The sequence below is a fragment of the Tenacibaculum discolor genome (assembly GCF_003664185.1).
In the GTDB taxonomy this organism is placed as follows: domain Bacteria; phylum Bacteroidota; class Bacteroidia; order Flavobacteriales; family Flavobacteriaceae; genus Polaribacter; species Polaribacter discolor.
The window spans coordinates 57672-115342 of sequence record NZ_RCCS01000011.1 but is presented as its reverse complement, the minus strand read 5'-3'; the positions used below and the strand labels follow the sequence as shown (position 1 = coordinate 115342).

The 57671-nt window shown below is 32.2% G+C and carries 62 protein-coding genes (2 of these 62 cut by a window edge); 32 read left to right on the top strand and 30 right to left on the bottom strand.

The genetic code is table 11. The annotated features are described in order from the left end of the window. The 3 genes in view from C8N27_RS15400 to C8N27_RS15390 are tightly spaced (at most 28 nt apart) and all read left to right on the top strand, a layout consistent with a single transcriptional unit that may run on beyond the window. Positions 1-847 carry the 3' portion of a hypothetical protein gene (locus tag C8N27_RS15400; RefSeq protein WP_121148646.1) on the top strand. It extends 311 nt beyond the left edge of the window, so only the last 847 of its 1158 coding nucleotides appear in the window; its start codon lies beyond the left edge, outside the window; it ends in the stop codon at positions 845-847. A gap of 28 nt (positions 848-875) precedes the next feature. Continuing rightward, the gene (locus C8N27_RS15395; protein WP_099214622.1) at positions 876-2492 is read left to right on the top strand and encodes a BCCT family transporter; all 1617 of its coding nucleotides are present in this window, start codon (positions 876-878) and stop codon (positions 2490-2492) included. Between the two features lie 3 nt (positions 2493-2495). Continuing rightward, positions 2496-3362: a universal stress protein gene (locus tag C8N27_RS15390; RefSeq protein ID WP_121148644.1), complete on the top strand. Its 867-nt coding sequence runs from the start codon at positions 2496-2498 to the stop codon at positions 3360-3362. A 45-nt stretch (positions 3363-3407) separates the two neighbouring features. Here C8N27_RS15390 and C8N27_RS15385 read toward each other — a convergent pair whose 3' ends face one another. The 6 genes from C8N27_RS15385 to C8N27_RS15360 are packed head-to-tail and all read right to left on the bottom strand — an operon-like array spanning position 3408 to position 7780. Continuing rightward, positions 3408-3848, bottom strand: coding sequence for a hypothetical protein (locus C8N27_RS15385; protein WP_121148642.1), 441 nt, complete (start codon positions 3846-3848; stop codon positions 3408-3410). A gap of 24 nt (positions 3849-3872) precedes the next feature. After that, positions 3873-5246: an MBL fold metallo-hydrolase RNA specificity domain-containing protein gene (locus C8N27_RS15380; RefSeq protein WP_121148640.1), complete on the bottom strand. Its 1374-nt coding sequence runs from the start codon at positions 5244-5246 to the stop codon at positions 3873-3875. Between the two features lie 12 nt (positions 5247-5258). Then, positions 5259-6107, bottom strand: coding sequence for a restriction endonuclease (locus C8N27_RS15375; RefSeq protein ID WP_099214626.1), 849 nt, complete (start codon positions 6105-6107; stop codon positions 5259-5261). Then, positions 6097-6507 carry a hypothetical protein gene (locus tag C8N27_RS15370; RefSeq protein ID WP_099214627.1) on the bottom strand — a complete coding sequence of 137 codons (411 nt, stop codon included), beginning with the start codon at positions 6505-6507 and terminating at the stop codon, positions 6097-6099. Before C8N27_RS15370 ends, C8N27_RS15375 begins: the two co-directional genes overlap by 11 nt. Before the next feature lie 12 nt (positions 6508-6519). Then, a complete protein-coding gene (locus C8N27_RS15365) occupies positions 6520-7377 on the bottom strand; it encodes a universal stress protein (protein ID WP_099214628.1) in 858 nt (285 codons plus the stop codon). Positions 7378-7393: 16 nt separating this feature from the next. Then, positions 7394-7780, bottom strand: coding sequence for a hypothetical protein (locus C8N27_RS15360; protein ID WP_121148638.1), 387 nt, complete (start codon positions 7778-7780; stop codon positions 7394-7396). A gap of 202 nt (positions 7781-7982) precedes the next feature. Here C8N27_RS15360 and C8N27_RS15355 point away from each other — a divergent pair, with 202 nt between their 5' ends. Both C8N27_RS15355 and C8N27_RS15350 read left to right on the top strand, forming a co-directional pair. Beyond that, positions 7983-8444 (top strand): hypothetical protein, encoded by a 462-nt coding sequence (locus C8N27_RS15355; protein WP_121148636.1) that lies wholly within the window; start codon positions 7983-7985, stop codon positions 8442-8444. 6 nt (positions 8445-8450) lie between these two features. Then, on the top strand, positions 8451-8774 hold the full coding sequence (locus tag C8N27_RS15350) for a hypothetical protein (RefSeq protein WP_121148634.1): 324 nt from the start codon (positions 8451-8453) through the stop codon (positions 8772-8774). Between the two features lie 21 nt (positions 8775-8795). On the opposite strand, the gene C8N27_RS15345 is transcribed toward C8N27_RS15350, so the two are convergent. After that, positions 8796-10340: a patatin-like phospholipase family protein gene (locus tag C8N27_RS15345; RefSeq protein ID WP_121148632.1), complete on the bottom strand. Its 1545-nt coding sequence runs from the start codon at positions 10338-10340 to the stop codon at positions 8796-8798. Positions 10341-10377: 37 nt separating this feature from the next. Beyond that, positions 10378-10968 carry a riboflavin synthase gene (locus tag C8N27_RS15340; protein WP_099214633.1) on the bottom strand — a complete coding sequence of 197 codons (591 nt, stop codon included), beginning with the start codon at positions 10966-10968 and terminating at the stop codon, positions 10378-10380. Between the two features lie 63 nt (positions 10969-11031). Here C8N27_RS15340 and pdxA point away from each other — a divergent pair, with 63 nt between their 5' ends. From pdxA to C8N27_RS15295, 9 genes are all read left to right on the top strand, one after another. Then, positions 11032-12066, top strand: coding sequence for a 4-hydroxythreonine-4-phosphate dehydrogenase PdxA (gene pdxA / locus C8N27_RS15335; protein WP_121148630.1), 1035 nt, complete (start codon positions 11032-11034; stop codon positions 12064-12066). Between the two features lie 74 nt (positions 12067-12140). Continuing rightward, positions 12141-12677, top strand: a complete 537-nt coding sequence (locus C8N27_RS15330; RefSeq protein WP_121148628.1) for a YceD family protein — start codon at positions 12141-12143, stop codon at positions 12675-12677. An 8-nt stretch (positions 12678-12685) separates the two neighbouring features. Next, positions 12686-12880 (top strand): 50S ribosomal protein L32, encoded by a 195-nt coding sequence (rpmF, locus tag C8N27_RS15325; protein WP_047789948.1) that lies wholly within the window; start codon positions 12686-12688, stop codon positions 12878-12880. Positions 12881-13030: 150 nt separating this feature from the next. After that, positions 13031-14026: a beta-ketoacyl-ACP synthase III gene (locus C8N27_RS15320; protein ID WP_121148682.1), complete on the top strand. Its 996-nt coding sequence runs from the start codon at positions 13031-13033 to the stop codon at positions 14024-14026. A 23-nt stretch (positions 14027-14049) separates the two neighbouring features. Beyond that, the gene (gene accB, locus C8N27_RS15315) at positions 14050-14532 is read left to right on the top strand and encodes an acetyl-CoA carboxylase biotin carboxyl carrier protein (RefSeq protein ID WP_099214637.1); all 483 of its coding nucleotides are present in this window, start codon (positions 14050-14052) and stop codon (positions 14530-14532) included. An 89-nt stretch (positions 14533-14621) separates the two neighbouring features. Beyond that, positions 14622-15962: an acetyl-CoA carboxylase biotin carboxylase subunit gene (gene accC, locus C8N27_RS15310; protein WP_099214638.1), complete on the top strand. Its 1341-nt coding sequence runs from the start codon at positions 14622-14624 to the stop codon at positions 15960-15962. Between the two features lie 70 nt (positions 15963-16032). Beyond that, positions 16033-17271: a 3-deoxy-D-manno-octulosonic acid transferase gene (locus tag C8N27_RS15305; protein WP_121148626.1), complete on the top strand. Its 1239-nt coding sequence runs from the start codon at positions 16033-16035 to the stop codon at positions 17269-17271. Then, entirely contained in the window at positions 17271-17831 is a 561-nt protein-coding gene (locus C8N27_RS15300) for a YeeE/YedE family protein (RefSeq protein ID WP_099214640.1), read from the top strand. Before C8N27_RS15305 ends, C8N27_RS15300 begins: the two co-directional genes overlap by 1 nt. 1 nt (position 17832) lies before the next feature. Next, the gene (locus C8N27_RS15295; protein WP_121148624.1) at positions 17833-18246 is read left to right on the top strand and encodes a DUF6691 family protein; all 414 of its coding nucleotides are present in this window, start codon (positions 17833-17835) and stop codon (positions 18244-18246) included. A 3-nt stretch (positions 18247-18249) separates the two neighbouring features. Here the strand turns inward: C8N27_RS15295 and C8N27_RS15290 are convergent, their stop codons facing one another. The 7 genes from C8N27_RS15290 to C8N27_RS15260 all read right to left on the bottom strand — a co-directional run bounded on the left by C8N27_RS15290 (position 18250) and on the right by C8N27_RS15260 (position 26956). Further along, entirely contained in the window at positions 18250-18852 is a 603-nt protein-coding gene (locus C8N27_RS15290; protein ID WP_121148622.1) for a DUF4230 domain-containing protein, read from the bottom strand. Positions 18853-18896: 44 nt separating this feature from the next. Continuing rightward, positions 18897-19490, bottom strand: coding sequence for a lipoprotein signal peptidase (locus C8N27_RS15285; protein WP_121148620.1), 594 nt, complete (start codon positions 19488-19490; stop codon positions 18897-18899). Positions 19491-19616: 126 nt separating this feature from the next. Continuing rightward, positions 19617-21509 carry a M61 family metallopeptidase gene (locus tag C8N27_RS15280; RefSeq protein WP_121148618.1) on the bottom strand — a complete coding sequence of 631 codons (1893 nt, stop codon included), beginning with the start codon at positions 21507-21509 and terminating at the stop codon, positions 19617-19619. A gap of 75 nt (positions 21510-21584) precedes the next feature. Beyond that, entirely contained in the window at positions 21585-22232 is a 648-nt protein-coding gene (locus C8N27_RS15275; protein WP_147431752.1) for a hypothetical protein, read from the bottom strand. 47 nt (positions 22233-22279) lie between these two features. After that, positions 22280-22657, bottom strand: coding sequence for a TraR/DksA family transcriptional regulator (locus C8N27_RS15270; protein WP_121148680.1), 378 nt, complete (start codon positions 22655-22657; stop codon positions 22280-22282). A 4-nt stretch (positions 22658-22661) separates the two neighbouring features. Continuing rightward, on the bottom strand, positions 22662-26069 hold the full coding sequence (ileS, locus tag C8N27_RS15265) for an isoleucine--tRNA ligase (RefSeq protein ID WP_121148613.1): 3408 nt from the start codon (positions 26067-26069) through the stop codon (positions 22662-22664). Between the two features lie 125 nt (positions 26070-26194). Further along, the gene (locus C8N27_RS15260; protein WP_099214648.1) at positions 26195-26956 is read right to left on the bottom strand and encodes a TerB family tellurite resistance protein; all 762 of its coding nucleotides are present in this window, start codon (positions 26954-26956) and stop codon (positions 26195-26197) included. A 117-nt stretch (positions 26957-27073) separates the two neighbouring features. Between C8N27_RS15260 and C8N27_RS15255 the strand changes: the two genes are divergently transcribed. After that, positions 27074-27484: a BrxA/BrxB family bacilliredoxin gene (locus C8N27_RS15255; protein ID WP_099214649.1), complete on the top strand. Its 411-nt coding sequence runs from the start codon at positions 27074-27076 to the stop codon at positions 27482-27484. A gap of 165 nt (positions 27485-27649) precedes the next feature. On the opposite strand, the gene C8N27_RS15250 is transcribed toward C8N27_RS15255, so the two are convergent. Next, the gene (locus C8N27_RS15250; RefSeq protein ID WP_121148611.1) at positions 27650-28108 is read right to left on the bottom strand and encodes a LexA family protein; all 459 of its coding nucleotides are present in this window, start codon (positions 28106-28108) and stop codon (positions 27650-27652) included. A 25-nt stretch (positions 28109-28133) separates the two neighbouring features. Beyond that, positions 28134-29390 (bottom strand): Y-family DNA polymerase, encoded by a 1257-nt coding sequence (locus C8N27_RS15245; RefSeq protein ID WP_121148609.1) that lies wholly within the window; start codon positions 29388-29390, stop codon positions 28134-28136. A 62-nt stretch (positions 29391-29452) separates the two neighbouring features. Between C8N27_RS15245 and C8N27_RS15240 the strand changes: the two genes are divergently transcribed. The 6 genes from C8N27_RS15240 to C8N27_RS15215 all read left to right on the top strand — a co-directional run bounded on the left by C8N27_RS15240 (position 29453) and on the right by C8N27_RS15215 (position 34184). Continuing rightward, a complete protein-coding gene (locus tag C8N27_RS15240; protein ID WP_047789927.1) occupies positions 29453-29914 on the top strand; it encodes an Lrp/AsnC ligand binding domain-containing protein in 462 nt (153 codons plus the stop codon). A 9-nt stretch (positions 29915-29923) separates the two neighbouring features. Continuing rightward, positions 29924-30505 (top strand): HupE/UreJ family protein, encoded by a 582-nt coding sequence (locus tag C8N27_RS15235; protein ID WP_099214652.1) that lies wholly within the window; start codon positions 29924-29926, stop codon positions 30503-30505. Between the two features lie 65 nt (positions 30506-30570). Continuing rightward, a complete protein-coding gene (locus tag C8N27_RS15230) occupies positions 30571-31002 on the top strand; it encodes a deoxycytidylate deaminase (protein ID WP_099214653.1) in 432 nt (143 codons plus the stop codon). Further along, the gene (locus C8N27_RS15225; protein ID WP_121148607.1) at positions 30989-32560 is read left to right on the top strand and encodes a S41 family peptidase; all 1572 of its coding nucleotides are present in this window, start codon (positions 30989-30991) and stop codon (positions 32558-32560) included. Before C8N27_RS15230 ends, C8N27_RS15225 begins: the two co-directional genes overlap by 14 nt. Positions 32561-32767: 207 nt before the next feature. Further along, complete coding sequence (locus tag C8N27_RS15220) at positions 32768-33358, top strand: TetR/AcrR family transcriptional regulator (protein WP_121148605.1); 591 nt, start codon at positions 32768-32770, stop codon at positions 33356-33358. Positions 33359-33428: 70 nt separating this feature from the next. Next, on the top strand, positions 33429-34184 hold the full coding sequence (locus tag C8N27_RS15215) for an HD domain-containing protein (protein ID WP_121148603.1): 756 nt from the start codon (positions 33429-33431) through the stop codon (positions 34182-34184). Here C8N27_RS15215 and C8N27_RS15210 read toward each other — a convergent pair. The 9 genes from C8N27_RS15210 to thiL form a co-directional block, all read right to left on the bottom strand. Continuing rightward, positions 34174-34740, bottom strand: coding sequence for an MOSC domain-containing protein (locus C8N27_RS15210; RefSeq protein WP_121148601.1), 567 nt, complete (start codon positions 34738-34740; stop codon positions 34174-34176). The genes C8N27_RS15215 and C8N27_RS15210 overlap by 11 nt on opposite strands. Positions 34741-34748: 8 nt before the next feature. Then, complete coding sequence (locus C8N27_RS15205) at positions 34749-36245, bottom strand: GH3 auxin-responsive promoter family protein (protein ID WP_099214658.1); 1497 nt, start codon at positions 36243-36245, stop codon at positions 34749-34751. Between the two features lie 17 nt (positions 36246-36262). Next, positions 36263-37126, bottom strand: coding sequence for a M23 family metallopeptidase (locus C8N27_RS15200; protein WP_099214659.1), 864 nt, complete (start codon positions 37124-37126; stop codon positions 36263-36265). A gap of 48 nt (positions 37127-37174) precedes the next feature. Further along, positions 37175-37759, bottom strand: a complete 585-nt coding sequence (gene nadD / locus C8N27_RS15195) for a nicotinate (nicotinamide) nucleotide adenylyltransferase (RefSeq protein ID WP_121148599.1) — start codon at positions 37757-37759, stop codon at positions 37175-37177. A gap of 24 nt (positions 37760-37783) precedes the next feature. Then, positions 37784-38386: a guanylate kinase gene (gmk, locus tag C8N27_RS15190; RefSeq protein ID WP_099214661.1), complete on the bottom strand. Its 603-nt coding sequence runs from the start codon at positions 38384-38386 to the stop codon at positions 37784-37786. Between the two features lie 2 nt (positions 38387-38388). Further along, positions 38389-39255 (bottom strand): YicC/YloC family endoribonuclease, encoded by an 867-nt coding sequence (locus C8N27_RS15185; protein WP_237270770.1) that lies wholly within the window; start codon positions 39253-39255, stop codon positions 38389-38391. A gap of 31 nt (positions 39256-39286) precedes the next feature. After that, positions 39287-40186 carry a DMT family transporter gene (locus tag C8N27_RS15180; RefSeq protein WP_121148597.1) on the bottom strand — a complete coding sequence of 300 codons (900 nt, stop codon included), beginning with the start codon at positions 40184-40186 and terminating at the stop codon, positions 39287-39289. Between the two features lie 152 nt (positions 40187-40338). Then, positions 40339-40809 (bottom strand): peptidoglycan-binding protein LysM, encoded by a 471-nt coding sequence (gene lysM, locus C8N27_RS15175; protein ID WP_099214664.1) that lies wholly within the window; start codon positions 40807-40809, stop codon positions 40339-40341. A gap of 138 nt (positions 40810-40947) precedes the next feature. Next, positions 40948-41997, bottom strand: coding sequence for a thiamine-phosphate kinase (thiL, locus tag C8N27_RS15170; protein WP_121148595.1), 1050 nt, complete (start codon positions 41995-41997; stop codon positions 40948-40950). A gap of 139 nt (positions 41998-42136) precedes the next feature. Between thiL and C8N27_RS15165 the strand changes: the two genes are divergently transcribed. The 11 genes from C8N27_RS15165 (at position 42137) to C8N27_RS15115 (ending at position 52737) form a co-directional block, all read left to right on the top strand. Then, positions 42137-43345: a choice-of-anchor B family protein gene (locus C8N27_RS15165; RefSeq protein WP_121148593.1), complete on the top strand. Its 1209-nt coding sequence runs from the start codon at positions 42137-42139 to the stop codon at positions 43343-43345. Next, on the top strand, positions 43346-44671 hold the full coding sequence (locus tag C8N27_RS15160; protein ID WP_121148591.1) for a hypothetical protein: 1326 nt from the start codon (positions 43346-43348) through the stop codon (positions 44669-44671). Between the two features lie 3 nt (positions 44672-44674). Beyond that, positions 44675-45433, top strand: a complete 759-nt coding sequence (locus tag C8N27_RS15155) for an MbnP family protein (RefSeq protein ID WP_121148589.1) — start codon at positions 44675-44677, stop codon at positions 45431-45433. Between the two features lie 7 nt (positions 45434-45440). Then, positions 45441-46508 (top strand): cytochrome-c peroxidase, encoded by a 1068-nt coding sequence (locus tag C8N27_RS15150; RefSeq protein ID WP_206512796.1) that lies wholly within the window; start codon positions 45441-45443, stop codon positions 46506-46508. 135 nt (positions 46509-46643) lie between these two features. Beyond that, positions 46644-46973, top strand: coding sequence for a HesB/IscA family protein (locus tag C8N27_RS15145; protein WP_099214669.1), 330 nt, complete (start codon positions 46644-46646; stop codon positions 46971-46973). A gap of 33 nt (positions 46974-47006) precedes the next feature. After that, entirely contained in the window at positions 47007-48455 is a 1449-nt protein-coding gene (gene sufB, locus C8N27_RS15140; protein ID WP_099214670.1) for a Fe-S cluster assembly protein SufB, read from the top strand. Between the two features lie 18 nt (positions 48456-48473). Further along, positions 48474-49334, top strand: coding sequence for an N-acyl homoserine lactonase family protein (locus C8N27_RS15135; RefSeq protein ID WP_121148587.1), 861 nt, complete (start codon positions 48474-48476; stop codon positions 49332-49334). 10 nt (positions 49335-49344) lie between these two features. Then, entirely contained in the window at positions 49345-50097 is a 753-nt protein-coding gene (gene sufC, locus C8N27_RS15130) for a Fe-S cluster assembly ATPase SufC (protein WP_121148584.1), read from the top strand. 98 nt (positions 50098-50195) lie between these two features. After that, entirely contained in the window at positions 50196-51509 is a 1314-nt protein-coding gene (gene sufD / locus C8N27_RS15125) for a Fe-S cluster assembly protein SufD (protein ID WP_121148582.1), read from the top strand. 169 nt (positions 51510-51678) lie between these two features. Beyond that, positions 51679-51882, top strand: a complete 204-nt coding sequence (locus C8N27_RS15120) for a hypothetical protein (RefSeq protein WP_099214677.1) — start codon at positions 51679-51681, stop codon at positions 51880-51882. Positions 51883-52017: 135 nt separating this feature from the next. Continuing rightward, complete coding sequence (locus C8N27_RS15115) at positions 52018-52737, top strand: DUF547 domain-containing protein (RefSeq protein WP_121148580.1); 720 nt, start codon at positions 52018-52020, stop codon at positions 52735-52737. Between the two features lie 58 nt (positions 52738-52795). Here the strand turns inward: C8N27_RS15115 and C8N27_RS15110 are convergent, their stop codons facing one another. The 4 genes from C8N27_RS15110 to C8N27_RS15095 all read right to left on the bottom strand — a co-directional run. Further along, a complete protein-coding gene (locus C8N27_RS15110) occupies positions 52796-53167 on the bottom strand; it encodes a VOC family protein (RefSeq protein WP_121148578.1) in 372 nt (123 codons plus the stop codon). A 12-nt stretch (positions 53168-53179) separates the two neighbouring features. Beyond that, positions 53180-53626, bottom strand: a complete 447-nt coding sequence (locus C8N27_RS15105; RefSeq protein ID WP_121148576.1) for an SRPBCC family protein — start codon at positions 53624-53626, stop codon at positions 53180-53182. 100 nt (positions 53627-53726) lie between these two features. Further along, positions 53727-54935: a 2-oxoglutarate dehydrogenase complex dihydrolipoyllysine-residue succinyltransferase gene (odhB, locus tag C8N27_RS15100; RefSeq protein ID WP_176550547.1), complete on the bottom strand. Its 1209-nt coding sequence runs from the start codon at positions 54933-54935 to the stop codon at positions 53727-53729. Between the two features lie 117 nt (positions 54936-55052). After that, positions 55053-57671, bottom strand: the 3' portion of a protein-coding gene (locus tag C8N27_RS15095; protein ID WP_121148574.1) for a 2-oxoglutarate dehydrogenase E1 component. 108 nt of this gene lie beyond the right edge of the window; only the last 2619 of its 2727 coding nucleotides appear in the window; the start codon falls outside the window, past its right edge — the gene reads right to left on this strand; the stop codon is at positions 55053-55055.

Genomic DNA, 57671 nt, shown 5'->3' with positions numbered 1-57671 from the left:
AGGGTTAACGCAAGTGCCTTTTGGTATTACTCAATACAACTCTCATAGTTGGTTTTTTGGTATTAACTACTACTTAGGACTAGAAGACGATCATGATATGGGAGTAAAATTTACACATAAAGGAGAAAAATGGGAATACGCCTTGGCTTTTTTTAAAAATGCTGAAGAACTAAATTTTGGAAGCAACTCTGATGTTTCTGATAGCCGATATTCGTACGATGTTGCCTCTATAGACATTGATGGAGATGGTAATCTAGATTTAAGATACAAGGAAACAAATCAATTAAATGGTAAAGTAAATTATCACTTCGGTAATAAAAATATTCAACACAAAATAGGGCTTTCTGTACAATATGGAGGTCTCTATAATTTAGATACTGAAGATACATCTAGCCATCATGCTTTTGCCTTACACTATCAACTAAATGCTAAAAACTTTGATGCTAAAGCTCAAGTTTCTACTTATAAATACAACACTAAAAACACTACCTATAGCAATCTTATTGCTTTAACTGCTTACGGAGCTCCTTACCTTACTGCTTCAGAGGCAACAACATATACCTTAGGTACTGCTTACACTTTTCCTGTGAAATGGAAACCTATTTCTAGCATACAAGTTTATAATGACTTTGGCTATATGGATAAAGCAGCTGTAAATTTTGAAGACAGCTTAATGAATGTATTTGGCTTCTTAGTAACTGCCGGCAATGTTTATACTTATGTAGATTTTGCAGCAGGAAAAGATCATCCTTGGTTAGGCCCAGTATGGACAAATGCTTTAGCTAGCGGAACACCTAATGCTGATTGGGACATGAGATTTAACATAAATATCGGATACTATTTTTAATAGAATAAATAGTGTAAAACATTAACACATGAAAAAAGCAAAAAAAATAATTAGAAGTGACGAACGGAAATCAATCTTTGGACTTGAAGTTAACGGGCCTGTATTCTTCACATCTTCAATAGTAATAATACTAAGTGTAGCTTTAACTTTACTTTTTAAAGAAAGAGCTCAATCATATTTTGATACAGCACAAAATTTTATAGCTAACAAAACTGGTTGGTTATTCATTATATCCGTAAACATTTTTGTTACATTTATGCTTTATTTAGCTTTTAGTAAATACGGAAGTTTACGTATAGGTGGAGCAAAAGCAAAACCTGAATTTTCAACAACTTCTTGGTTTTCAATGCTCTTTAGTGCTGGTATGGGTATTGGACTACTTTTTTGGAGTATTGCTGAACCTGTTTATCATTTTTCTTCTCCCCCATTAGCTGATCCTAATACTGCAGCAGCAGCCAAAGAAGCCATGAATGTTACTTTTTTACACTGGGGATTGCATGCTTGGGGAATTTACGCTTTGGTTGGTTTATCTTTAGCTTATTTTACATACTCTAGAGGGCTTCCATTAACAATTCGTTCTGTATTCTACCCTTTCTTAGGAGATAGAATTCACGGTAGAATCGGTGATATTATAGATATTTTTGCTGTTCTAGCTACTGTTTTTGGGTTAGCAACTTCTCTTGGACTTGGTGTTAAACAAGTTGCAGCCGGTTTAGAACATGTTTTTGGTTTAGATTCAGGTATTTCATTACAAATATGGCTAATTGTCGGAATTACATTAATTGCTACCATTTCTGTAGTTTCAGGAGTTGATAAAGGAGTAAAATTTTTAAGTGAAATGAACATGCGTATTGCTGTACTTTTATTACTCGCTGTAGTAATTTTAGGACCTACTATTTTTATCTTAAAATCATTTGTACAAAACACAGGTAGCTATGTTAACGATTTAATTAATCTTTCTACTTGGGCTGAAGCCTATACTGGAACGGAATGGCAAAACTCATGGACTATTTTCTATTGGGGATGGTGGATTGCTTGGTCTCCTTTCGTAGGTATGTTTATTGCCCGTGTTTCTAAAGGAAGAACCATTAGAGAGTTTATTCTTGGAGTATTAATTGTTCCTACATTAATCACCTTGTTTTGGATTACTGCTTTTGGAGCAACCTCGTTACACGAAATTTTAGGTGGAGACCCTACTATTGCAGAGGGCGTAAATGATAATGTTGCTACCGCTCTTTTTGTTTTCTTAGAAGACTTCCCTTTTTCAATGGCTTTAAATATTGTTGCTATTATACTTATTGCTAGTTTCTTTGTTACCTCATCAGACTCTGGTTCTTTAGTGGTTGATAGCTTAACTTCAGGTGGAAAAATAGACGCTCCTGTAGGACAAAGAATATTTTGGGCACTTGCAGAAGGTGCTGTAGCTGCCGTTTTATTATTAGGAGGAGGTTTAAAAGCACTCCAAACAGCTTCTATTGCCACAGGTCTTCCTTTTACCTTACTTTTGTTATTAATGTGTTACTCTCTTTTTAAAGGATTGAGAGAAGACTACAAAGAACACCTTAAGCGTTTAAACCAAAAAGAGAAGGAAGAATACCAGGAAACTGTGAAAAGATTAATAGATTCAAAAAAACAAAAATCTTAAATTATGAAAATTAAAAATATACTAGTAGCCTTAGACCTTTCTGAACTAGATGTTACACTTATTAAATACTGTAGCATGCTTGCTAAAAATCATGAAACAGAAAATGTATATTTTATTCATAATGTAAAAAAGTATGAAATAAGTAATTTATTTTCTGAACAGTTAGAAAATATAAGCATTGAAGATATTATTGAAGAAGAATTAGACAACAGCATTAGTAAATATTTTGATGCTGATTGTAATTATGAGTTATTAGTTTCTGATGATGCCTATACTGAAAGTTTAATTAGCTATGTTGCTAATAAATACCATGCTAATTTAATTGTTTTAGGTAATAAAAACACCTATAAAGGATCTGGATCAGTTTCAGGGAAGCTGCTACGAATGGCAAAGTGTAATATCCTTTCTATCCCTAAGGAAGCAAACCTAAACCCAGAAAACCTTATGGTTGCAACCGATTTTTCTTCAGCTTCTCTTAAAGCTTTTAACACGGCTTCTTCTATTAATAAAAAGAAAGAGTCTACTTTAAAAGCACTAAATGTTTTTAAAATTCCTCAATTATTTTTCCCATATATCAAAGTAGATAAGGCTCGAGAGAAAGTGGAAAAACATGTTGGATTACAGTTTGAAAAATTACTTAACAAAACTAAAGCTACAAACATAGAAACCATAAAAGCTTCAGCTGGAGAAGATAGCATTCCTGAAAAAATAAGAGCTGTTGCCGAAAAAGACAAAACTGATATTTTGTTTGTTGCCGATAAAGGGCACAACAACTTTACTTCTCTTTTAGTAGGAAGTGTTACTGAAGAGTTATTTACTCATGATTTACATGTTCCTTTATGGGTAGTAAAGCGTTATATCGCTTCTTAAAATTATAAAAAAACGGAGCTAAATGTTTAGCTCCGTTTTTATTTCCTATTGATTTAATCTTTTTTTTTCAAACTTGGCTATCTTTTTTACCGTAGTAAAAATTGTTTGCTTTAAATCTTTATACTCTTTTAAAAACTCACTAAACATTACTATTAATCTTCTGTGTTCATTTTTATACACCTCTTCCTCTATCATCTCATCAACTCCATCAACCATAACCTCTAATCCTCTTTCATGAGCTTCAACAAGTTTAATTAACTCCTCAGTTCTTTTTCTTGAGTCACTCAGCGATTCTACTATTTTAGTTGTTTTTTTAAATTGATCTGGAGTAATAAGTTCGAAAATATATTTCCGTATTAAGTCTTCAAAAAAAAGCTGTTCATCTTTTAAAAACGAAAGTTCAGACAACCATTGTTTTGATGTTAAGTGCATATCTTCTGCACTTAACCACTCAACATATTTTAATTGTGTTTTTTTTGTTTTCATCGAGTTAGTTTTTAAGTTAAACTTCTATATCATTAACTCTTTTATAGCATATAGTTTTGGAATACAAACGTTCCATTTTTTTTCTTTTTGTATTTTCAATCTAAAAGCGTCTAAAGCTGTTTGTTCTCCGTGTATAAGAAATACTTCTTCTGGTATGTTTTTAATATCACTTAACCAACTTAATAAATCTCCTTGGTCTGCATGTGCTGATAAACTTTCTATGCTTTCTATTCTTGCTTTAACAGGAAAATATTTTCCATAAAACTTTATTTCATGACACCCTTCTTGTAACTGCCTTCCTCTTGTTCCTTCTGCTTGGTACCCTACTAATAACACTGTTGTTGTTGGTTCGTCTATTAATTGTTGTAAATAGGTTAAAACCCTACCTCCTGTTACCATTCCACTTCCTGCGATTATTATTTTTGACCTAGGATCATCTATAGTTTCCCATGTTTCCCTATATGATTCAACAATATTTATATGATTACACATTGCATCATATTCATCCATAGGCAACTTATGCCATTGAGGATATCTTTTAAAAACCTCTAAAACATTATTTCCCATGGGGCTGTCTACAAAAATCGGTATGCTTGGTATTTTATTTTTCTTATACAGTTTCCATAAAACATACATTAACATTTGTAATCGTTCAACAGCAAAACTAGGAATGATTAAATTTCCTTTATTTACAATTGTTTCTTTAATTAACGTTGATAGAATTTCTTCAATATCTTCTTTTGGGTGTAGTTTATGACCATATGTACTTTCTACAAAAAGATAATCTGCCCATGCTGGCTTTTTGGGAGCTTCCAACAAATAATCATTCACTCTTCCTACATCTCCAGAAAACACAAATCTTTTTTCATTTATATCTAATTCTATAAAAGTAGCTCCTATAATGTGTCCATTGTACTGGAACCTGTAAGAGATTTCTTCAGAAAAAGAAACCCATTTATCTTCTTCTTCAACTTGAAATAAACTTACTGTACTTTCTGCTTCAGCAATTGTATAAAAAGGAAGCACTGGATTGTGTTTGCTATAATTTTCTTCGGCAGCTTTTTGCGCCTCTTCTTCATGTATTTTAGCACTATCTTTTAATATAATTCCCGCAATAGCTAATGTTGGAGCTGTTCCTATAATTTTGCCTCTAAACCCTTGCCTATATAGTCGTGGTAAAAACCCCACATGATCCAAGTGTCCATGAGTTAATAATACAACATCTATTTTTTTTACATCAACAGGAAACTCTGCCCAATTTAATTCTCTAAGTTCTTTGAGACCTTGAAACATACCGCAATCAACCATAATTTGCTTTCCGCAAGCTTCTATCAAAAACTTTGAACCTGTAACTGTACCAGCTGCTCCTAAAAAATGAACTTTTGCAAAATTTAGCATATTCCTTCCTTTTTAAGCACTACATAATTGTTGTATTTCTAATAAAATTCTACTTTTCCTAGTGTCTGAAACACCTAAATGATCTAAATAAAAGCTGTCTTTTATCAATTCTCTACATAACACCACATCTCTATTTAACAAAAACTGTTTTTCTCTTTTAGTTAAGAGTGTAGAAACCGTTATTGGGTATAACCCTAGCCTATCAATTATATCTTTTAGGCTATTTTCTTTCGGGTAATCCCAACTTAGCAAATACAAACCTGCACAATTACCATATTGTGTAGCGTCTTCTGTAAATCGGGTATTTGTTACTACCCAACCTTGAGTTAGCGTTGTTTTATGCTTATTAAAAGTATTCCAATAATTTCTAACATCATTATACCTAGAATGTATATATAAAGGAACTTTTACATTACACACAAAGCCTTGTTCACTATGAAACTTACACTCTACAACAGTAGTTTCATTATTCTTATGAGCTAACACATCAACCTCGTGTTGTACACACTCCCCTTGCAAAATTTCTCCTACTTTCACCTTATACCCTGAGTATTTTAAAACTGCTGCTATAAAATATTCAAAAGGATAACCTGTAGGTCCAAGTTCGTATATTGCTTTTTTAAGTTTATACTTTGAAGCAAATACATTCTTTTTTTTCTTTAGTAAAGCAAAGGCTCTATTATAAATTTCTTTAGTTGTTATTCCTTCGTACAATTCACCTTGAACTATTTCTATAATTTCTGACACTAAAGTATCATCTGCACCAGTTCTTTTAAGTGATTTTTTTAATTTAGCTAAAGAGAACTGTGCAACTTCACCAGAAGCTTTTACTATTGTTATTTTATTTGGATTAGTTTCCATTATTAAAGAAATCTCTAACCAAAGCCTTTACTTGGTTGTCAGTCATACTATCAACTCTTTGCACTTTTTTAACCCTCGCATCTAATTCTTGATGAGAGCTTTCTAGCTCTTTCTTGAATTTTTCAAAAGTTTCAGCAGGACCAAAAATGGCTAGTGAATCAGCACTATTAACCTCTTCTGCAAGCTTATTAAAATATCTTTTTGTCTGATGTTTTTCTCTCTCTAAATACTTACTATCTTGAACTACATCTTGAGGACCTCCCTTAAATCGAGTTCCTGATCCACCATGAATACGAAACGTTTCTATATTAGAAGGTATCGTCTTCATATTCTCTGTTCCATTTTCAATGGTTATAACAAGAGCTTTCTCTTTGTCTAACCAAACTCCTATGTTTTTCATTGTTTTGTTTTTTTAGTTTCTTAAATCATGTAACACCAACACAGGTACCTTTAATTTATACCCTATTTCTTTTACTAATGGTTTAGAAAATATAGTATCAAAAAACGCGTGTTTTTTATTTATAAAAGCCACCATATCGCTTTCTCTACTTTCTACAAAGCATTTTATAGCCGTAGATACTGTAACACAAGACAGTGAGTGAAAAGAATAATTTAATCCTTCAAAATATTCATTTAACATCTCTTTATGTTCCTTTTGATTTTTATCTATATCATCATTATTAGCAATATGTAATACTCTTAAAGATGCATTACAAGTTCCAACTATATCTATTAAATAATCTAATTCTCTTTTTTTATAATGGGTTTTATAACTCGTAGGAAAAACAATCTCTTTTGGTATTTGCTTCTTAGCTTGTTTTGGTACTACTAAAACAGGACAATTACGAATCTTCTCCATTACCTGTATTGCATTACTTCCAAATACAGAACTACCATCATTAGTTAATCCTTTCGTGGCCATAACAACCATTTCTATATCTTTTTGCTCCACTATTTCCTCGACTGCATTCAATAAAGATTTATTTTTTTGTGATATATAATCAAACTCATGAAAAGGATTCCCTTCTTCTTTTGATGCTATTAAGTTTGATATCCTATTAAGTCCTTCTAATGATTTTTTCTTTGGTTCATCATACCCCTTTTCTCCTGGTTGAGGAGGAACTAAATCTTCTATTAAATTATATGTTGTTTTAAAAACATTTAATACATAAAAGCTACATCTTTCTGTCCTAAAAAGCTCCAAAGCATATTCAATTGCATTGTATGATGCTTCAGAAAAATCGGTTAGTAGTAAAATCTTTTTTTTCATTTCTATTTAGATTTGGTTAAAAAGGAACTATACCATAAGCTTCATTCAACAAAAACAATCCTAAGAAAAACAACAACACATATATAGCTTGTATAAATTTTAAATTGGTTTGTTTTAGTAAACTAATCGTTTGTTTAGGAAAAGTAAATAGGATAATACCTTTAATTAAAGCCAACCAACCAAATAAGGTTACTAACAATTTAATATTTGCTTCCCATATATTATGAGCTAACACGTTAAGTAAACCTATTAAAATAGCAAACAATGAAAGAATAATTAAAAACCGAACATCTTGTAAATTATCTACTATTTGTTTTACTCTTTTAGGGTTAAAACTTAGTATAAAAAAGAAAATAATACAGTACCACCCCCAGAACTTTAGTAAAAAGACTGATATATCCATAACTTATTGATTTACACCTTACCCAAAGATACGAATATAACTTATTGATTTTCATGACTTTTATCATAAAAACAACTAATAACTATATATTAAAGTAGTTATTCCTGAAAAACACTTCTTTTTTCTGGGTGTTTTTTCCCCTCATATATGATTCGTAAAGTATTAAATTTACTTGCTTTAAAAATTAACCTAACTTATAAAAATGAAAAACAACAAACCCTTCTTTATTTTAATGCTTATTACTGCTTTTCTTTCTTCATGCAGTATTCTTAAAACAGCTCCTTACGATCAATACTCATTTCAAAAAACTATTGAAATAAAAATAGACGCTACTCAACTCATAGAAAAAGCTGAAAACTCTTATCAGGAAAACAGCAAGGAAGTTGAAGAGTTACAAAATGAGATTGCCAAAATTGTTGAGTACGAAAAATACAAACCTAACAACGAGATAACCTATAAAATGTGGTTATTATTAGCAGACCAAGACAAAAACTTACTTGCTGGCTTTTTAAAACGATGGAAAGAAAAAGACAAACTTTCTCCATTTTTTATAACAGAAGCTAAAGGACAAATAACTGAAGCTCTTAACCTGTTACTTGAGTATGAAAGCAAAAAAGAACCTGCTACTAAAAATCAATTTTTACAACTTATTTCAAACAAATAATTTGCTATGGATTTCGAAAAAATATTACAAGAATTAAAAAAATCATTAGTCTCGTTATTTAGTCAGAAGTTTGGTGAGTTTTCACAAGAGTCAAAAAAAGACATTGAACTATTTTTAAATGAATCAAAGGACAAACTAGAAAGATGGACTTCTTTACTCGCACAAGGTAAACTTACCCTAGAAGATTTTGAATGGCTAGTAGAAAGTCAAAAAGACTTATTTAAAATGAAAACTTTACAAGCTGTTGGAATATCAAAAATAAGCTTAGGGCATTTTAAAAACAAAGTTGTTAAAACTATTGTTGACACGATAAAAGTCTTAGTTTTTTAAACATAAAAAGACCATGAATATTTATTTGTTCATGGTCTTTATTTTTTCTTGACGCTCTTCTACTAAAAATTTGGGGTTTTCTTGAAATTTCTTCCAAAGGGATAATAACTCTTTAAAAACTGGCATTTCTGTAGCTCTGTCGCCATATTGAATAATTAGATATGATAATAAGTTATAACAGGCTGTATACTCTCCACAAGCAACAACAGTGTTTAACATATCATTTTCCTTATCTTTTTTTGTAAACCATAAAGTAGTACCAAATGATGTACTTTTATGTGAATTTTTAATAATTGCCATACTTATTTCTCCTGTATGCTTCATTATCTCTTCCCAACCTCTCTCGTTCTCTGGTCGAGTTGTTTGATTCCCTGAAGCGTCTTTACACCGTAACTCATACACTGTAGATGTAATTATTTTATTAGGAAAAGTACTGTAAATAGCGTTTGCGTGTTGTCTTCTATCATTTTTAAGAAAAACCACACTTGCCATGCGAACCAAAGATTTTGCTCTGTTAAGTATATAAAAGCCTACTCTTCTTGGTGGTAAATATAATCTTTGATCTACACCTGTTTCATCTTGCATTAATTTGGATAATGAGAAAAACAAAAAATGAATAAATACCAAAAAAGCTAATATTACAACGCTTATCGTATACCAAACCATCATTTTTTGCACTCCAAAAAATACAGTAGCTATCAACACTAACAATAAAGTAAAAGCACTAGATACATAAGACACATATTTACTAAACCATGAATCGGAAGCAAATTTAAAGCCTTCTCCAGGGTATGGCGAAGAAACATCACACAAGAAATATAAATCATGACGTTCGGGTTTCCCTTCACATTGATTCTGTGCTTCTGACACAAAAACAGAAGCTCCTTGATTATCTACAATACCACCATCCATCAACCCTACCTCTTCTAAATCATTATGCTTTGGGGTAAAATCATACGGAAACCCCATGGGTTCAAACCCTCCTGGAAAAGCTGTGGAAGCTGCAATTACATCCCCCAACTTTATATCATCTATTACTCTTTTATATTTACTATGTACTTTTCCATTTCCAAACCTTTTTTGGTTTCCTTTTATATTTTGAAATCTAAACTGATGTGTACTATCAAAATCAGTAGCATTAAAAACTACCCTTTCTAAATGTGTTTTACCTTGACTAATTACCTCTTGAACTTGCCCTAATGTTGCTTGATTTGTTAGTTTATTATACTCAATAGCAAAGGCATTAATCGGATTCTTTCGCTTATGCTTATTCTCTGGCTGATTCCAAATTAACTGCCATCTTAAATGACTCAATGCATTGCTTGTCAATTCATCCTTTGATAACCATTTATAATACTCATCAAAAAAAATCTGAAAATCTTTTCCTTCAATCTGTGATTGTGCGTACTTAACCCCAGTAATTGTTCCTCCAGAAACTGTAGAAATTGCTTTTACATTTTCTAACAATCCTACTTTTTCCAATAACGATAATGTTCCTAAAGAAAAACAAGCTGCTCTATATCCTCCTCCTGAAAAACATAAGGCTATAGACTTAAATACCTCCATAGTTTTAGTGCAATTTTATTCTTTTTATAATTTCAATCTATTCTCTTAAGCCATGAAGTCTAGCAACATATTTACCAATTACATCAAATTCCAAATTCACTTTAGTACCTATTTTAAAATTTTTAAAGGTTGTGTGCTCATACGTGTATGGAATGATGGCTACACTAAATTCATCCTTTTTAGAGTTCACCACCGTTAAACTTACTCCATTTATAGTAATTGAACCTTTTTCAATAGTAACATTTGTACCATCAAAATCATATGAAAAAGTAAACACTGTACTTCCATCTGCATCTTCTATGCTTTTACATGTCCCTGTTCCGTCAACATGTCCCTGTACAATATGCCCATCTAATCGAGCTCCTAACTTCATTGCTCTCTCTAGGTTTACTTCATCTCCTACCTGTAAATCACCTATATTGGTCTTATCTAACGTTTCTTTAATAGCTGTAACAGTATACTCATCCTTATCAATTGCTACAACTGTTAAACAAACACCGTTATGTGCTACACTCTGATCTATTTTTAATTCATTGGTTATTGTGCTTTTTATTGTGAGGTGTAAATTTTCTTTTTCACGCTCAATACCTTTAACAATTCCAAGAGTTTCTATTATTCCGGTAAACATTCTATAAAAATTTAGTTACTTTTGTTAGCATCAAAAATACAACTTTACCTACGAAAGTAAACTATGGATAAAGCTAACAAAATTATTGTCGGAATTTCGGTTGGGGACATCAACGGAATTGGTATCGAAATTATCTTAAAAACATTTGAAGACAAACGAATGCTTGATTTTTGCACTCCTGTTTTATTTGCTTCAAACAAACTAATTTCATATCATAAAAAGGCTTTAAGACTTAATACCAACATCCATGGAATTACTTCTTTAGATAAACTTGTACATGGAAAGGTTAATTTATTAAATAGCTGGAAAGAAGAAGTTAAAATAGATTTAGGTAAGATAACTGAAGATGGGGGTAAATTCGCCTTAAAATCATTACAAGCCGCTGTTGGAGCTTTAAAAAAGAACCAAATAGATCTTATCATTACTGCTCCTATTAATAAAGAAAACATTCAATCTGAAGAGTTTAAGTTTCCAGGTCACACAGAGTATTTAGAAGAAAACTTTGATGGAAAAAGCTTAATGATTTTAATGACTGATGAATTACGTATTGGTTTAATTACTGGTCATATTCCTGTATCTAAAGTTGCTGAAACAATTACTCCAGAACTTATTAAGTCTAAAGTCGAAACAATGTACACTTCGTTACAACAAGACTTTAACATTAGTAAGCCTAAAATTGCAGTATTAGGATTAAATCCACATTGTGGTGATAATGGTATAATTGGTACTGAAGACGACGAAATTATCCGTCCAACTATTATAGAAATTAAAGAGTCAGGTAAATTAGTTTTTGGTCCGTATGCAGCCGATGGTTTTTTCGGTTCAAAAACCTATGAACAATTTGACGGAGTTTTAGCCATGTATCACGATCAAGGTTTAGCTCCTTTTAAAGCCTTATCCTTTGGAAATGGTGTAAACTTTACTGCCGGATTAAGTAAAGTAAGAACCTCTCCAGACCATGGAACTGGGTTTGATATTGCAGGTAAAAACAAAGCTAATCCTACGTCTTTTAAAGAAGCCTTATTTACCTCATTACAAATATTTAAGAACAGAAAAGAGTATCAAGAACTTACAAAAAACGCATTAAAAGCAAAATAGTTCATTTTTTTTACTCAAAACATAAAAGTAAAAACATTTTTTATATCTTTGCACGCTCAAATTGATAGTTGTAGATGAAAGACTTAAAACAATTCAACATACCTTTTGTAGGTTTAAAAGAAGAAAGTCATTTGTTTGAATATCAAATTGACAAAACGTTCTTTGAAGCATTTCAGTTTGATGAGTTTAACAACACTAATGTAAAAGCTGATATTACACTTGTTAAAAAAAGCACTTTATTGGAGCTATCTTTTGACATAAGCGGAACAGTTAATGTTCCTTGTGATATTACTAACGAATTATTTGACTTACCAATTAATGGTAATTTAAATTTAGTTGTTAAGTTTGGACCTGAGTTTAATGATGAACATGATGAAATTTTGATACTTCCACACGAAGCTTATCAAGTAAATGTATCTCAATACATATATGAATTAATTGTGTTATCAGTACCTAGCAAAAGGATACATCCAGATGTTGTTGATGGCACTATGCAATCAGATGCTTTAAGAAAATTAGAAGAATTAAGAATAAACGAAGAAAAAACTGTTGAGGAAGAATCAACAGACCCTAGATGGGATAAATTAAAGGATTTACTAACAGATAAATAAGACATAAAATGGCACATCCAAAGAGAAAAATATCTAAAACTAGAAGAGATAAAAGAAGAACTCATTATAAAGCTTCTGTACCTCAAATAGCTGTTGATCCTACAACTGGAGAAGCTCATTTATACCACAGAGCTCACTGGCATGAAGGAAAACTTTATTACAGAGGTCAAGTAGTATTAGAAAGTGCTGCTGCTGAGGCTTAGAAACTAGTTTAAAACATAAAAAAACCCTCTACTTTGAGGGTTTTTTTATGTTTTTACATCAAAAAATACTCTTTTTGATGTTTTTTTCTACAAAAAAGTGAAATAATTTTCATTACTTTGAAAACTCGTTTTACTACAAAACAAACAACTATGACTAAAATAACTGCAGCTATAACAGCGGTAGGAAAATATATTCCAGAATATGCTCTAACCAATAAAGAGCTAGAAACAATAGTGGACACCAATGATGAATGGATTACTACCAGAACAGGAATCAAAGAAAGAAGGATTTTAAAAGGTGAAGGTCTTGGAACTTCTTTCATGGCTATAAAAGCAGCAGAAGATTTACTTCAAAAATCAAACACAAAACCTGAAGATATCGACATGGTTATTGTAGCAACTGCTACTCCAGATATGCCTGTAGCTTCAACAGCTGCTTATACTGCGTCTAAAATAGGAGCCGTAAATGCTTTTTCTTATGATTTACAAGCCGCTTGTTCTAGTTTTTTATATGGTATGTCTACTGCCTCAAGTTATATTGAAAGTGGTCGATACAAAAAAGTATTGTTAATTGGTGCCGATAAAATGTCATCAATTATTGATTATAGCGATAGAGCTACTTGTATCATCTTTGGTGATGGTGCGGGTGCTGTTTTATTTGAGCCTAATAACGACGGTTTAGGGTTACAAGATGAGTATTTAAGAAGCGACGGAATTGGTCGTGAATTCTTAAAGATTGATGCAGGTGGGTCAATTTTACCAGCATCAGAAGACACAGTTAAAAATAAGCAACACTTTGTTCATCAAGAAGGAAGAACTGTATTTAAGTTTGCTGTTTCTAACATGGCTGATGTTTCTGAAAAAATGTTGACCAGAAACAACTTAACAAAAGATGACATTCAGTGGTTAGTTCCACACCAAGCTAATAAAAGAATCATTGAAGCTACTGCTAATAGAGTTGGCTTAGAAGATAATAAAGTAATGATGAATATTCATAAGTACGGAAATACTACTTCTGCTACTTTACCATTATTGCTTGCTGACTATGAAAAAGAGTTAAAAAAAGGAGATAATTTAATTTTTGCTGCATTTGGTGGAGGCTTCACATGGGGAGCTATCTACTTAAAATGGGCATATAACTCATAACTAAACAACTAAAATTTAGGAAAATGGACATTAAAGAAATTCAAAGTCTTATAAAGTTTGTAGCTAAGTCAGGTGCAAGTGAAGTAAAGTTAGAAATGGAAGATATTAAAATCACCATTAAAACTGGAAGCGAGGCTGCTGAAACTACTATTATTCAAGCTGCTGCTCCTATGGCTCAAGCTCCTCAAATGATGGCTCCTGCTCCTGCTGCTCAACCAACAGCACCAGCTGCAGCTGCTCCTGCCAACACTGAAGACGACTCAAAATATGTAACTATAAAATCACCTATCATTGGTACTTTCTACAGAAAGCCTTCTCCAGACAAACCTAATTTTGCTGAAGTAGGAACAGAAGTAAAAGTTGGTGATACTGTTTGTATCATTGAAGCAATGAAATTATTTAACGAAATTGAATCAGAAGTATCTGGTAAAATCGTTAAAGTATTAGTGGATGATTCTTCTCCTGTAGAATTTGATCAACCATTATTTTTAGTAGACCCATCATAATTTTTGGTTTAGAAGTTTTACGTTTAGAAGTTTAGCACATAGCTAAGCTCTTAAACAGCTAAACCCAATAAACTCATAAACTAAAAGACATGTTTAAAAAGATATTAATTGCCAATAGAGGCGAAATCGCGCTACGTGTAATTAGAACCTGTAAAGAGATGGGTATTAAAACAGTAGCTGTATATTCTAAAGCAGATGCTGAAAGTTTACACGTACGATTTGCTGATGAAGCTGTTTGTATTGGACCTGCACCAAGTAGCGAGTCTTATTTAAAAATGGATCGTATCATTGCTGCGGCAGAGATTACAAACGCTGACGGAATTCACCCAGGATATGGTTTCTTAGCTGAAAATGCTAAATTCTCTAAATTATGTGAAGAGCACGAAATTAAGTTCATCGGAGCTTCTCCTGAGATGATTGACAGGATGGGAGACAAAGCAAATGCTAAAGCTACCATGAAAGCTGCTGGTGTACCATGTGTACCAGGTAGTGATGGTGTAATCACCACTTTTGAAGAGTGTGAAAAAATCGCTGTAGAAACAGGGTACCCTGTTATGTTAAAAGCATCTGCTGGTGGTGGTGGTAAAGGGATGCGTGCTGTTTGGAAAGCTGAAGATTTAAAAGATGCTTGGGATTCTGCAAGACAAGAATCAAAAGCAGCTTTTGGTAACGATGATATGTATATGGAGAAGTTAATTGAAGAGCCTCGCCATATTGAAATTCAAGTAGTAGGTGATGCTTACGGTAAAGCTTGTCACTTATCTGAAAGAGATTGTTCAGTACAACGTCGTCACCAAAAATTAACTGAAGAAACTCCTTCTCCATTCATGACAGAAGAATTACGTGATGCTATGGGAGCTGCTGCTGTTAAAGCTGCTGAGTACATTAAGTATGAAGGTGCTGGTACTGTTGAGTTCTTAGTAGATAAACACCGTAATTTCTACTTTATGGAAATGAATACACGTATTCAGGTAGAGCACCCTATTACTGAAGAAGTTGTTGATTACGATTTAATTCGTGAGCAAATTTTAGTTGCAGCTGGTGTGCCAATTTCTGGTAAAAACTACAAGCCACAATTACACTCAATTGAATGTAGAATTAATGCAGAAGATCCTTATAATGGATTTAGACCTGCTCCAGGAAAAATAACCTCTTATCATGCGCCAGGTGGTCATGGTGTTCGTATCGATACTCACGTATATGCAGGGTATATGATTCCACCAAACTACGATTCAATGATTTCTAAGTTAATTGTTACTGCACAAACTCGTGAAGAAGCGATTAACAAAATGAAACGTGCATTAGATGAGTATGTTATTGAAGGTGTAAAAACAACTATTCCTTTCCACAGACAATTAATGGATCATCCAGATTACGTAGCTGGTAATTATACCACTAAGTTCATGGAAGATTTTGAAATGGAAAAATAACATATTTCAACATAGAATAAAAAAATCAGTGAGTAACTTCACTGATTTTTTTATTTCATAAATTCGCATAATGAATTTTTTATACAATTTACTTCTTGCCATAGTATCTATCTTACTTCCATTTGTAGCTTTATTCAACAAAAAAATAAAGCTGTTTTATGAAGGGAGAAAAGATACTTTTTCTAAACTCAACAGTATTTCCAAAACCGATAAAGTAATTTGGTTTCATGCTGCTTCTTTAGGTGAGTTTGAGCAAGGTAGACCTATTATTGAAGAATTAAAACAGCACTATTCAGATTATAAAATTGTAGTAACCTTTTTTTCTCCTTCGGGATATGAGATAAGAAAAAATTATCCACTAGCTGATGTCATTTGCTATTTACCTTTAGACACTAAATCAAACGTTAAAAAATTCATCAAACTAGTACAGCCTGACATGGCTATTATGATTAAATATGAGTTTTGGCCTAACCTCCTTTCTGAATTAAAAAAACATGATGTTCCTACAATTTTAATTTCAGGAATTTTCAGAAAAAAACAATCCTTCTTTAAGTGGTATGGAGGTTTTATGCGTGAAAAATTGACGGCGTTTAATCACTTTTTTGTGCAAAACGAAACATCTAAAAAACTATTAAATTCTATTGATTTTCATAATGTAACTATTTCTGGTGATACTCGATTTGATCGTGTATACGATATTTTACAACAAGACAACTCTTTAGATTTTATTTCTGAGTTTAAAAACAGTCAGTATACCGTAATTGCAGGAAGCACTTGGAAAGAAGATGAAGAATTGATTATCAATTACATTAACAATAACGCTACTGATGACGAAAAGTTTATTATTGCTCCACACAACATCAACCAAAAACAGATTAAAGAACTACAGAGCTTAATCAATAAGAAAACAATTCTTTTTTCTGAAAAAGAAGGAAAACAACTATCCAATTATCAAGTTTTTATAATTGACACAATTGGGTTACTTACCAAAATTTACTCTTATGCTGATGTAGCTTATGTAGGTGGTGGACTCGCTACTGGTTTACACAATATTTTAGAACCAGCAACATATGGTGTTCCAGTTATTTTTGGCGGTAATAAATACAATAAGTTTCAAGAAGCAATTGATTTACTTGAAATAGGAGGTGCAGAGACTGTTACAAATACTAACGAATTTTCTAGTAATTTTGCTTTATTAAAATCAGGCAAAAAACTAAGAGAGCAAATGGGGAAAGTTAACCACAATTACATTTCAAAAAATGTGGGAGCAACAAAAACCATTATCACTTATTTAAAAAACATATTATAATGGATTTTATATTACAACCATGGCCTTGGTATGTATCTGGGCCGCTTATTGCTATAGTACTTTTTTTGTTTTTTTACTTCGGAAAAAATTTTGGGGTATCAACGAACTTAGAAACTATGTGTACCATGGTTGGTGCAGGTAAAGTTTCTGATTATTTTAAGAAAGATTGGAAAGAACGTGACTGGTCGATTTTCTTTTTAGTTGGTTTATTAATTGGAGGTTATATCGCTATTAATTATTTATCTGCTACATCAGGAGTTGACTTAAATCCTACAACTATAAATGAATTAGCTGATTTTGGGTTTGCTGATGCAGGAAAAACATATGTACCAAATGAAATCTTTAGTATTGATAATATGTTAACCCTAAAAGGCTTTGCTATTTTATTAATTGCAGGAATTTTAATTGGTTTTGGAACTCGTTATGCTGATGGTTGTACTTCTGGGCATGCTATTACAGGGTTAAGCAGCTTTCAATTACCTTCTTTAATTGCTGTAATTGGTTTTTTTATTGGTGGTTTAATTATGATTTGGGTACTATTCCCTTTAATATTTGGTTAAAATGAAGAATTTTAAGTTTTTAGTTATAGGTATAGTTTTCGGAATTATTTTGTCTAAATCTGAAGCGGTTTCTTGGTATCGAATTTATGAAATGTTCAAGTTTCAATCTTTCCACATGTATGGTATTATTGGTTCTGCTGTAACTATCTCTGCTGTATTTATGTATTTTTTTAAAAGTGGAAAAATTAAAGATTACTTAGGAAACCAAATTAACATCAAAGAGAAAAAGAAAGGTTTTATTAGAACTTTAGTTGGTGGTACTATCTTCGGGTTAGGCTGGGCATTAGCAGGCGCTTGTCCTGCTCCCATTTTTGTTTTGATTGGACAAGGAATACTCCCAATGATTATTGTGCTCTTAGGAGCTCTTATAGGAGCTTTTATTTATGGTGTATTAAGTAAGAAATTACCTCACTAATCTTTAATTTTTCAATAGTAAAGGTTCAAAAACACCAGAATTAGTATTATCCACAACTTTCCAATTATAAATTTTAGAGAGTTGGTAAATTTTTGATAATTCTTCAAATAAACGAGTTTTAGCATCTTTTTGTAGTCGAGAAACTGTTATTGTCGATTTAATCTTTTCAATAGCTTTAGCATTCAGCTTATTTAGCTCTTGTTTAGAGAAGGTATTGAACTGACTCTGTTGTAAATCGAAATATTTAATGTCGGGAGAAATTAGAACTTCTTCTTTAGGAATTTTATTGATGATAATTTGTTTACCAACACTATCTATTTGAATTTCTAGTTCCGATAAATCATACCCCACCTCAACCTTAGCGTTTACTGAGAGCATTGCTTTCTTTTCAAAGGTAACGTATCCATAGAAATACTTTTTTGCATCAGTAAAGCTATACATTTCAGAAAAATTCCCTTCTGAAACCACTAACTTACTTAGATTCTGAATTCCGTTTAAAACCACCTGAATTTCTTCTTGCTCATATTTTTTTTCCTTTTTTCCGTACCAGAATTTAGCAATTAAAAACCCTAGAGCAAAAACAGCAAGATATTTTAGTAAACGCATTAATTTCTTTTTCTATAAATATAGGAAAAGTATTTAAAGTGTTTTTATGAAGCTGGTTTTGTTTCTTTTTCTTCTTTAGGAAATGCTTGCTTATTAAATAAAAACAGTAAAGCTACTCCTATAGTTATCCAAGAGTCTGCTCCGTTAAAAATAGCATTGAAAAAGGTAAAACTTTCTCCTTCATAAATAGGAAAATATAGCATGTCTACTACTTTTCCGTGAAACAATTCTCCATATGGGTTATCTGAAAAAAATGTAGCAACATTATGATAAGAAGAATCGAAAATTACACCATAAAAAACAGAATCGATAATATTACCTACTGCTCCTGCTAAAATTAGCGCTATCGCAATAATAACGGCTGTATGCGCTTTTTTCTTGATAGATTGCCACAACCAATACACAATACCTGTAACGGCAACAACTCTAAATAAAGTTAAGAATAGCTTACCTGCTTTACCACCAAATTCAAAGCCCCACGCCATTCCGTTATTTTCTGTAAAATGAATTCTAAACCAATCATTGAAAACAATAACTTCTTCTCCTAATTGGAAATGTGTTTTGATATAAATTTTACTGATTTGATCAATTAAAATTGCCAAAATTACGGTAAGTATTGCGATGTGTTTTTTAGACATTTTTTTTATTTAATGGAAACAAAAATAAGAAAACTATTTTTATGTTTTTCTTCTGATTTATAGAAAGAAAAAGACCAATAGTCTTTGAGACATATTGGTCTTAAACTTATTGATTAAAAAAGGAAACTACCCTTTTAACCAAGCTTTTCTTAATTCTTTTTGTTTTTGTGTTGCATTAGGATCATCTTTTAAACTAGTTCCTTTTGTGTATGATTGAGTTAAAGTTGTTTTAATAGTTACCTCTTTACCATCTCTTTCTAGTTTTACTTCAACTTCGTTTCCTGGTTGCCACATAAACATTTTCGTAAAAATCTGGTTTGCACTTTCCTTTGTTACTGCTACTCCATCAACCTCTTTAATTGCATCGTTAGGTTGTGCTCCATTTTCAGCCCAAAAGCTATTATCTTTTACTGCTTCTGAAAATCTGATTGTTTTTGTCGCTTGGTCTGCTCTAACAATCATAGCTCCATCATTTTGAATATAATTTGTTTTTACCTTTGATTCATTCAACACTAATCCTGCCTTTGCAAAAAACTCATTATAATTAATTGGTGTACCTTCTACTACGTGTTTATTCAAAAACGCTCCTATTGAAGGATATGTCATTTCAGTAATTTCTTCAATTAATTTATCATCCTCGAATGGTTTATTTTTTCCATATTTTAATGATAGTTCTTTCATTAATGATAATACACCTCTATTTCCATTACTTTCTTCACGCATTAAAATATCAATACACATACCGATTAAGGCTCCCTTTTGGTAAACATTATAGTACTGAGAAGCATAAGGCTCGTCTAATACATTTTCACTCATTTTAGTAAAACTCATAGAGTCGTTCATAGAAGATGCAGTTTTAATTTTACCCATAATTTTACTGTAAAATTCATCTTCTGTTACTAAACCTTGATTTACTTGAAATAATGTAGCAAAGTATTCTGTAATTCCTTCATACATCCATAAGTGTTTTGAGAATGTTGGTTGATTGTAATCGAAATAATGTACGTCTTCTGAATGTACACTTAACGGAGTTACAATATGAAAAAACTCATGAGATACTACATCTATCATACTTTTTGCTAATGCTTCATCTGGCATTGCTTCTGGTAATACTACTACTGTTGATGTATGATGTTCTAAAGCACCAAATCCTTTAGGTGCTTTTTCAGTTCCATCAGATAGATATAAATAAATATCGTAACGAGCAGTACTATTAACACTTCCTAAGTATGCTTTTTGTGCTTGCATCATTTTCTCCATAACTTTTTTAAGCTTTTCTGCTGAGTGCTTTTTGTTTGGAGAGTATACACTTAATACAATTTTAATATCACCTACTTTGAACTCTTCAACATCTAACTCTCCGTAAAACATCGGGTTGTCTGTAATATCAAAATAACGTGGAGCAAAATAGCTTGAAGTTAAAGTTGAACCATCTTCGCTTGTTTTTGTTCCTACTTCCTGTAATGCTGAAGTTCTTTTAAAATTAGTAGGCGAAACAACATCTAACTTATATTGATTATTTTTTAAAGAATCAAAATACCCTACAAACCCGTGAAGATTTAATACATAATTAGTAGATTCTATATTGGTTCCTGCTGGTGAAAATGGGGTATCTCCTCCAATTCCTCCTGAAACTTCCATATCAAAAGTATCGTTTACCAAATAGGTTACTTTATCTAATTTTTGAGCATTGGTAATTTCCCATGTATTGGTATCAACTTTTGTAGCTTCTAATTCGTTTCCTTCATAATCTAAAGCCTTAAAACTATCTACATATTTACCAAAATCACTTACAGAATAAGTTCCTTGGACTACTCTTGGTAACCTATATGTTACTTTTTCAACTGTAAATCTACCTGGGTTAACAGTTACCGGTACTTTATCATTATCAACCTTTGTTAAATCTAAGGTTGTTACTATCGGGGTTTGAACTGCTAAATCGTTTGTTGTTTTTTTTGTGGAGTTACAGCTTATTAATAATAATGCTGCAATGGCTGCGGTTAGTATGCTTTTGTTCATTTCTTAGTTTTTAATTAACCATTAGACAAAGTAACTTATGTTTTGTTACGTGTAATTATTATAAAATTTTGTTAATTACTCTAATTCTATGTTTATGTTGGCATGAATTGAATTTATGGCAAGTTTTTTAGAAGTTGATAAGTTTTCTTGAGAGAATGGAGATTCTTTTTTCTCTCCATTTATAAAAATTGTTCCGTTATTAGTTTTTAAGTCTAACGTACTTTTTGAAGTTATTTTCGCAAATACATTTCCTTGAAAAAGACGCACATTTACGTTCCTTTCAATAATATTCAGTTTTATATTTCCTCTTTCTATATAAACATCTAAATCTCCAGCGTAACTTTTTGAATTAACTCCTATGGTTTTTCCATGTATGCTTATATGTTTATTTTTAGGAACTTTTATAACCGCTCTAGCTCTTTCTAGTCTTCTTGTTATATATTTTCGAAAAACTTCATTTTTTAGTGTTGGAATATTTAACTCAAATGCTATTGTAAGAACTTCTCCTTCTTTTTTGAACAATATATTATGTGTATGTGGATTTTCATCAAGTAAAATTACTTCTAGCTCGTTACTCTTTGAATTTTCAATTACAATATCGTCTAACCCGTAAGTAACTACTTCGAGTTCGTTTACTAACATTTTTCTCTTCTGTATTATTTTTTCTTGACAGTAAAGAAATTGAACACTTATTAGGGTATATAATAATAGATATTTTTTCATACAAAAAAAGCCTCTAAAAGAGGCTCTATTTATTTTAACTTTAAAAGTTATTGTTTTCGTTTTGCTTCGATACTTAAAGTAGCGTGTGGCACTAGCTTTAAGCGTTCTTTTTGAATTAGCTTACCTGTAACTCTACAAATACCGTACGTTTTATTTTCAATACGAACTAAGGCATTTTTTAAATCACGAATAAACTTTTCTTGACGAATAGCTAGCTGCATATTTGCTTCTTTAGCCATTGTATCTGAACCTTCTTCAAAAGATTTAAATGTTGGCGATGTATCATCGGTTCCATTATCTGAACCATTTTTATACGATGCTTGTAACAATCTTAAGTCTTCTTCAGCTTTTTCAATTTTCTTTTGAATGATTTCCTTAAACTCTAGTAAATCACTATCTGAATATCTTATTTTAACATCATCCATAATGCTATATTTTTTCAATTAACATTCTACTTTTAATGGCATCAAACTCAATTTCTGTACCATTTTTTAAATCATCAACAAAAACTAATTCATTTGTTAATGTTTCTGCTTTAATGTAGTTTTCATTTGCCAATACCGATTCTCTTAAATCATCAGCTTGTAAAATGGTTAATTTTATTTTATCGGTTACTTCTAAACCTGTGTCTTTTCGTGCGTTTTGAATTCTATTAACTAATTCTCTTGCCACACCTTCTTTGCGTAATTCGTCGTTTATTGTAACATCTAAAGCAACTGTTAACCCTTCTGCATTGGCTACTAACCACCCTTCGATATCTTTCGATGAAATCTCCACATCAGCGGTTCCTAAAGTAATCAATTTATCGTTAATTTCCACAGAAATTTCACCTTCTTTTTCTATTTTAATGATATCATCTTGTGTAAATCCTTGTATCTTATTAGCTATCAACTTCATATCTTTACCAAACTTAGGCCCTAAAGCTTTAAAATTTGGTTTGATTTGTTTTACTAAAATCCCTGAAGCATCGTCTAATAACTCTATCTCCTTAACGTTAACTTCTGATTTTATTAAGTCTGCTACTGCTAAAATTTCTTCCTTCTGCGTTGCATCCAATACAGGAATCATAATTTTTTGTAACGGTTGACGTACTTTAATTTTTTCTTTAGCTCTTAAAGATAGTACTAACGAAGATATTGTTTGTGCATTTTCCATTTTACGCTCTAACGACTTATCTACTAAATCAGCATTATATTTAGGAAACTCAGCTATATGTACGCTTTCAAAACTTTCTTTTTCTGTAGCTTTTATTAAATCTTTATACAAACGATCCATAAAGAAAGGTGCTACTGGAGAACCTAATTTAGCTACCGTTAACATACAAGTGTATAACGTTTGATATGCTGAAATTTTATCTTGCGCATATTCTCCTTTCCAAAAACGTCTTCTACATAAACGTACATACCAGTTACTTAAATGATCTTGTACAAAATCAGAAATAGCTCTAGTAGCTTTCGTAGGTTCGTATTCTGCATAGAATTTATCTACCTTTTGAACTAACGTGTTTAATTCAGATAAAATCCAACGGTCTATCTCCGGTCTTTCATTAATAGCTATTTCAGCTTCACTATAGGTGAAGTTATCAATGTTTGCATATAAAGAGAAGAATGAATAGGTATTATATAAAGTTCCGAAGAACTTACGTTTTACTTCTTCTATTCCTGCTAAATCAAATTTTAGGTTATCCCAAGGATTTGCATTTGATATCATATACCAACGTGTAGCATCTGGACCATATTCTGATAACGTAGTAAACGGATCAACAGCATTTCCTAAACGCTTTGACATTTTTTGTCCGTTCTTATCTAACACTAATCCGTTAGACACTACATTTTTATAAGCTACAGAATCAAACACCATAGTTCCGATGGCATGTAATGTATAGAACCATCCACGAGTTTGGTCTACTCCTTCTGCAATAAAGTTAGCTGGATAACTTTCTTTATTATCAATTAATTCTTTGTTTTCAAATGGGTAATGCCATTGTGCATATGGCATAGAACCAGAATCGAACCATACATCAATTAAATCGCTTTCACGCTTCATTGGTTTTCCTGAAGCAGAAACTAAGATAATTTTATCTACTACATTTTTGTGTAAATCGATTTTATCATAGTTATCTTCTGACATATTTCCTACTTCAAAATCAGCAAAAATATCTTCAGACATTACGCCAGCATTAACTGACTTTTGAATCTCTTCTTTTAATTCAGCTACAGAACCGATACAGATTTGCTCTGTTCCGTCTTCAGTACGCCAAATTGGTAATGGAATTCCCCAAAAACGAGAACGTGATAAGTTCCAATCATTCGCATTTTTTAACCAGTTACCAAAACGTCCTTCTCCTGTTGATTTTGGTTTCCAGTTAATAGTTTCGTTTAAATCGAACATTTTATCCTTTACATCGGTTACCTTGATAAACCAAGAATCTAATGGATAGTATAAAATTGGTTTATCAGTACGCCAACAATTCGGGTAACTGTGTACATATTTTTCAACCTTAAAGGCTTTGTTTTCTGTTTTTAGTTGAATTGCTAATTCTACATCTACCGATTTTTCTGGAGCCTCACCATCTGTATAGTATTCATTCTTTACATATTTACCTGCATATTCTCCCATTTCTGGGCGAAACTTCCCTTGTAAATCTACTAATGGAACTGGATTCTCATTTTCATCTAACACCAACATTGGCGGCACTTCTGGAGTTGCTTGTTTTGCAACTAAAGCATCATCAGCACCAAATGTTGGGGCTGTATGTACGATACCTGTACCATCTTCGGTAGTTACAAAATCTCCTGAAATTACTCTAAAAGCATTTTCTGGATTTTGATATGGTAAAGCAAATGGTAATAATTGCTCGTATTTAATACCTACTAAATCTTTTCCTATAAATTCTTTTACAACTGCATATGGAATTTGCTTATCTCCTTCAGCATAATTTGCTAATTCCGCTACATCTTCTACTTGATTAAACTTCTTCCCAGCAAATTGTTTTGATACTAAGTTTTTAGCCAACACCACTTGAATTGGCTCAAATGTATATTGGTTGAATGTTTTAACTAAAACGTATTCTATTTTTGGCCCAACCGTTAATGCTGTATTCGATGGAAGCGTCCACGGAGTCGTTGTCCAAGCTAAAAAGTGTACATCTCCATCAACTTGTAAAAAGTCTGGTAATGTTTCTTTTATCGTTTTAAACTGAGCTACTACTGTAGTATCTGTAACGTCTTGATACGTTCCTGGTTGATTTAACTCATGCGAACTTAATCCTGTTCCTGCTTTTGGTGAATATGGCTGGATTGTATACCCTTTGTATAACAAATCCTTATTATAGATTTGTTTTAACAACCACCAAACCGATTCCATATATTTTGGTTTATAGGTTATATATGGATCCTCCATGTCTACCCAATATCCCATTTTTTGAGTTAGGTCATTCCAAATATCGGTATAACGCATTACAGCTTTTTTACATGCTTCGTTATATTCTTCAACCGTAATTTTGGTTCCGATATCTTCTTTAGTGATTCCTAATTCTTTTTCAACTCCCAATTCTACAGGTAAACCATGCGTATCCCAACCTGCTTTACGCTTAACTTGGTATCCTTTTTGGGTTTTATAACGACAAAAAATATCTTTAATGGCACGTGCCATTACGTGGTGAATTCCTGGTAAACCGTTTGCTGAAGGTGGTCCTTCAAAAAACACAAATGGTTCGTTTCCTTCACGTGTAGTAATACTTTTTTCAAAGATGTTGTTTTCCTCCCAATAGTTTAATATTTCTTCTGCTACTTTTGGTAAATCCAATCCTTTGTATTCAGTAAACTTCTTACTCATTTTGTCGGTTTATTAATTGAATGTGCGAAATTACGTATTTTCTTGTAATTGTTGAATTTGAGATATAAAAAAACACCTCAAAATTGAGGTGTTTTTTACATAATTCTTAATTTTATATGAACATATTAACTAATCCCACGTTCTTTTTTAATTTGTTCGTAAGCAGCCTGTATTTTTTGAAATTTATCTTTAGCTCCTTTTTTATGCTCTTCTCCTAAGTTTTGTAACTTATCTGGGTGATGTTTTTTAGCCATTCTTCTGTAGGCTTTTTTTACTTCATCGTTAGTTGATTCTTTCGTTATCTCTAGCATTTTATAAGCTCCATCAGACTCATCATAAAACATTGCTTTTATTGATGAGTAATCATATTCGTTGATATATAAATAGCTTGCTATTTTTCTAATTTCTTCTTCCTCGACACTAGTTACTTGCCCATCTGCTTTTGCTATTCCAAACAAAAAATGTAATAATTGTAATCGCGTAGCATGCGACATATACTGACGTATTTGTAAGCAAACTTGGCGTGTAGATATTTGTTTTTTTATAATTCCATTAAATAGTTTGAATGCGTGATTTGCACGTTCTTTACCATACATTTTTACAAAGTAAGCACGAACATAATCTAACTCTCGCTTATCTATTTTTCCATCAGATTTTATAACTACTGATGCTAATATTAATAAACTTATTTCAAAGTCACCTGATGTAGCTCTCCCTCTTCTTGGTTGACCTCCAGTCTTTTTTTGATATTCTTGCTGCTCTTGTACAAAATCTTCTACAGAAATTCCATCAATAAGACTTCCTACAGCAAACCCAATTATTGCTCCTATTGGCCCTCCTAATGTAAAGCCAGCTCCAGCTCCAAGCCATTTTGCAAATTTTCCCATTGTTTGTTTTTTAGAGGCTACAAAGATAAAACATTACCTATCTATCTCCATACTTATTTCGAGTTGATTGTTGGCACGAAAAGAAGTATCTTTGCCTTAAATTTTTAATTCAAAAATATGTATCCAGAAGAATTAGTAAAACCAATGCGCGATCAATTAATCGATGCCGGTTTTGAAGCTTTATATACTGCTGAAGATGTTGACAATGCTTTAGCCAAAGAAGGAACTACGTTAGTAATGGTAAACTCTGTTTGTGGATGTGCTGCAGGTACTGCAAGACCTGGTGCTATCGCTTCTTTAGGAGCAGATAAAACTCCTACTAACTTAACTACAGTTTTTGCAGGTGTAGAGAAAGAATCTACAGCGAAGGCAAGAGAATATATGATTCCTTTCCCTCCATCATCTCCTGCAATTGCTTTATTTAAAGATGGTAATTTAGTACACATGTTAGAGCGTCATCATATTGAAGGACGTTCTGCACAAGCTATTGCTCAGAATTTAGCCGCTGCTTACGAAGAGTTTTGTTAATCTTTTTTAAGACACAAGATTTTTAGAATAAAGACAAAAAATCCAGCTATTTGCTGGATTTTTTTATTTTGAGATTCTTCATACAAAATTCAGATTGACTCTTTGATCTTTCTAAAAAAATGTCTTGATTCTTCTGTCTAACAGCAAAGCGGTCTTGGTTCTCTGCTACACCTTCTTAATCACATTAGTTACAACTCCCCAAATAATAAAGTTGTTTTCTTCGGTAATTTTTATAATTGGATAATCTGGATTTTCAGGTTGTAGCCAAACTTCACTACCTTCTACTCGCAGACGTTTTACGGTAAACTCACCATCTAAAAAACATACTGCAATTTTATTATTGGTTGGAGAAATACTTCTATCAATTACCAACAAATCATTATCATCTAAACCTGCACCAATCATCGACTGTCCGCTTACTCTTGCAAAAAAGGTAGCTTCTTTATTTCTAATAAGTTCTTCATCTAACGAAATACGCGTTTCCCTGAAATCATCAGCAGGAGAAGGAAACCCTGCAGAAATACCTGTATCCATTAAAATAGCTCCTTCACTTTCATTTAACTCTTTTGGTAAGAAAAAAGTCAATGCCTCTGATGCTTTTACTGGCTTTAATTTTCGTAACATCTTATTGTTTGTTATTTAACTAAACTTATTTTACCTTAATAATATCGTTAATATTTGTAGTGTATTTGGGCGATAATCGTTCTTGACGCATCTTCCAAGTACGTTGTAAATCTTGATTGGCTAATTTAATCTTATCTGCTTTATAAGTTTGATTAATTTTATCAATCGCACTCATTAAAGAGGCATGCTTCGGATTTTCGCTTGCAAACATATCTATCTGATAATTATCTGAAGGAACCAATCCTGTTACAATTACTCCTGCTCTTTTATACTTTATTCCTTCTTTAAAAATAGTTGTTACCGCTTGTACTGCACTTTTACTTATTGTTAATGTGGAATTTGTTGGATATGGAAACACAACTGTTTTACTCACTCGGTGTTGTTCAGTATCTTTTTTATGATAATCACTTCGTAACAAAACAATCACCATATAACAACTAGAGTTTTGTTTGCGTAATTTTTCTGCGCAACTTACTGCAAAGGTTGAAATTCTTTCTTTAATATTATCTAAATCAGAAAATGTATATTCAAAACTTCGGGTTGTTGCTATTGCTTTCTTATTAGTAGGTTCATCTAATTCTATTTTAGACTCTCCTTCTAAATCTTTTTTCAACTTCCAACCTGTTATAGAAAGATTTTTCAATACCCAATTATCATCTAACTGGGTAAAATCGTATGCTTTTTTACATCCTTTGGCGAGCAACCTCTTCTGTATACCTCTTCCAATTCCCCAAACACTTTCTATAGGAGTCCACTGCAACGCTTTGACTCTTTTTTCTTCGGAGTTTATTACATATACTCCGCCTGTTTCTTTTGGAAATTTACGAGCTATTTTATTGGCTACTTTACTTAACGCTTTTGTTGGTGCAATTCCTACACAGGTTGGAATCCCCGTCCACTTCAATAGTCTTTCTCTAATTTCTTTCCCGTAGGAATTAAAATCATACTCATCAAAACCTTTGAATTGTAAAAAAGCTTCATCAATAGAGTATACTTCTACATCTGGAGAAAATTGTTCTAAAATCTTCATCACCCTAGCACTCATATCACCATATAGTGGATAGTTTGAGGACAGTACCGAGATATTGTTGTTTTTACAGAACTGATCCCACTTAAAAATTGGTGCCCCAAATGGAAGCTGTAACTTTTTTGCTTCATCACTCATTGAAATAACACAACCATCATTATTGCTTAAAATGGCTACTGGTTTTCCTTGCAAATTCGGATTAAAAACCCGTTCGCAAGAAGCATAAAAGTTATTACAATCTACCAACGCATACATAACTGTAAAGGTACAGAATATTGAAAAAATGAACTCTAACTAACTTTCCTTATTTTTGTTTCATGGTTAGAAAATTAAAAATTGACGGAATTGATAAAATCATTATCAAACGCCTTGTTAAAGATGCACGTACACCTATTTTAAGCATTGCTCGAGAAGTGGGTATATCTGGTGCTGCCATTCATCAACGATTACGAAAGTTAGACGAATCGGATTTAATTGATGGTTATAAAATGATATTAAACCCAAAAGCATTAGGGTACACTACTACCGCTTTTGTTGGTGTTTTTTTAGATTCTTCTAGCCTATACTCTTCAGCAATTAAACGTTTAAAAGAAATTCCTGAGATTGTAGAAAGTCACTACACTACTGGTAACTATGCTATTTTCATTAAAATACTGTGTAAAAACAATGAAGACTTAATGCATTTGTTAAATAAGGATATTCAAACCATAAAAGGGGTTTCGAGAACCGAAACTTTTATATCTTTAGACCAACAAATAGATCGACAAATAAAAATTTAAAAACCCCGAATGAACGATTTTATCTTCTACTTTAAAACAGGCTTGTTTCATGTACTAGATTTTAAAGCCTATGACCATATTTTATTCTTAATTGTATTAGCTGTTGTATATCAATTTAAGCAGTGGACAAAAGTTTTATGGTTAATCACTTTATTTACTATTGGACACTCGATAACCTTAGCACTTTCAGCTTATGGAATATTAAATGTCCGAGCAGATTTAATTGAATTTTTAATTCCATTAACCATTTTTATTACTGGATTAATGAATGTATTAACTGCTAAAAAGGCATCAGTAGGAAAAGAAAATCAGAATTTATTTTTTGCTTTATTTTTCGGATTAATTCACGGACTTGGTTTTTCCAACTATTTTAAAATTATGATTGGAAAAACTTCTGATAAATTTTTACCTTTATTAGAATTTGCATTAGGTGTAGAAGTAGCACAAATTATTATTGTATTAGGAATTTTATTAATTGGTGCTTTAGTACAATCAATCTTTAGTGTAAACCGTCGCGATTGGATTTTAATCATGTCTTCTATCGTTATCGGGTTTGCCTTACAAATGATGTTTGACCGAGTTTTTTGGTAAAAAATTAACGCCTAACTAACTCAAATCTAACTACCTTAGCTTATCTAAGAAAAACCACACTGAAAATTTTGAAGAAAAAACAATTAAAATACGACATTGCCTATTTAAAAATGGCAAATGAATGGGGACAACTTTCTCACTGTATTCGTAAAAAAGTAGGTGCCTTAATTGTTAAAGATCGAATGATTATTTCTGATGGTTATAATGGTACTCCTTCTGGTTTTGAAAATTATTGTGAAGATGAAGAAGGATACACCAAATGGTATGTATTACATGCCGAAGCCAATGCTATTTTAAAAGTAGCTTCTTCAACACAATCGTGTAAAGGTGCTACCTTATATATTACACTTTCGCCTTGCCAGCAATGTAGTAAATTAATACATCAAGCAGGAATAAAACGTGTAGTATATGCTAGTGCTTATAAAGACCGATCAGGGTTGGATTTTTTAGAAAAAGCAGGTGTTGAATTGACGTATTTACCTTATGAACAAGAATAATTTACCTATATATTTATCTATTGCTGTAATTTTCGGTATTCTTATCGGAACCTTTTTTAGCAACGGAAACTCAAGTAACCTTATTGGAAAAAGCTCATCAAGCGAACGTAAAATAAAACGCTTGATAGACTATATTCAAAGTGATTATGTTGATGATGTGAATACTGATGAATTACTAGATGGAGCGATTGCCGAAATGTTAGGCAAATTAGACCCACATTCAGTATATATTCCAAAGGAAAACTTACAATTGGTTACCGAAAACATGCAAGGTAATTTTGTTGGTATTGGTGTTCAATTTAGAATGATTGGTGATACCATAACAGTTATTGAACCTATTAAAGGCGGACCAAGTATTGAGGCTGGTATTAAAGCAGGTGACAGAATTTTGCTTGCAGATAAGGATACGCTGCACGGAAAAAAATTACAAACTTCCCAAATAATGAAAGCTTTAAAAGGGAAGCCAAATACCAAAGTAAACTTACAGGTTTACAGAAAAACCAACGATAGTATTTTTGATATTACTATTAATCGTGGCAAGGTAAATATTAAAAGTGTTGATGTTGCATATATGCTAAACGATAGTATTGGTTATATAAAGTTAGATCGTTTTGCCCGTAACACCTATATTGAGTTTAAGTCTTCTCTAAATAAATTACTAACTAAAGGAATGACAGATTTAGTTCTAGATCTTCGTGGAAATGGTGGTGGCTTTATTGATATTGCTAATGATATTGTTGATGAGTTTTTAGAAGATGAAAAGCTGATTGTATTTACAAAAAATAATAAAGGTGATATTGTGGAGTCTTTCGCTACTGATAAAGGAGATTTTGAAAATGGAGGTTTGTATGTATTGATAGATGAAAACTCTGCTTCTGCTTCTGAAATTGTAGCTGGTGCTTTACAAGATAATGACAAAGGTATTATTATTGGCCGTCGTTCTTTTGGAAAAGGATTGGTGCAACAAGAAATGGATTTAGGTGATGGTTCTGCCGTGCGATTAACTACTGCTAGGTATTATACTCCAACAGGGCGATCTATTCAAAAACCTTATAAAAAAGACGCAGATTCAGAAGAATACAGTCACGATTTTGAACATCGATTAGAAAATGGTGAGTTATTTACCAAGGATAGTATTAAAACTGTTGATAGCTTAAAATACACAACTCCTAAAGGAAAAGTGGTATATGGTGGTGGTGGAATTATTCCTGATTATTTTGTAGCAGTCGACACCTCAGCATATATTCCTACAATATTCTTCCGTCCTTTAAATGATTTTGCCTTCTCTTATGTGGACGATAATCGTAAAAAATTGGCTTCACTAACAGTTGAAGATTTTATTAGCAATTTCGATAAAGACAATAAAGTTTCTAACAAATTCTTAGCAGAACTTAAAGACTTCAGACTTTCTGAAAGAACAAAAAACCAGCTTCGTAGTAACTTAAAAGTATTAATAGCTCGTGAACTTTTTAGCGATGAAGGCTTATATAAAGTAGACCAGCAAGATGATAAAATGTTACAAAAAGTGTTTGAGTTAGAACAAAAACAAAATGAATAAAAATATACTTAAACTCATCGGGGTTATTACTTCAATAATATTGACTTATGAATTCTTTAGTTTTATTATAGAGAACTTCATCTACGGATGGAATACCCCTAGCTAAAATCTCTTTTTAACCTAAATTTTAGTTTTAGCATTACTTTGTTATATACATAATAGTAAATTTGTACTACATGTAAATTAATAAAGAGTACGCTACAACGAATGAAAAAATCTGCGAACACAAAAGCAACTATTTTACAACACGCTTTTGAACTTATTTATAAAAAGGGATATCAATCTACCAGTATCGATGAAATAATAGCTACTACTAAAGTTACAAAAGGTGCTTTTTATTATCATTTCAAGAATAAAAAGCAAATGGGAATTGCTGTTATTAAAGAGATAATACAGCCAAAAACTATTGACTTATCTATTAGCTCTCTCTCTTCTTCTAATAGTTTATACGATTCTTTATACACAATGATTGAAGAATTACTTTTACACAACTCTTTTTTAACGATAGAACATGGTTGTCCTCTAGCCAACTTAACTCAAGAAATGTCTCCATTAGACAATGACTTTAAACAGGCTCTTAACGAAGTAAAATCTCTATGGACAGATGCTATTTCTAGTTCTATAATCAAAGAACAACAAAATAATACTTTAAACTCAAGTATTAACGCTGAAGAAGTTGCTGATTTTATCATAGCTAGCTATTGGGGAGCTAGAGCTTTAGGTAAATTAAGCAATAAGACAAGTACTTATACCCATCATTTAAAACAATTAAAACTTTACTTAACTGGTTTAAAATAATATTAGATTTAAAAACATACTAATTAGTATGTTTTTGTTTTATATTTGCTTTGTTCGAAAAAAATAAGCAATGCAAATACATAATAATCATAGTCCTTCTGTACTCAACAGAAAAGAAGTTCAACAATTTAAAAAACTCTTAATTACTTCTAAATTAAAAGAAACTTATGCTAAGTTTTTATATAAAGCTGGCATTAAACCTAAATTAGATTATGATATTAACACTATTGGAATTCCAGACTCTAAACTATCTAAACTGGCTTTAAAAGAGGCAAATGAGTTATGTAACCCAATACTTTTATATCATTCTTATAGAACCTTTTTTTGGTCTGCTGGAATTGCTCTTTCAGAAAAATTACACTACGATAAAGAATTACTTTTTGTATCATCAATGCTGCATGATATCGGTTTAACTGATTCTCACAATCATGTATGTAGTCAACAATGTTTTGCTAATTATGGAGGTTCTTATGCTGATGATTTCGTAAAGAATAATGATACTGAAAATAAAGCTGCTATTATTAAAACTGCTATTGAAATGCACTTATATCCTTCTGTAGATAAAAAGAAATTTGGTAATGAAGCTTATTTACTATCAAAAGGGGCAGCTATGGATGTGATTGGTTCACACTGTTTCCAAGTTCCCACTCCTTTTATTAAAGAAGTTCATAAAACTTATCATAGGAATGGTTTCAAAAAAGATATAATAGAAACTATGGAAACACTGAATCATAAAGAAAATACCAGAGCTGATATTTTGTACAAAATGGGATTTGCTTCTATGGCTTCAAAAAACATGTTAGATTCTAAAAAGTTTAGTTCTTAGGTTTAAACTTTGCTTCCCTCTTACTCTTATACACTTCTTCAATGGTTGGATTTTGAGGGCAGCTTTTTACCTGTTCAAATTCATCTCCAGCTTTCACAAAACCTGTTTGAAGTATTTTAAAATAGACTCCTGGTAAATTTTGTTGCCAAAACTGTTTTACAATTTTCATGTCATTGAAACGCACACCAAGTTTCATGCATGGTTGACGCGGCTTCGTAACTTCAATTATAACCTCTCCCACTTTAAAAGTATCTCCTACATGCAGTTGGCTTTCCTCTAAATCCGAAACAGTCAAGTTTTCACCAAACATTCCAAGTTCCCAATCTAAATTTGGGTATAACTCTTTCCAATATGCATAATGTTTTTCTGAATACGCATATACTGCTTGATCAATACCTCCATGATACTTTCTATCACAGATAGCATCGCCTTTTACCTTTTCAACATCTAAAAAAATAGGAGTTTCAACAGGGAATTTAAAAATACCTGTTGTCACAATTTTTCCTTTCCAATCGATTTCTTTTCTTTCTCCTATGTTAGTAGCTACAATTTTCATTTTATTTTTTATTCAACTAAGAAGTTCTGTAATACATTCGCTATTTTTCTATTATCTGATAGCTGTGGGATTTTATTCTGACCTCCAAACTTCCCTATGGATTTCATATACTCATGAAAACCTCCTTTTTTAACTTTTCTAATGATAAGAGGGCGTAAAATTTTACCTTCAATTAAATCGAAGTAATATACATTTTGCTCTTGCATAGAAGCATCAATCTTAGATGCTAACTCATCCAAATTCTCAGGTTCATTTTCAAACTCAATAAACCACTCATGATATGGTAGTCCACTTTCTGGATTTACTTGCGGGGCTACTGTAAACTCACTTACGTTAACATCTGTTCCTTTTATAGCATCATTTAATGCTTTTTCAACCTCTTTTCCTATTACATGCTCCCCAAAAGCAGAAATAAAGTGTTTTATACGTCCTGTTACTTTTATTCTGTAAGGCTTTAACGAAGTAAACTCAACAGTATCACCAATATTATACCCCCATAAACCAGCAGAAGTGTTTAATATAATCACATAGTTTACTCCTAACTGAACATCTTTTAACGATATTCTTGTTGGGTTCTCATCAAAAAATTCATTTGCTGGAATAAATTCATAAAACATTCCTGAATTTAATTGTAGCAACATACCTTTTTCGGTTTGCGAATCTTGATATGCAATAAATCCTTCGGATGCAGGATATAACTCTACATAGTCTATTTTTTTTCCTATCAACGCTTCAAACTTATTCTTGTAAGGCTCGAAATTTACTCCACCATACACGAAAAAATTAAAATTTGGAAAGAGTTCAGAAACATTCTTACCTGTTTTCTCCTTTAAGCGTTCAAAATACATTTGTACCCACGACGGAATTCCGCTTATCACCGTCATATTCTCTTGTAATGTTTCTTCAACTACTTTATCTACTTTGGTATCCCAATCTTCAATACAGTTAGTTTCCCAACTCGGTAAACGGTTTTTTAAGAGGTAATTTGGAACATAATGTGCTGCTATTCCACTTAAACGTCCTAATTTCACTCCGTTTTTATCTTCTAAAACTGGACTTCCTTGTAAAAAAATCATCTTCCCATCAACAAAACTAGCGTCGTTTGTTTCTGTTATATAAAACAACAAAGCATTTCGAGCTGCTTTAATATGCGTTGGCATAGATTCTTTACTTATAGGAATGTATTTTGCTCCTGAAGTTGTTCCTGAAGTTTTAGCAAAATACAAAGGCTTTCCTTTCCACAAAACATTTTCTTCTCCTGCTACAACTCTATCTACATAATGACGCAAGCCTTCATAATCGTTAATTGGGACTCTTTTTTTAAAATCTTCGTAATTATTGATTGATATAAAATCGTGATCTTTTCCAAATGCTGTTTTACATCCTTCAGTAATCAAATATTCAAAAACTTTTTCTTGAGTTTTGTGTGGGTTGTTTGCCCATTTATATACTTGTTTACGAACAATTTTCGCAAATGGAATTGCTAGTATTGATTTTATGCTCATTCTCTTTTTTTTCTTTTTTACTGAAAATCTATATAGTTTGTTGGATTTACTGGAAATCCGTTATTCCACAACTCAAAATGTAAATGAGGGCCTGTGGTTAGTTCTCCTGTAGAACCTACGCTTGCAATTGCTTCTCCCGATTTTACAACATCTCCTTGTTGTTTTAATAAGGTTCCGTTATGCTTATAAACTGAAATAAACTCGTTAGAATGTTGTATGGTTATTACATATCCTGTTTCTGCTGTCCATTCTGCTAAAATAACCGTACCGTCTGCAACAGCTTTTACAGGTGTACCTGTTTTTGCTACAATATCGATCGCATAATGTTTATCATTAACATCAAATGGTTGCGAAATGCTTCCTGTTAATGGGGAAAAGAATACATTTTTAACTCTATTTGCTCCTCCATTATACAAAGGAAATAAGTCTTTACTCTCAACTTTTTCTCTAAACAAAGAATCCTCCTTTGATGCTTGTAATTTACTTTCATCAAAAGCTATCGTTTTCATTTCTTTTGTTATAGAGTCTATCTTTTCTGGCTCTATTTCTCCTGTTAAAACAGGCTTTAAAGCTTTTGTATAACCTTCAAGAACCGACAACCTAGTTTTTAACGAATCTGTCTCATATGTTAATCGAGTGGCTTTCTTTTTTAAAGCTGTTGAAGAGTATCCTGGTATGTATTCTCGTATACCTGTGAATGCAATTAACAAAGTGGTAAGTACAATAAGAAGTACAGAAAATACTCCTCCAAATACAAAAACGTTTAACCGTGATAACTTTAAAGAAAACCGTTCTTGAAACGTATCTTCATTTATAATTACTAAGCGATATTTATCCGTAAGTTTTTGTTTAAGCTTTCGCTTTTTTTTATTTTTTGCCACGTCTTATATTTGTTTGGATTTCAAATATACAACGAAAAAACGGCGAAACTATTTTTTATAAAAATTCATCTCATCTATATACTTCCACACCTTATCAGACAACAAAGGTTTACAGTTTTTTCCTTCATTTATAGCATTGCGAATCATGGTTGAAGATATTTGTACAATAGGAGCTTCTACTCTGTGAATTTTCTTATGATCTTTAAATTGATTTTCTACCACGCCGTTTGATACTCTTGGGTAAACATAAATATCATAATCTTCTAAAATAACTTCATAGTTCTTCCATTTATGTAAACTTTTCAGATTGTCTTCTCCCATGATTAAACAAAACTTATAATTAGGAAACTTTTCTGAAATATGAACTAATGTGTTTATAGTATAATTTGGTTGTGGTAGGTTAAACTCAATATCTGATGGTTGAATTTTCTCATATTCCGCAGTTGCTAAATACACCATTTCTAAACGATGATGATTCTCTAACAGTGAGCTTTTCTTTTTAAAAGGGTTATGAGGCGTAACAACCATCCAGATTTCATCTAAATCTGAGTTTTCAACTAGGTGATTGGCTATGATTAAGTGCCCAATATGAATTGGATTAAAAGTTCCGAAGTATAATCCGATGTTTTTCATATTTATTGATACTAGACTTATTCTTTATCCGTTTTTCACTTCCTTTTCTATTCCTAAAAAATCATCTACTAAATCTTCTGCTTCTTGTAAAGCAACTGGTAAATCGTAATTTTTAATGATTTTATCAAACTGTGGTGCTGTTGCTAATTCTACTGATGCTTTAGCAATACGCATGTTAATTTTATCTTCACTTTCAGTACTTCTTTTCTTCAAACGAATTTTCAATTCATCAACACTAGGTGGCTTTACAAAAACAGCTAAGGTTTCTTCTGGAAATTTCTTCTTAATACGTAAACCTCCAACTACATCAATATCAAAAATTACATGTTTTCCTTGTGCCCAAATTCGTTCAACTTCAGTTTTTAAAGTTCCATAAAAGTTATCACGATATACTTCTTCCCACTCTAAAAACTCATCATTTTTTATTTTCTGCTTGAACTCTTTTGCTGATATAAAATAATAATCTTTTCCATCAACTTCTTCTCCTCTTGGTGCTCTAGATGTAGCAGAGATAGAAAACTCCAAATTAAAACGTTCTTGCGCCAATAAATGACGTACAATAGTGGTTTTACCTGAACCTGATGGTGCTGAAAACACAAATAATTTCCCTTTAAAATCTTTCGACATTTTTATAAAACGTTTAAAATTTGCTCTTTTATTTTTTCTAACTCGTCTTTCATTTGGATAACTAATTTTTGCATTGGTGCAAAATTAGCTTTTGATCCTGTTGTGTTGATTTCTCTTCCAATTTCCTGCACAATAAATCCTAATTTTTTTCCATTTGAATCTTGAGTTGCTAATTGCTGCAAGAAATATTCTAAGTGATTAGCTAAACGTACTTTTTCTTCGTTAATATCTAACTTTTCTAAATAGTAGATTAGCTCTTGTTCAAAACGATTTTCATCAACCTCAACTTTTAAATCAGTCAACGCTTTTTGTAAACGCTCCTTAACATGCTCAATTCTATCACCGTCTAACTTTTTAACTTCTTCTAAAGCTGATTGAATATTTAATATTCTGGTTTTAAAATCTTCTTCTAACGATTTTGCTTCGTCAGTTCTATATTGGATAATTTCTTTTAAAGCCTCATCAATATGAGCTTCAATTTGCTTCCATTCTTCTTCATCTAACTCTTCACGTTCAGTTTTTAATGCATCTGGCATTCTAACAGCCATTTTCATTAACTCAACATCATCAGAAGTTCCTACTTGAGTTACATTTCTTAATTGTTGCATGTACTCTCGTACTACACCTGTATTTACAGTAGTTGAAGTTTCATCTGCAGTCATTTCTACATAAATAGAGAAGTCTACTTTACCACGTACTAAATTGCTTGCTAGTTTTTTTCGAACACTTAACTCCTTTTCTCTATAATATGAAGGAATTCTTGTATTTAAATCTAAATTTTTACTGTTTAAAGATTTAATTTCGATTGTTACTTTTTTAGAGGGTAAATGTAGTACGGATTTACCGTAACCCGTCATTGACTGTATCATAACTTCGGTTTAATAATCCGCAAAGATACGTTTATTTATTGGGAGTTTCTGTTGGGCGTTTGGTTACTAAAAATACTCCTAAAAAGATTAATAATGCTGCCCCTATTTTAACCATATCTAAATGATCGCTTCCTACTATTAATGCATAAATAGCAGCTACTACAGGTTGCAAATACATAAAAACACTTACTGTAGTTGGTTTAAGTTTTGATAATGCAAATAAGTTAAACAAGTATGTAATACAAGTAGTAAATAACACCACAAAACCTGCTTTTAAGAAAATTGACATTGGCATTGTTTGCCATTGTACTTCTAACAATTCAAAAAAACCAAAAGGAAGTACCATTATTAATCCAAATAGATATAACCACTTTACAAAAACAATAGGGTTATATTTTGCTATTAGTTTTTTGGTAACAACTAAATACATACCATATGATGCTGCATTAATAAATACTAAAAAATTCCCTAAAACCATATTAGTTGCATCTCCTTTAAGTGGATTTCCATAAGCTATTAAAATTATGGCTCCTATCATACCAACAATAACCCCTACAATTTTTCTTAAAATTAGTTTCTCTTTTAAAAGAATACTCGCAAAAATCAACACTAAAATAGGCGTAGTTACCATCATTACCGATGCATTGATTGGTGTAGTATAACTTAGTCCCTTAAAAAAAGTTAGCATATTAAAAGCAATTCCAAAAAAAGCAGCCATTGCCACTCTTTTGTAATCTTCTTTTTCAATAGATGGTGATTTTACGAAAAACCCTAATAACCAAAAAATCAAGGCAGCTCCTCCGACACGAAGTAATATAAAACCAAAAGGTTGAATATATCCTTCCATCACTTCCTTAGCAACAGTAAAAGTAACTCCGTAGATAAGTGTCGCAATAGATGCCGCAGTAAGTGCTAACGCTCTTTGGTTCATTTTTATGGTTTTAAAAACAGGTGCAAAGATGATGATAATTTTATTCTTTTTTACTACTATTTTATCCTACACTCACCTTTAAATACCTACTTATATAAATTAAAAAAGCACTGCAAATGCAGTGCTTTTCCCTTTGGTTGATTAACTTTTGATTAGTCCACTAAAGGTGGTATTCTTAATACTTGTCCTGGGTAAATTTTATCAGGATGAGTAAGCATTGGTTTGTTTGCTTCAAAAATTACTGGGTACTTCATAGCATCACCATAAAATTCTTTTGCAATTTTACTTAATGAATCTCCACTTACTACTGTATGGAACTGAGCCATAGCAGCTTCTTCGATAACCTCAACCTCTTTAACTGTCATGTTATCTTCTACAGAAGCAATACCTTCTGTATTTCCTACCACTAAAACTACTTTTTCTTTAGTAGCTAAATCTTCTGCTACTCCTGCTACTGTAGCTTTATCATCATCTACATTAATAGCTAAATTTTCAACAGAAAGCTCCAGTTTATTTACAGCATCTACTAATTTTGCAGCTTTATCAGCAGCTTCTTCTTCAGTTGTTTTTCCGATACCGAAAACTTTTGCTCCGGCGTTTTTAATAAATGAAAAAATTCCCATTCTCTTTTTTGATTTTTGTTAATATTCTTTTTACTATCTGACTAATATACAATTTTTATACCAGCTTTTTTATTCTACAATAATTTTAAAACTAAAAAAGCACCCAAATTTGGGTGCTTATTATATTATGTTTATTGTCTACTCTTTACTAAAAGAATTCCAACCTTGTGCTTTTAACTCAATTTCCTGATTAGCACGTGTTACCAAATTCATTCCTTCATTTTCTTCGGTAATATGACCAATAACTGTTAAGTTAGGATTTCCCTTTATTTTATCATAATCATCTATAGAAACCGTAAATAATAACTCATAATCTTCTCCACCACTTAAAGCTATCATAGTACTATCCATATTAAACTCTTCAGAAGTAGAAATTACTTGAGGGTCTAATGGCAACTTGTCTTCATAAATCTTACATCCTGTTTTACTCTGTGTACAGATATGCATAATTTCAGAAGATAATCCATCAGAAATATCAATCATAGAAGTTGGTTTTACTTCTAACTCCTCTAATAACTTAGGAATATCTTTACGCGCCTCTGGCTTTAACTGACGTTCTATTATATAGGTATATTTATCTAAGTCTGGTTGATTTTGAGGGTTTACCTGGAAAACTTGCTTTTCACGCTCCAATACTTGTAAACCTAAATACGCTCCTCCTAAATCACCCGAAACAACAATTAAATCAGTAGCCTTAGCTCCATTTCTATATACAACATCTTCTTTGTTGGCTTTACCAATAGCTGTAACAGAAATTAAAATTCCTTTTGTTGAAGATGTAGTATCTCCTCCAACCAAATCTACTTTATATGTATCACAGGCTAATTGTATTCCTGCATATAATTCTTCTATAGCTTCTAATGGAAAACGATTAGAAACTGCAATTGACACTGTAATTTGTTCTGCATCAGCATTCATTGCATACACATCTGATAAATTAACCATTACCGCTTTGTATCCTAAATGCTTAAGAGGCATATAACTCAAATCGAAATGTACACCTTCAACTAATAAATCTGTAGTTATTACAGTTTCTTTATCTGATGCACTAATTACAGCTGCATCATCTCCCACACCTTTAACTGTTGAAGAATGATACATTTTAAAATGCTTTGTTAAATGGTTTATTAACCCAAACTCTCCAAGCTCAGCTAACGAAGTTCTTTCTTGATTTTTATCTTCTAACATGCTGCAAAGATAACGACTAACTAACAAAAAGAACTATTTTGCTTAAGGTAATCTATACAAAATAAAAATAGGGTTTTGCAGTTTTTGTATGTTATATAAATAGTTAATTACTTAATTTAGTGATTTTAAACCCCGATTTATGAAAAACTTTAAAATTCTATTTGTTTTAGCTGGGATGTTGTTTTTAACTTCTTGCTCGTCATCTTCAAATGAAACCCCAATAGAAACCAATAAAAGTACCTGTTCTAATGGTAAAGCTGGAATTTACCCTTGTGACAACTATGATTTGTTATTGAATATTCCACTAAGTACTTTTAATGCAATTAGTGGAAGTGATTGCTGGGGATGGACCGATGAAGCAACCAATAAAGAATACGCTATTATGTGTGTAGACAACGGAACTGTTTTTGTAGACATTACGGATACAGAAAATCCTGTTTATTTAGGTAAACTCCCTACAGCAACTATAAGTGAGGATTGGTGGGATGTGAAAGTTTATAACAATTATGCTTTTATTGTTAGTGAAGCAACAAACCATGGCATGCAGGTATTTGACCTAACAAAGCTTAGAAACGTTTCAAACCCTCCAATTACATTTACAGCAGATAAACACTTTACTGATTTTGGTAGCGCTCATAACATAGTTATTAATGAAAAATCAGGTTATGCTTACCCTGTTGGTACAAATAAAGCGGGAACTTATAAAGGAGGCCCTTTGTTTATCAACATACAAAACCCTCTAAACCCAATAAGTGAAGGTGGTTGGGGAATGGACAACTACAGCCATGATGCGCAAGCAGTAACCTATAATGGACCAGACACAGACTATACAGGCAGAGAAATATTAATAGGGAGTAACGAAAATGAAGTTGTTATTGTAGACATCACCGATAAGTCTAACCCTGTAAACATTTCTAAAATATCATATTCAAACGTTGGTTATACACATCAAGGTTGGTTTACTGAAGATCAAAAATATTTTATTTTAGGAGATGAATTAGATGAGCAAAAATTCGGAAATAACACAAGAACAATTATTTTTGATTTTTCTGATTTAGACAACCCAAAACAACATTTTACATACACAGGACCTACAAAAGCTATTGATCATAATGGATATATTAATGGTAGTACTATTTATTTAGCAAACTATAACGCTGGAGTACGCTTTATTGATGTTTCCAGTATTGAAAGTAAAAACATTTCTGAGGTAGGATATTTTGATACTCATCCAGAAAATAACAATGCAGACTTTAATGGAGTTTGGAGTGTATACCCATTCCTAAAAAGTGGAAAAGTTGTTGTGAGTGATATTAATAGAGGTTTATTTATTCTTAAAAAACAATAAATGCTCAAGCAACTTTCACTATTACTTTTTATATTAACTATTTACAGTTGTAGTAAAGATGATGGCATACGTTTTAATTCCTCATCAAAAACTCCTGAAGTCAGCTTAGTCAAAACTCTTGGAGGTTCTGTAAACGAAAGTGGCAGAAGTGTAATAAGTACTTCCGATGGCGGCTATATTGTCGCTGGATATACTCAGAGTATTGATGGAGATATAGAAACCACTCGAAATACAATTCAATATGATTTTTGGCTTTTAAAATTTGATGCAAATAACAATCTTCAATGGCAAAAGACCTATGGAGATTCAAAAGACGACAAAGCATTTAAAATTATTCAAACAAATGATAATGGCTTTGCTATTGTTGGTTACGGAAAAAGTGATGACGGAGACGTAGATACAAACGAAGGGTTTGATGATGTTTGGATTCTCAAGCTAGATAGTAATGGTACAATAATCTGGAAAAAAACTACTGGTTTCTCAGGAGTTGACCAAGGTTTTTCTATCATTCAAACTTCTGATGGTGGTTATTTTATTGGAGGTATTCTTGACGTTACAGCATCAGGTGGTTTAGGAAATTCAAAACAAGCAGCAAAGCATGCTGGTGGAGACTACTGGGGGATTAAGCTTAATCCTAGTGGAGATATTGAATGGAGAAAATATTTTGGAGGAACAAACACTGATACTTGCTACGATGTAGCAGAAACTACTAACGGCTATCTATTAATCGGCTCTTCTGACAGCAATGATGTAGACATAAAAAACAACAAAGGCTCTTACGACTTTTGGATTGTTAAAACTGACAAAAGCGGAAATTTACTTTGGGAAAAATCTTTTGGTGGTACAGAAATTGATGAAGCTAGAGCAGTAACAAAAACTAATGATGGGAACTTTATTATTGTTGGGGATACACGTAGCTCTGATAAAGATATTTCCCAAAACAATGGTGGTGCTGATTTATGGGTAATCAAAATAACAAGTCAAGGTGAATTACTTTGGCAAAGAAGTTATGGAGGTTCTAGTTTTGATGTTGGTCGATCAATTAAAAAAACATTAAACGGAGATTTTTTAATATCTGGAAGTTCTAGAAGTGCTGACAACAACTTTACCAATAAAGGTCAAAATGACGCATTAATTATGAAAATTAATTCAAATGGAGACCTTCTATGGCAAACAACAGTTGGAGGTACAGAAATAGATTTTTGTTACGATGCTGTTGAATTAACAAACGGAAATATTATTGCTGTGGGTGAAAGCAGTAGCAATAATCAAGATATAACAACAAACAAAGGTTTTTCAGACCTATTAATTATCAAACTAAAATAATAAATGAAATATTTTTTAACTTTCTTTCTTAGTGCATTACTTTTTTCTTGTAGCTCAGATAATGATGAGTCTATAAAAGAAGTTTCAGTAAAACTAAAATTTAGTCAAAACTGGGATGGAACTGTAATTGAAAAATCTGATTTAGAGAACACCGAGTTTACCAACAAAACAGGAAGTAAACTTTCTATAAGCAGACTACGCTATTTAATATCACGCATTAGTCTTGTTAATGGAGCAGGAGACACAACCAAGTTTGATAGTTATAAATTAATAGATGTAAGTAAACCTGACAGTTTAACCTATGCTCTTTCTAAAAAAGTATCAGAAGGAAGTTATAAGCTACTTTTTACTTTCGGTTTCAATAATGATGATAATAAAAGCGGAGTATATCCAGACCTAAACTCTGCTGATTGGAATGTACCAGATATGATGGGTGGAGGATATCACTTCATGCAACTAGATGGTAAATACAAAGACACTTTAGGGGTAGAAAATCCGTACAATTTTCACGCTGTAAGAGCTTACGACAAAGAAAAAGACTCTATCCTAGATACTTCTTTTGGAGTTGAAACTGGTTCTATTCTCTTAAAAAGCAATGCTACTATAGAAGTTAAAATGAATGTAGCAGGGTGGTTTAAAAGTCCTAATGACTGGGATTTAAACGACAAAAGCATTAATTTAATGCCTGATTTTGAAGCTCAGAAAGAAATATCAGAAAACGGTAAAAGTGGTGTATTTAGTTTAGGACCTATTTCTCAATAAAAATAAAATGACACAAAAAAGTATATATCTTTCTTTATTGCTACTCCTTTTAATCAGTTGTTCTTCAAAAGGAGAAGAAGAAAGTATATACACTCCTGTTCCTGCTAATTTAGAAATCCCTGAATTATTTCAACAAAAATTAATCGCTCCTGTTATTCCAACTAACAACCCTTTAACAGAAGAAGGTATAACACTTGGTAAAAAACTATTTTTTGATCCAATTTTATCAAAAGATAACACACAATCTTGTGCTAGTTGTCACGACCCAAAAAATGCTTTTACAGATGACACTCGTTTTAGTGAAGGAATTGACGGTAAATTTGGAACACGAAACTCAATGCCGCTATTTAATTTAGCTTGGAACTTCGATGAACGTTTTATGTGGGATGGAAAAGAACTCAGTATAGAGCGTCAAGCATTCTCACCTGTTCGTAACCCAATTGAAATGCATAGTGATTGGAAAAATGTAGCTAAAAAACTACAAGAACACGCTGAATATCCCACACTTTTTCAACGAGCTTATGGAACATCTAAAATAGATTCAACCTTAGTCACTAAAGCGATTGCTCAGTTTGAAAGAACCTTAATTTCAGGAAACTCAAAGTTTGATCAATACCTTCTAGGCAAGGTCGAATTAACACCTGAAGAACAAAACGGATTTAATGTATTTATGGATGAAACCAGAGGAGACTGCTTTCATTGTCATGGAAGCGACAACAATCCTTTATGGACAGACAATAAATTCCATAACAACGGTTTAGACGAAACTTTTGCCGACATAGGTTTAGGCGCTGTTACCGGTGACCCTAACGATAATGGAAAATTTAGGAGTCCATCCTTACGAAACTTAAAGTTTACAGCCCCATATATGCACGATGGGCGATTTGCTACTTTAGAAGAGGTAATTAACCACTACTCTGAAGGATTAAAAAAATCTTCTACAATCGATCCTCTAATGAAAAAAGCCAATCAAGGAGGTGTACAACTCTCAGATAAAGATAAAGCCGACTTAAAAGCTTTTCTTTTGAGTCTTTCCGATGCTAATTTTGTAAACAATCCTGATTTCCAACAATAATCTTCTAACAATCAGCAAGTAGATTTATAGTATAGACAATTTTTATCGCTTAATAACTATATTCATTTCAAAAAATGATATAAATCATATTTTGTCATTATCTTTGCAGTCACTTAGATTTAATCTATTTAAACGATGATAAAAGTTTCAGACACAGCAAAAAAGAAAGTCATTGAACTAATGACTGATGACGGATTTGATACTACAACCGACTTTGTTCGTGTTGGGGTGAAAAGTGGCGGTTGTTCAGGATTATCATACGACTTAACTTTTGACAAAACCCAACAAGAAAACGATAAGGTTTTTGAAGATAACGATGTAAAAATTGTTGTTGATAAAAAAAGCTTTTTATACTTAGTTGGAACAACTTTAGAATATTCTGGAGGTTTAAACGGTAAAGGGTTTGTATTTAACAATCCTAATGCTAACAGAACTTGTGGTTGCGGAGAGAGCTTCTCTCTATAAGCCTATACATCACAAAAAGAATACAAAAAACTGATGAGTAAATACACCGAGGACGATTTAAGAGAAGAATTAAAAACCAAAGAGTACGAATATGGTTTTTATACTGATATTGAAAGTGAAAAGTTTCCTAATGGGATAAACGAAGATATCGTTCGTGCCATTTCTAAAAAGAAAAACGAGCCAGAATGGATGACTGAATGGCGTTTAGAAGCTTTTAGAATTTGGGAACAAATGGAAGAACCAGAGTGGGCTAATGTTACCTATAAAAAACCGAGTTTTCAAGATATTTCTTACTACTCAGCTCCTAAAAAGAAACCTAAATTAAACAGCTTAGATGAGGTTGATCCTGATTTACTAGCCACTTTTGAAAAATTAGGGATTTCTTTAGAGGAACAAAAGAAACTAGCTAACGTAGCAGTTGATATTGTAATGGATTCTGTTTCTGTAGCTACTACTTTTAAAGAAACACTTGCTGAAAAAGGAATTATTTTTATGCCTATTTCTGAAGCAATTCAAGAGCACCCAGAATTAGTAAAAAAATATATTGGTTCAGTTGTACCACCAACTGATAACTTTTATGCTGCATTAAACTCAGCTGTATTCTCTGACGGATCTTTCTGTTATATTCCAAAAGGAGTTCGTTGCCCAATGGAGTTATCTACTTATTTCCGTATCAATGAAGGAGGAACTGGTCAGTTCGAACGTACTTTAGTTGTTGCTGATGAAAGCAGTTACGTTTCTTATTTAGAAGGATGTACTGCTCCGCAACGTGACGAAAATCAATTACACGCAGCAGTTGTTGAGCTTATTGCTTTAGACGATGCTGAAATAAAATATTCAACAGTTCAAAACTGGTTCCCAGGAGACTCAGAAGGAAAAGGTGGAGTTTTCAACTTTGTAACCAAGAGAGGATTGTGTGAAACCAATGCTAAGATTTCTTGGACACAAGTTGAAACAGGTTCAGCAATTACATGGAAGTATCCAAGTTGTATTCTTAAAGGGAATAATTCAGTAGGAGAATTTTATTCAATTGCTGTAACTAACAATCATCAACAGGCTGATACTGGTACCAAGATGATTCACCTAGGAAAGAATACTAAGTCAACTATTATTTCTAAAGGAATTTCAGCAGGTAAATCACAAAATAGTTACCGTGGTTTAGTGCAAGTAAACTCTAGAGCTGAAAATGCTCGTAACTTCTCTCAATGTGATTCTTTATTAATGGGTAATGAGTGTGGTGCACATACTTTCCCTTATATCGAAGCTAAAAATAAATCAGCTCAAATAGAACACGAAGCTACTACAAGTAAAATTGGTGAAGACCAATTATTCTATTGTAATCAACGTGGTATTGATACTGAAAAAGCTATTGCATTAATTGTAAATGGATTTAGTAAAGAAGTATTAAATAAGCTACCTATGGAGTTTGCTGTAGAAGCTCAAAAGCTATTAGAAATTAGTTTAGAAGGAAGCGTTGGCTAACCAAAAAACCGCAATAAAATGAAAAAAATATTTTTATTAGCTCTTACGACTATTATTGCATTTAGTTGTAAAAATGCCGAAAAGAAGCAAACAACAGAAGAAAAAACAGTTGAAAAGCCTCAAGTAAAACTTCATGTTTTAGATGGAGGTTCAATTTTAGTTAACAAACTTGAAGTTTTTTCTCAAGATACAACATACACAGGACAGTCTAAACAATTTTCAGATGCTTACTATGTAATATCTCACCCTAAAGGAAATTTAATGTGGGATGCTGGTTTACCTGAAGCACTAATTACTGACAAACCTTTTACAGAGCCTAGTGGTACTTTTACTTTACAACGTAAAGACTCATTAAAAAACCAATTAAAATCTATTGGTTTAACTGTTGATGATTTTAAATACTTTGTATTATCTCATCCTCATTTCGATCATACTGGTCACGCAAATTACTTAAAAAACGCAACATGGTTAGTTCAGGAGAACGAATATAATTTTATAACTAATGACTCTGCAAAAGTTAAAGATCCTGACACTTATAATTCTATTAAGGAATTAAAGAATGTAGAAAAAATTAATGGTGACCATGACGTTTTTGGAGACGGCACAGTAGTTATCAAATACATGCCAGGTCATACAATAGGTCACCAAGCTTTATATATTGAAGCTGGTTTAGAAAAACCTATCTTATTAACAGGTGATTTATATCACTTTGAAGAAAATAGAGAAACTAAAGGTGTTCCTTCTTTTAACTACGATGTTGAACAAACTCTAGAAAGCATGAAAAAGTTTGAAGCTTTCGCTAAAGAAAAGAATGCTGAGGTGATTATTCAACACTCACCAAAAGATTTCAAAAAATTACAAAATCTATTAAAAAAGTAACTATACAGTAATGTTAAAAATAGAAAACTTACACGCACAGGTAGAAGATAAAGATATTCTTAAAGGAATTAACTTAGAAGTAAAAGCAGGAGAGGTTCATGCAATTATGGGACCAAACGGTGCAGGTAAAAGTACCTTATCATCTGTTATTGCTGGTAATGAAACTTACGAAGTAACTTCTGGTTCTATTGAATTAGAAGGTGAAGATATTAGCGAATTAGCTCCTGAAGAAAGAGCTCATGCTGGTGTGTTCTTATCATTTCAATATCCAGTAGAAATACCTGGTGTTACTGTTACAAACTTTATTAAAACAGCAATTAACGAATCACGTAAAGCTCAAGGTTTAGAAGAAATGCCTGCTAAAGACATGCTTAAGAAGATTCGTGAAAAATCAGAATTATTAGAAATTGATCGTAAATTCTTATCTCGTTCTTTAAACGAAGGGTTTTCTGGTGGTGAGAAAAAGCGTAATGAGATTTTTCAAATGGCAATGTTAGAACCTAAACTTGCTATTTTAGATGAAACAGATTCTGGTTTAGATATCGATGCTTTACGTATTGTTGCTAATGGAGTTAATAAATTAAAATCTAAAGACAACGCTGTAGTAGTTATTACTCACTATCAACGTTTATTAGAATATATCGTTCCTGATTACGTACATGTTTTATACGATGGAAAAATCGTTAAAACAGGTGATGCTTCTCTTGCTCTAGAGCTTGAAGAAAAAGGGTACGATTGGATTAAAGAAGAGGTAAATAGTTAGAAAGGTTGAAAAGTAAAAAGTGTTAAGTTGCCTTTAATTACAAGCAATTTTTCAGCTTTACAAACTTTTATACTTTATAAACTTTACAACTAAAAACAATGGAGTTGAGAGAAAAAATATTATCATCATACGTAGCTTTTGAAGACAGTGTAAACATCAATTCAGATTTACACGAAATAAGAACAAAAGCTCTACAAAATTTTGAAAAACTAGGCTTTCCTACTAAAAAATTAGAAGCTTGGAAATACACTTCTTTAAATTCAGTTTTAAAAGAAGATTATAGCATATTTCCTGACAGAGATGCTTCAGTAGAGTTTGCTGATGTAAAAAAATATTTCATCCACGAGATAGACAGCTATAAAATAGTTTTTGTAGATGGAAAATACAGCTCTTTTTTGTCAACTACTACTCATGATGGAAAAGATGTTTGTTTATTATCTGCTGCTTTTTCAAAAGAAAAGTACAAGCCTGTTGTTGAAAAATATTTTAACAAAATAGCAAAACAAGATAATTTAACATCTTTAAATACTGCATTTGCTACTGAGGGTGCTTTTATTCACATTCCTAAAAATGTTGAAGTTGAAAAACCTATTCAGATAATTAACTTTACTACAGGTAAAGAACATGCAACTATGTTACAACCACGTAACTTAATTGTTGTAGAACAAAATGCACATGTTCAAATTATTGAACGCCACCAAAATCTTAATAATAATGCCGTTTTAACGAATGCAGTAACTGAAATTTATACAGATACTCATGCTACGGTAGACTATTATAAGATTCAAAATGACAATAATGATGCTTCTTTAGTTGACAATACTTATATTGAACAACAAAAAGAAAGTACTTGTTCTGTACATACATTTTCTTTTGGTGGAAATATTACTAGAAACAACTTGAACTTCTACCAAAAAGGAGAACATATTAATTCTATTCTAAAAGGGATTACTATTATTGAAGGGAAACAACATGTTGACCATCATACCTTAGTAAATCATATAGAACCTAACTGTGAAAGCCACCAAGACTACAAAGGTATTTATGATGATCGTTCTACTGGTGTATTTAACGGTAAGGTTATTGTTGAGAAAGAAGCTCAGAAAACCAATGCTTATCAACAAAACAACAATGTTTTAATTAGTGATAAAGCAACCATAAATGCAAAGCCTCAGTTAGAAATTTTTGCTGACGATGTAAAATGTTCTCATGGGTGTACTATCGGTCAGTTAGATGATCAAGCATTATTCTATATGCAACAAAGAGGTATTCCTAAAAAGGAAGCAAAAGCTTTATTAATGTATGCCTTTGCTAATACTGTTTTAGAAAGTGTTAAAATACCAGAGGTTAAGAAAAGAATTACCAAATTAATTGCCAACAAATTAGGCGTTAACATTGGTTTTGAACTATAAAAACAAATAAAAAGGCATTATTAACATAATGCCTTTTTTATTATTTAATGTTAGAAATAATACTCTTTATTTGTGACAAAAGGACTCTTTTATCTCTATAAATTCCTATTAATTTTACTCATTTAGCTTCTAATTTGTTTTTCTTATCTTTAAAAGAAACAATTCTATTATGAATAACTCACTTAAAACAGTTGCTTTAATTTCTGGAATAGTAATTATAGCATATGGAATATACACTCTTTTTAAACCGGAAACTCAAATTTCTATTGGAGATGTAGACCTAATAAAAGCTCAAGACAATACCAACTCATATATTACAATTGCTATCGGCATTGTTATAGCTGCGTTAAGTTCAATCATAGGAAAAAAATAAAAAACTGTATTTTTTTTAAATTAAAAAACCACCTTTTATGGGTGGTTTTTTAATTCTATAAAATTTTATGTAATGAATTAAATCAGTCTACGTCAAAAGTACCGTAAACTAATTTATTTACTTAAAATTTAAAAAATGCGAAAAACAATTACCTTCACTTTTACATGTTTACTACTTTTCGTAAGTATTCAATCACAAGCACAAACTGATGTATATGATGCTCTTTTAAAAACCTACGTTAGCCCACAAGGAGATGTAGACTACAAAGGACTAAGAAAGAACCGTGCCTTATTAGATATTTACATTAAACATTTAGAGAATACTATACCAAGTGATAAATGGTCCTCAAATGAAGCTAAAGCTTTTTGGATAAATGCCTATAATGCATACACTATTAAATTAATTTTAGATAGTTATCCTTTAAAGAAAATTACTGATATAAAACGTAAAGGAAGAAATGCTTGGAAAATTCCGTTTGCATCAATTGGTAAAAAATTATACTCACTTGACTACATTGAACATAAAATACTTAGAAGATGGTATGACGACCCAAGAATTCATGTTGCGTTGAACGCTGCTTCTAAATCTGGTCCTAGATTTGTAAACTTTGCTTTTACAAAAAACAATGTAGAAAAGGAGTTAAAAAACTTGATGAAAGCTTTTATAAATGACTCTACAAAAAATAAAATAACCTTAACAAAGGTTGAAGTGTCAAAAATATTTCAGTGGTACCAAGAAGATTTTACTTCTCGTAATACCTTAGTTGATTATATTAATAAATACTCCGATATTAAAGCTAATGATAATGCTGAAGTTGTGTATTTAGAATACGATTGGAACTTAAATAGCAAATAATTAATATTTCCCTTTATTGTAAAAAGTAACGGAAATAATTATTTTTCCGTTGCTTTTTTTATACATGTTGATCTATTAAAATTGTATTTCCATCAGGATCAAAGAAAACGATGCTTGCAGGCCCTTTAGTATCTTTATCTGCTTCTCTTTTTAACTTGATATGGTTTTCTCTTAAATGCTTTTGAATATCTCTTACATCATCAAAATCATCTAACGTGTTTGCGTTTTCATCCCAACCTGGGTTAAATGTAAGTATATTGTTTTCAAACATTCCTTGAAACAAGCCAATTAATGAGTTTCCATTTTTCATAATCAAATAATTCTTTTCTAAAGCACCTGCAAAAACAGTAAACCCAAGCATTTCATAAAAATCTTTTGATTTATCAATATCTTTAACCGATAAACTAATTGAAAAAGCCCCTAATTTCATAATCTATTAATTTTAATTTCTTTCTTCAAAAGGTATAATAATTCCTTTTTCCACATAATTTTTAAGCCCATTTAATAACAATGCCCAACAATAAGACGAGTGCTTAAAATGATTGTTTTGTTCTACCCAACCTTTATGAAAAAAATGCACCCAAGTTATTCCTTCATCTTTTTCAAACAAATCAAAACCGAAAGTAGTTGGATTCCAATCTTCATCCGACTTTGTCATTTTTATATAAAAAGATTCATTTTTTTTATACTTAACTACCTCTCCATACCAATTATATGGCTCTCCAAAGAAAAAATTATATTCTGCTCCTAACTCAGGTACTCCACTACATTTTAATGGCCACCAATGAACCAAATCATCTGGATTTGTGATTGCTTTAAAAACTTTATTAGATAACTCTTTTATAGGAAAGTTATGGTAAACAGTAAATCCTTCTTCAGTAACTTTCATAATTAGTTGATTTTATAGCTATTAAAGTTACTAAAAATTTAAACAAAAAAAATCCTGCACTTTCGTACAGGATTTCATATCTATAAAACCTAATTTTGGTTTACATTTCTAAGGCTTTCTTAGGATTGTTATCCATTAATAATTCTACTGGGTTTTCTAACGCTTCTTTTACAGCTACTAAGAAACCAACAGATTCTTTACCATCGATAATTCTATGGTCGTAAGATAATGCTACATACATAATTGGCTGAATCACTACTTCTCCATTCACCGCCATTGGACGATTTACAATATTATGCATTCCTAAAATTCCACTTTGTGGAGGGTTGATAATTGGTGTAGATAACATAGAACCAAATACACCACCATTAGTGATAGTAAACGTACCACCTGTCATTTCATCAACAGTAATTTGACCATCACGTGCACGTAATGCCAAACGTTTTACTTCACTTTCAACTCCTCTAAATGTTAAGTTTTCAGCATTTCTAATAACAGGAACCATTAATCCTTTAGGACCTGATACTGCAATAGAAATATCTTGGAAATCAAACGATACCATTTCTTTACCATCGATCATAGAGTTAACAGCTGGATACATTTGTAATGCACGTACAACTGCTTTTGTAAAGAAAGACATAAAACCTAAACCTACTCCGTGTTTTGCTTTAAATTCTTCTTTATACTCGTTACGTAAATCGAAAATTGGCTGCATGTTTACCTCGTTAAACGTAGTTAACATTGCTGTTTCATTCTTTACAGAAACTAAACGTTCAGCAACCTTACGACGTAACATTGATAATTTTTTACGCTCTGTACCACGAGATCCCATTCCTGGAGTTCCCATTGAAGGTACTGCATTTACAGCGTCTTCTTTAGTTACACGACCGTCTTTACCTGTTCCTTTAACATCAGATGCACTAATTCCTTTTTCAGCTAATACTTTTTTAGCTGCTGGAGATGCTGTACCTGTTGCATATGTTTCTTTAGCTGGTTCAGCTTTAGGTGCTTCTTTTTTCTCTTCAGCTTTTGGCGCCTCAGCTTTTGGTGCTCCAGTTCCTTCTGGTTTTGCAGCATCCATATCAATATGACAAACTACTGCACCTACTGCTACTGCATCACCTTCTTCAGCTTTTAAAGTGATTATTCCGCTTTCTTCCGCAGGCAATTCTAACGTTGCTTTGTCAGAATCTACTTCAGCAATTGGTTGATCTTTCTCAACGTAATCACCATCTTCAACTAACCAAGTTGCAATTTCTACTTCTGTAATTGATTCCCCCGGAGAAGGAACTTTCATTTCTAAAACCATCAGTTCTAAATTTTATATATCTGAATTATTTTATTTCTTTTATTTGGGCGTTCCCTATCGGGTCGGGCTTTTCGCGCTACATGGTAGCTTGCTACAATCCCTTACGCATTTTAATTTTTAATCAAAAACCTTATCTATAATAGCTTGATGACGTCTTTTAAAACGTGCACTTGAACCTGCTGCTGGTGCCGAACGATACTCTTCCGAAGCACATTCTAACCTAGCTAATTCAAAACGTTCTAACATATAACCCCAGGCTCCCATATTTTTTGGTTCTTCTTGTGCCCAAACGTAACGCTCTACATTTGGATACTTATCCATTACCTCTTTGATCTTATCATTGTGTAATGGGAATAATTGCTCTATACGAACTAAAGCTACATCTTCTCTTCCTAATTTTTCACGCTCAGCTAATAAATCGTAATAGAATTTACCTGTACAGAACACCATTTTCTTAGCTTTTGATGTATCGATAGTATCATCAATTACTTCTTGGAAAGTTCCATTTGCTAAATCTTCAATAGAATTTACAGCTTTTGGTAAACGTAATAAACTTTTTGGTGTGAAAACAATTAATGGTTTTCTAAAATCACGTTTCATCTGACGACGCAAAATGTGGTACATGTTTGCTGGTGTAGAACAGTTTGCTATTGTCCAGTTATCAGTTGATGATGATTGTAAGAAACGTTCTATTCTTCCTGACGAGTGCTCTGGTCCTTGACCTTCATACCCGTGAGGTAATAACATTACCAATCCGTTTTGTAACTTCCATTTATCTTCTGCTGAAGATATATATTGGTCGAACATAATTTGTGCACCGTTGGCAAAATCACCAAACTGAGCTTCCCAAATGGTTAAGGTATTTGGAGCTGCCATTGCATATCCGTAATCAAAACCTAATACGCCGTATTCTGATAAGTGAGAGTTATAAATTGTCATCTCTCCTTTATTCTTTGGGTTAGTGTTTAATAAATTAACACGCTCTAAGGTTTCTTCATCACGCATAATTGCATGACGGTGAGAGAATGTTCCTCTTTCTACATCTTCTCCAGAAATACGCACATCGTATCCTTCTTCTAATAACGTACCGTATGCCAAGTTTTCAGCAGTACCCCAATCTAATAAATTATCTTCAAAAACCATTTTTTCACGTCCCTTTAAGATACGTTCTGCCTTACGAACAAATTTATGTCCTTCTGGTGTTTTTGAAATAACTCTTGCGATTCCTTTTAAGTCTTCTACCGAATAAGTTGTATCTACAGGTTGTAACATTTCTTGCAATTGCTTGCGTACAAACCCTTCCCATACATCAGGCATGAATTCTTGAATTTTAGACGTTTCTTTCTTTTTAGATTCTGAAAACTCAGCTTCTAAATGCGCCTTAAATTCATCTGTAATTTTCTGTAAGTAGTCCGCTGTTATGCTTCCTTCTTCAATTAATTTATTTGCATAAATTTCTCTTGCATTTTTATGCTTAGAAATTGCTTTGTATAATTTTGGTTGCGTAAAACGTGGCTCATCACCTTCGTTATGCCCATACTTACGATATCCTAATAAGTCAATAAAAATATCTTTATTGAATTTCATACGATATTCAACTGCCATTTCCATTGCGTGACATACTGCTTCTGCATCGTCTGCATTTACATGTAGTACTGGAGACAACGTAACTTTAGCTATATCTGTACAATATGTACTTGAACGCGCATCTAAGTAATTGGTTGTAAACCCTACTTGATTGTTTACCACAATGTGAATAGTACCTCCCGTTTTGTATCCATTTAATTGTGCCATTTGCACAACTTCGTACACTATTCCTTGAGCTGCTACTGCCGCATCACCATGTACTAAAATTGGAAGTATTTTATTTTCGTTCCCTTCGTAGTCTTTATCTATTTTAGCTCTAACGATTCCTTCTGCAACAGCATCAACTGTTTCTAAGTGAGATGGGTTTGGAACTAAGTTCATCTTCATCTTTTGCCCACCTTGATATGCTTTACTAAGCGTTAAACCTAGGTGATACTTAACATCTCCATCTATTTCTTGATCTTCAAAGTCTTTACCTTCAAACTCACTAAATAGATCGCGAATTGGTTTTTTGAAGATGTTCACTAAAGTATTTAAGCGTCCACGGTGTGCCATTCCTAACACACACTCTTCTACTCCATATTCTTCTGCTGCATCTCTTAAAGCTACACTTACTCCTGGAATTAATGTTTCTCCTCCCTCAACAGAGAATCGCTTTTGACCTACATATTTTGTTTGTAAAAAACTTTCAAATGTTGAAGCTTGGTTTAGTTTCGTAAGAATATATTTCTTAGACTCTACATCGTAACTAGGATGGTTTGCGTTTTTATTTAAACGCTCATTCCACCACTTTAACTCTTCAGGATTTCGTACATACATGTACTCTACTCCGATGCTTTCGCAGAAAACAGACTTTAAGTAGTTAATAATTTCTGCTAAACTTTTAGGTCCTATCCCTAAAATTTCTCCTGCACTAAAAACCTTAGATAAATCTGATTGATTTAACCCAAAATTTTCAATATCTAATGTTGGGGTGTAAGTTCTTCTATTTCGTACTGGGTTTGTTTTGGTAAACAAATGACCACGGGTACGGTAACCATTGATTAAATCGATTACTAAAAATTCTTTACGTACTTCTTCAGGGACTTCTACCGAAACTTCTTCATCTGTTAATGAGTAATTCTCGTTAGCCAAATCATATCCTTGAAA

Bases quoted from the DNA above. Each gene is read 5' to 3' on its own strand.
- C8N27_RS15260 (WP_099214648.1), bottom strand. From the start codon at position 26,956: ATGGGAAAATTTGCAAAATGGCTTGGAGCTGGAGCTGGCTTTACATTA.
- pdxA (WP_121148630.1), top strand. From the start codon at position 11,032: ATGGATAAAGCTAACAAAATTATTGTCGGAATTTCGGTTGGGGACATC.
- C8N27_RS15395 (WP_099214622.1), top strand. From the start codon at position 876: ATGAAAAAAGCAAAAAAAATAATTAGAAGTGACGAACGGAAATCAATC.
- nadD (WP_121148599.1), bottom strand. From the start codon at position 37,759: ATGAAAAACATCGGATTATACTTCGGAACTTTTAATCCAATTCATATT.
- sufD (WP_121148582.1), top strand. From the start codon at position 50,196: ATGGAGTTGAGAGAAAAAATATTATCATCATACGTAGCTTTTGAAGAC.
- C8N27_RS15220 (WP_121148605.1), top strand. From the start codon at position 32,768: ATGAAAAAATCTGCGAACACAAAAGCAACTATTTTACAACACGCTTTT.
- C8N27_RS15165 (WP_121148593.1), top strand. From the start codon at position 42,137: ATGAAAAACTTTAAAATTCTATTTGTTTTAGCTGGGATGTTGTTTTTA.
- C8N27_RS15210 (WP_121148601.1), bottom strand. From the start codon at position 34,740: ATGAAAATTGTAGCTACTAACATAGGAGAAAGAAAAGAAATCGATTGG.
- C8N27_RS15250 (WP_121148611.1), bottom strand. From the start codon at position 28,108: ATGTTACGAAAATTAAAGCCAGTAAAAGCATCAGAGGCATTGACTTTT.
- odhB (WP_176550547.1), bottom strand. From the start codon at position 54,935: ATGGTTTTAGAAATGAAAGTTCCTTCTCCGGGGGAATCAATTACAGAA.
- C8N27_RS15225 (WP_121148607.1), top strand. From the start codon at position 30,989: ATGAACAAGAATAATTTACCTATATATTTATCTATTGCTGTAATTTTC.
- lysM (WP_099214664.1), bottom strand. From the start codon at position 40,809: ATGGGAATTTTTTCATTTATTAAAAACGCCGGAGCAAAAGTTTTCGGT.
- C8N27_RS15255 (WP_099214649.1), top strand. From the start codon at position 27,074: ATGTATCCAGAAGAATTAGTAAAACCAATGCGCGATCAATTAATCGAT.
- C8N27_RS15235 (WP_099214652.1), top strand. From the start codon at position 29,924: ATGAACGATTTTATCTTCTACTTTAAAACAGGCTTGTTTCATGTACTA.
- C8N27_RS15245 (WP_121148609.1), bottom strand. From the start codon at position 29,390: ATGTATGCGTTGGTAGATTGTAATAACTTTTATGCTTCTTGCGAACGG.
- sufB (WP_099214670.1), top strand. From the start codon at position 47,007: ATGAGTAAATACACCGAGGACGATTTAAGAGAAGAATTAAAAACCAAA.
- C8N27_RS15385 (WP_121148642.1), bottom strand. From the start codon at position 3,848: ATGAAAACAAAAAAAACACAATTAAAATATGTTGAGTGGTTAAGTGCA.
- C8N27_RS15345 (WP_121148632.1), bottom strand. From the start codon at position 10,340: ATGGAGGTATTTAAGTCTATAGCCTTATGTTTTTCAGGAGGAGGATAT.
- C8N27_RS15185 (WP_237270770.1), bottom strand. From the start codon at position 39,255: ATGATACAGTCAATGACGGGTTACGGTAAATCCGTACTACATTTACCC.
- C8N27_RS15205 (WP_099214658.1), bottom strand. From the start codon at position 36,245: ATGAGCATAAAATCAATACTAGCAATTCCATTTGCGAAAATTGTTCGT.
- rpmF (WP_047789948.1), top strand. From the start codon at position 12,686: ATGGCACATCCAAAGAGAAAAATATCTAAAACTAGAAGAGATAAAAGA.
- C8N27_RS15155 (WP_121148589.1), top strand. From the start codon at position 44,675: ATGAAATATTTTTTAACTTTCTTTCTTAGTGCATTACTTTTTTCTTGT.
- C8N27_RS15365 (WP_099214628.1), bottom strand. From the start codon at position 7,377: ATGAAAAAAAAGATTTTACTACTAACCGATTTTTCTGAAGCATCATAC.
- accC (WP_099214638.1), top strand. From the start codon at position 14,622: ATGTTTAAAAAGATATTAATTGCCAATAGAGGCGAAATCGCGCTACGT.
- C8N27_RS15350 (WP_121148634.1), top strand. From the start codon at position 8,451: ATGGATTTCGAAAAAATATTACAAGAATTAAAAAAATCATTAGTCTCG.
- C8N27_RS15305 (WP_121148626.1), top strand. From the start codon at position 16,033: ATGAATTTTTTATACAATTTACTTCTTGCCATAGTATCTATCTTACTT.
- C8N27_RS15370 (WP_099214627.1), bottom strand. From the start codon at position 6,507: ATGAAAAACATAGGAGTTTGGTTAGACAAAGAGAAAGCTCTTGTTATA.
- C8N27_RS15105 (WP_121148576.1), bottom strand. From the start codon at position 53,626: ATGAAAGTTACTGAAGAAGGATTTACTGTTTACCATAACTTTCCTATA.
- C8N27_RS15145 (WP_099214669.1), top strand. From the start codon at position 46,644: ATGATAAAAGTTTCAGACACAGCAAAAAAGAAAGTCATTGAACTAATG.
- accB (WP_099214637.1), top strand. From the start codon at position 14,050: ATGGACATTAAAGAAATTCAAAGTCTTATAAAGTTTGTAGCTAAGTCA.
- C8N27_RS15295 (WP_121148624.1), top strand. From the start codon at position 17,833: ATGAAGAATTTTAAGTTTTTAGTTATAGGTATAGTTTTCGGAATTATT.
- C8N27_RS15280 (WP_121148618.1), bottom strand. From the start codon at position 21,509: ATGAACAAAAGCATACTAACCGCAGCCATTGCAGCATTATTATTAATA.
- C8N27_RS15180 (WP_121148597.1), bottom strand. From the start codon at position 40,186: ATGAACCAAAGAGCGTTAGCACTTACTGCGGCATCTATTGCGACACTT.
- C8N27_RS15270 (WP_121148680.1), bottom strand. From the start codon at position 22,657: ATGGATGATGTTAAAATAAGATATTCAGATAGTGATTTACTAGAGTTT.
- C8N27_RS15320 (WP_121148682.1), top strand. From the start codon at position 13,031: ATGACTAAAATAACTGCAGCTATAACAGCGGTAGGAAAATATATTCCA.
- C8N27_RS15355 (WP_121148636.1), top strand. From the start codon at position 7,983: ATGAAAAACAACAAACCCTTCTTTATTTTAATGCTTATTACTGCTTTT.
- C8N27_RS15115 (WP_121148580.1), top strand. From the start codon at position 52,018: ATGCGAAAAACAATTACCTTCACTTTTACATGTTTACTACTTTTCGTA.
- C8N27_RS15110 (WP_121148578.1), bottom strand. From the start codon at position 53,167: ATGAAATTAGGGGCTTTTTCAATTAGTTTATCGGTTAAAGATATTGAT.
- C8N27_RS15360 (WP_121148638.1), bottom strand. From the start codon at position 7,780: ATGGATATATCAGTCTTTTTACTAAAGTTCTGGGGGTGGTACTGTATT.
- C8N27_RS15390 (WP_121148644.1), top strand. From the start codon at position 2,496: ATGAAAATTAAAAATATACTAGTAGCCTTAGACCTTTCTGAACTAGAT.
- C8N27_RS15285 (WP_121148620.1), bottom strand. From the start codon at position 19,490: ATGTCTAAAAAACACATCGCAATACTTACCGTAATTTTGGCAATTTTA.
- C8N27_RS15120 (WP_099214677.1), top strand. From the start codon at position 51,679: ATGAATAACTCACTTAAAACAGTTGCTTTAATTTCTGGAATAGTAATT.
- thiL (WP_121148595.1), bottom strand. From the start codon at position 41,997: ATGTTAGAAGATAAAAATCAAGAAAGAACTTCGTTAGCTGAGCTTGGA.
- C8N27_RS15375 (WP_099214626.1), bottom strand. From the start codon at position 6,107: ATGGAAACTAATCCAAATAAAATAACAATAGTAAAAGCTTCTGGTGAA.
- C8N27_RS15330 (WP_121148628.1), top strand. From the start codon at position 12,141: ATGAAAGACTTAAAACAATTCAACATACCTTTTGTAGGTTTAAAAGAA.
- C8N27_RS15215 (WP_121148603.1), top strand. From the start codon at position 33,429: ATGCAAATACATAATAATCATAGTCCTTCTGTACTCAACAGAAAAGAA.
- C8N27_RS15340 (WP_099214633.1), bottom strand. From the start codon at position 10,968: ATGTTTACCGGAATAATAGAAACTCTTGGAATTGTTAAAGGTATTGAG.
- C8N27_RS15290 (WP_121148622.1), bottom strand. From the start codon at position 18,852: ATGCGTTTACTAAAATATCTTGCTGTTTTTGCTCTAGGGTTTTTAATT.
- gmk (WP_099214661.1), bottom strand. From the start codon at position 38,386: ATGTCGAAAGATTTTAAAGGGAAATTATTTGTGTTTTCAGCACCATCA.
- C8N27_RS15380 (WP_121148640.1), bottom strand. From the start codon at position 5,246: ATGCTAAATTTTGCAAAAGTTCATTTTTTAGGAGCAGCTGGTACAGTT.
- C8N27_RS15275 (WP_147431752.1), bottom strand. From the start codon at position 22,232: ATGAAAAAATATCTATTATTATATACCCTAATAAGTGTTCAATTTCTT.
- C8N27_RS15300 (WP_099214640.1), top strand. From the start codon at position 17,271: ATGGATTTTATATTACAACCATGGCCTTGGTATGTATCTGGGCCGCTT.
- ileS (WP_121148613.1), bottom strand. From the start codon at position 26,069: ATGAGTAAGAAGTTTACTGAATACAAAGGATTGGATTTACCAAAAGTA.
- C8N27_RS15240 (WP_047789927.1), top strand. From the start codon at position 29,453: ATGGTTAGAAAATTAAAAATTGACGGAATTGATAAAATCATTATCAAA.
- C8N27_RS15135 (WP_121148587.1), top strand. From the start codon at position 48,474: ATGAAAAAAATATTTTTATTAGCTCTTACGACTATTATTGCATTTAGT.
- sufC (WP_121148584.1), top strand. From the start codon at position 49,345: ATGTTAAAAATAGAAAACTTACACGCACAGGTAGAAGATAAAGATATT.
- C8N27_RS15160 (WP_121148591.1), top strand. From the start codon at position 43,346: ATGCTCAAGCAACTTTCACTATTACTTTTTATATTAACTATTTACAGT.
- C8N27_RS15150 (WP_206512796.1), top strand. From the start codon at position 45,441: ATGACACAAAAAAGTATATATCTTTCTTTATTGCTACTCCTTTTAATC.